The sequence below is a fragment of the Bradyrhizobium sp. LeoA1Lang genome, from assembly GCF_055413685.1.
On record NZ_JBVAPG010000072.1, the window covers coordinates 1 to 43,306 of the forward strand.

Here is a 43,306-nt window from a genome sequence, read left to right on the forward strand (position 1 = left end):
GATCTCCCGAAGCGACGCCGCCCACAACGCAAGCGTCTCCTCAATCGACGCTGCCTGCGTCCACGATCTTCGAATCATGGTTGCCCATGGATTCAGAAACCCACTAAAAAAACAACTGTAATGCTAGCGCGAAGACGTGAGCTCACGGCTTTGTCATCTTGCAAATCGGGCGTGACGCATTTATAAGCAACGCGTTGTCGCTCGAACCGGGGAGATTTGCATGATTTCGGCTTATTCGCAGATCGCGCGCTCCCGTTCGATGCTCGTACTGGGTATGTGGTCGCGCCATTGACCGCCAGTTCTGACCGGGGCTGACGTTCCGGTCTTTCAAGCCTTCCAACACTTTACCAATCTTTCAACGACGCTCGCCTCGCGCGCTTTTACGCCGTCGCGCGTCAATTCAGATGGAGTCGGCCTGCGCGGCGAGCGCGGCCGGATTGCGCCATGACTATTCAAACTGACAAACGTCCCGCCGCGATCCGCGTCGTGATCCCGTTTGCATTCCGCCATTGGCTGAAGCAGCCCACCCGCGCCACGACCGTGTTGGTCGGCTTTCTCGGCGCCACCGTCGCCGACCTGTTCATGCCGGTTTACTCCGGCCATCTGGTCGACGCCCTGACGCTCGGCACCTCGGACCTGGCGGCGCGACATGCGGCGATGGTTGCGTTCGGCGGCATCGTCGCGCTTGGCCTGTTGTCGATCATCCTGCGGTTTGTGGGGCTGCAGGCGATCGTGCCCTTCACGCTGACGACGATGTCGGATGTGGCGCAGGAGGCGTTCGCGCGGGTGCAGCGGTTCTCGACCGACTGGCACGCCAATTCGTTTGCCGGCTCGACCGTGCGCAAGATCACCCGCGGCATGTGGGCGATCGACCTGCTCAACGACACCGTCCTGATGGCGCTGCTGCCGTCGCTGATGGTGCTGGTCGGTTCGATGATCCTGCTCGGGCTGCACTGGCCCGTGCTCGGCGCCGTGATCGGCGTCGGCGCGGTGATCTATGTCGCGATGACCGTCGTGCTTTCGGTGAACTATATTGCACCGGCTGCGCGCGTCTCCAATGCCTGGGACACCAAGGTCGGCGGCACGCTGGCGGATGCGCTCACCTGCAACGCGGTGGTGAAATCGTTCGGCGCGGAGGCGCGCGAAGATACGCGGCTCGCCGGCGTCATCGCCCGCTGGCGCAGGCGGGTGCTGCGCACCTGGCTGCGCTACAATGCGACCAACATGGCGCAGCTCGCGGTGCTGCTGTGCTTCCGCGCGTCGGTGATCGGCGGCGCCATCCTGCTGTGGCTTGCCGGCCGCGCCTCGCCGGGCGACGTCACCTATGTGCTGACGAGCTATTACGTCATCCACGCTTACTTGCGCGACGTCGGCATGCACATCAACAATCTGCAGCGTTCGGTCAACGACATGGAGGAGCTCGTCACCATCCATGGCGAGCCGCTCGGCATCGTCGATGCGCCTGACGCAAAGTCGATCGACGTCCAGGGCGGAAGGATCACGTTCGACAACGTCACCTTCCTCTATGGCGGGCATCGCACGCCGCTCTATGACGCACTGTCGATCGATATCCGCGCCGGCGAACGTGTCGGGCTGGTCGGCAGGTCCGGCTCGGGCAAGACCACGTTCGTGAAACTGGTGCAGCGCCTCTATGACGTCTCCGACGGCCGCATCCTGATCGACGGTCAGAATATCGCTCACGCGACGCAGCAGTCGCTGCGCAGCCAGATCGCGATCGTGCAGCAGGAGCCGATCCTGTTCCACCGTTCGCTGGCGGAGAACGTCGCCTATGGCCGGCCCGGCGCCAGCATGGCGGCGATCGAGCAGGCGGCGCGGCTTGCCAATGCGCATGACTTCATCATGCGGCTGCCGAAGGGCTACGGCACGCTGGTCGGCGAACGCGGCGTCAAACTGTCCGGCGGCGAGCGGCAGCGCGTCGCGCTGGCGCGCGCGTTCCTCGCCGACGCGCCGATCCTGATCCTGGACGAGGCGACCTCGAGCCTCGACTCGGAATCGGAGGCGCTGATCCAAGAGGCGATGGAGCGGTTGATGAAGGGCCGCACCTCGATCGTGATCGCGCACCGGCTGTCGACGGTGCGCGGCCTCGACCGCATCCTGGTGTTCGATCGCGGCGAGATTGTCGAGCAGGGCACCCATGCCGCGCTGACCGCGCGACCGGGCGGCATCTATCGCAGCCTGTTCGAGAGGCAGGCGACGGAGTTCGGCCGCGTCGCGGCGGAGTAGCCGCCGTCATTCCGGGGCGCGCGTCAGCGCGAGCGCTGCGCGTTGCTCCGGAACGACACGCGTTCGACCCCGCGTGCGCGCGCTGATCGCGACCGTCGCCACCACGGCGGCGGCGAACAGCACGACCTGCGGGGTGATCGTCTCGCCATTGAAGAGCGAGGCGAGCACGAAGGTGACGAAGGGCTGCAGCAACTGGATCTGCGACACCCGCGCGATCCCGCCCATCGCCATGCCGGCATTCCAGGCGAAGAAGCCGATCCATTGCGAGAACAGCGCGACGTAGAGCAGACCGAGCCACGGCTTCAGCGAGATGTGCATGGGATCGGCCGGCATCGTCAGCGCCGCCGCCGGCAGCGCGAACGGCAAGGCAATCACCAGCACCCAGCTAATGACTTCCCAGCCCGGCATCTCCGCGGTGAGCCGTCCCGAAAAGCCATAGCCAACGGCGGAAACCGCAACAGAGGCGAACAGGAAGAGGTCGCCCGTCGACAGCGTGCCGCCGCCATCGCGCAGCGCAAAGGCGATCACCAGCACAGCGCCGACGACAGCGGCGACCCAGAACAAGGGCCGCGGCCGCTCGTGGGTGATGGTCACCGCCACCAGCGCGGTCGCGATCGGCAGCACGCCGAGCACGACGCCGCCATGGGAGGCGTCAACGCGCTGCATGCCCTCGGCCATCAGCAGCGGAAACAGGATGGCGACGCACAGCATGACCAGCACAAGCTGCGGCCACAGCGCCCGCCGCGGCAGCGGTCGCCGCAACACAAGCAGAAGTGCGAGCGAGCATAGACCGGCGATTGCCGTGCGGATCGCGGTCAGGGCAATCGGATCAATTTCCGCAACGGCAAGCCGCGTCGCCGGTAGCGTGCCGCCGAAGATCGCCATGCCGATGAAGCCCAGCAACAGGCCGAGACGTTCGCGCGAGGAGGACGAGGACATGAAACAGGTGGTTACCGGCTTTGCAGTCCCGCGTACAGCAATCTACTCGGTGCATATGGCAGCCATGCGCGCGCTATCTCGGAGCAATTCCGCTGCACACCAGCCCGATGCCGGATAGAAACAACAGCCCGAGCACGATGTTCGTGAAATTCCGGTCGCTCAGCGCATGATAGATTCGCGCGCCGAGCCAGGCGCCGGCCACCGTCGCCGGAAAGGTCACGACAGCGAGCGCGAGGACGTCCCTCGTGACGAACCCGGCGAACGCCTGCAGCAACAGCGCAGTCGCCAGCACCGTGAAGTTGAAGGTCTGGAAAATCCCGCGCCGCTGCTCCTTGGTCCAGCCGCGCACGCTGGCCCAAAGAATCGGCGAGGGGCCGGAGAGGCCGGCCAGGCCGCCGAGGATGCCGCCGGCAAATCCGACGGCGCCGTCGAACGGCTTGCCGCCAAACTTGATCGCCATTGGTCTGCGCTGAAAATAGAGCGCGGTGGGAAAGACCAGCAGAAACACGCCGATGGTCAGCTTGAAGGTGTTGGGATCGGCATGGGCGATCAGCAGCGTGCCGAGCGGCACGCCGGCGAGCCCGCCGAGCACAAACGGCCAGACCAGCCTGAAATCGATCGAGCGCCAGATCGAGGGCAAGGTCGTGAGTTGGCCGATAACCGAGCAGATCAGGACCAAAGGCACGGCAACAGCAGGCGGCGCGACGTAGAGCCAGATCCCCAGCGCCATCAGCGCAGTGCCGAAGCCGGCAAGGCCGGATACGAAGCCCCCGGCGAGCGCGCCGACAAACAGCACCGCCAGGGCGAAGCCGCCCATCATCGTCTTGTTCTCATTGTCATTGGCCTGACGTCTACACGACGAGCCCGGCAGGCACTATCGCAATCCGCTGTTTCGGATCGTTGCGCGACGACGTCATTCCGGGGCGCGCGCGAGCGCGAACCCGGAATCTCGCGCCGCAATCTCCAGATTCCGGGTTCGCATCTTCGATGCGCCCCGGAATGACGGTCTGCAAAAATGGCGAGGGGTCCAGCGTGTTTGCGCCGAACCCCTCATTTCCAAGAACATCAGCCGGCCTGTAAGCCGGGTTCTGTAGGGCACCATTCTCGCGAATGGTACGTGACGGCCATTCCTCTGGGACCACCTTTGCAGACGGCCTCGAGCAACCTACCCGGACGGCGGGCCTGACATCGCCCTGCAGCGTTATCGCTTTCGCGAACAGCCTGCGTTGCCGTCCCTATTCGGTTTTGCTCCCGGTGGGGTTTGCCATGCCGTCTCCGTCGCCGGAAACGCGGTGCGCTCTTACCGCACCTTTTCACCCTTGCTGCCCCCCCCTTTATCCTTCCTCCACAAGCGAGGCAGGGCAGGGTGGGGGGAAGCGGTTCGTTCTCTGTGGCACTTTCCCTGGGGTTGCCCCCGCCGGACGTTATCCGGCACCGCATGTCGATGGAGCCCGGACTTTCCTCCCCCGCGGCCTTTCGGCGCTTGCGGGAGCGGCCGTCCGGCCGACTGACGCCCATAGGCATGGGGGTTCCAGCCGGTTCCGTCAAGCGGATAACGCCCGCGAAGCGCGCCAAAATAATCTATCCTGAAGGTGTCGTTTTGCCTGTCGCCCGTTCGACTGGATGTCGGCGATCCAGCCGATCAAGAGGAGATTTTCAGATGCAGTACCTGCTGTTGATCTATCGAAAGGAAGCAGAGTTAGGCCGCATGACCGCCGATGACCGCAAGAAACTAACGGCGGAATACGGTGCATTCACCCAGTCCATCATCCAGAGCGGCCATTTCAAGGCTGGCGACGGGCTGCAACCCTCAACGACTGCGACGACGGTGCGGGTTCGCGACGGCAAGATATTGACGACGGACGGTCCATTCGCGGAAACGCACGAACAGCTCGGCGGCTACTACCTGATCGACGCCAAGGACCTCGACACCGCTCTCGGCGTCGCCGCGCGGATTCCCGGCGCCAAGACCGGCTCGATCGAAGTCAGGCCGATCATGATCTACGACAACAACTGATGCCGTACCGTCATTCCGGGATGCGCCATTTGGCGCAATCCCGGACTGATGATTGACAGACCGCATGACTCCGACCCAGATCGAAAAGATCTTCCGCGACGAGGCGAGCCGGGCGCTGGCGACGCTGATCCGCCTCGTCGGCGATTTCGATCTTGCGGAGGATGCGCTGCAGGAGGCGTTCGCGGTGGCGCTGGAGCGTTGGTATGCGGGCGAATTGCCGCAAAACCCGCGGGCGTGGCTGGTCAATGTCGGCCGCAACAAGGCGATTGATCGCATCCGCCGTAATGCCGTGTTCCGCGGCAAGCAGCGGGAACTGACGCACGAACTCCTGCTGAACGCGTCCGCGCCTTGCGAGATCGTCGATGCCACGCTCGACGACGACATGCTGCGGTTGATCTTCACCTGCTGCCATCCGTCCTTTGCCGACGAGGTGCAGGTCGCGCTGACGCTGCGCACGGTTTGCGGCCTCAGCACGGCCCAGGTCGCGCGTGCCTTCCTCGTCAGCGAGGACGCGATGGCGCAGCGGCTGCTTCGCGCGAAGCAGAAGATTCGCCTCGCCGGCATTCCCTATGAGGTGCCCGAGCGCGAGGCGCTGGAGCCGAGGCTCCGCGGTGTGCTCGCGGTGATCTATCTCGTCTTCACCGAAGGCTACGCAGCGACCTCCGGCGAGGATCTGATGCACCCCGATCTGGCGCGCGAAGCGATCCGGCTGGCGCGGCTGATCGATGCGCTGATGCCCGCCCGCGGCGAGATCAAGGGGCTCTTGGCACTGATGCTGCTGCACGACGCGCGCCGCGCCGGTCGCGAGACCGCGGGCGGCGACATCGTGCTATTGGAGGAGCAGGACCGCTCGCTGTGGGACATCAGCCAGATCGCTGAAGGCTTGCGATTGGTGGAGGAAGCGTTGCGCATGCCCGGCCGGCCGCAATCCTACGCCGTGCAGGCCGCGATCGCGGCACTCCATGCCCGCGCGCCGAGCTATCAAGACACCGACTGGCCGCAGATCGCCGGCCTCTATGAAGTGCTGCTCCGCACCAGCCCATCACCGGTGATCGAGCTGAACCATGCCGCGGCGGTATCGATGGTCGACGGCCCGGCGCGCGCGCTTCACCTGATCGACGCGCTCGAAGCGCGCGGCAGCCTCCAGGGTTACGAATTGCTGCCGGCCGTCCGCGCCGATCTGCTGCGTCGCCTCGGTCGCACCGACGCCGCGCGCGAAGCCTATCTGGCGGCAACCGCCGCGACGCAACTGGAGCCGCTGCGCCGGCTCTACGCGCGACGCATCGCGGAGATGGGGTGATGGCCTCCGTCATTGCGAGGAGCGTAGCGACGAAGCAATCCATGCTTCCACAAGTGGCGAGATGGATTGCTTCGCTTCGCTCGCAATGACGAGAGACTTGCCTACTTCGCCGCAACCTCTGTCGCCGTTGCTTCCGGCGGCAGGCTTTCCAGCAGCGCGTGCAGGGTGGTCATGGTCGAGCGATCGACGATGCCGTCGACGCGCTCCTGGCGGAAATGGCGCTGGAAGGCGGTGACGACTTCCATGGTGGGGCCGTCAAACTTGCCGTTGGTCGGGATGTTGTAGCCGTAGCGGGCGAATGCCTTCTGCATGTTGGTGACGTTGTCGTTGATCGCGCCGAGCTGCAGCGTCTCCCCGCGCACGATCGGCGCCGGCTGAACCCAATGCCCGACGCCGGAATTGGCGAGCGAATGCCACGGGAACTTTTCGCCGGGATCCTTCTTGCGCGCCGGCGCGACGTCGGAATGGGCGAGCACGCGATACGAAGGCACGTTGCGGCGAAGCATGATGCCGCGGCACAGCGCGATCACTGCTGCGATCTGGCGCAGCGGATAATCCGGGTAGCCCCAGTCGTGGCCGCGGTTGATGATCTCGATGCCGATCGAGCAGGAATTGATGTCCTCTTCGCCTGCCCAGCAGGACACGCCGGCGTGCCAGGCGCGCTTGCTCTCCGGCACGCACTGCACGATGCGGCCATCCTCCAGCACAATGTAATGTGCGGAGACCTCGGTGCCGGCGGTGCAGAGCTGGGCGATGGCGCCTTCGACGTCGGGCATGCCAGTGTAGTGCAGCACGATCATGTCGGGCTGCCGGTCGTTGGCGCGTTCGCCGAAATTCACCGAAGGGATGACGTCGGAGACGATCGAAGAGTCTGGAGTAAAGGTCTTCATGTCGGCTATGGCCCTGGGAACCGGAAGGGCGCGTTGACGCTTCGAATCAGCAGACGCGAACGAACCAGACGACATCCCAAATCTCAAATTCAAAACGGCAGTCCTGCAATTTCCGGGACAGCCCTCAATTTACTATTCCTTTACCTTGCCGCAGGTGCAATCACATCGGCGCCATCCCCGCGAATTTTGGGTCCGCCTGTGGATGGCGCGCATCAGCAAGTTCCACGTGTGACTAAAAAGCAAAAGAAACCGTGAAGGATTCGGCAACGCTTTCTTAACGCTAAGTGCCGTTACTAAGTGGTGAATAGCCGAACCGGTTTTTGAGGGACGGCCGAGGCCCGCTTGCGCGCGAAATCCCATGGCAGCCCAGCAAACTCCGGTCGGGAATCAGGATTTGCGGCCTGATATGGGAACCGGCGCGTGCTCCGTGTCGCGGCTGCTCGGACGGAACCGCGGCGTGACGCGTAATCATTCGAGGCGCCATGGGCTGGTCCGTGTCCAGTTTCGATCCCCTACGCCGGACAACGTTCGGAGCCGGCGCATGACGGCTGCTGCGCCGCATATTTCGGTGCTCGGCCGCGAGGCGGTCGAGATGCTGAATCCGCGGGACGGCGGTGTTTATGTCGATGCCACTTTCGGCGCCGGCGGCTATAGCCGCCTGATTCTCGACGTGCCTGGAACCCGCGTCATCGGCATCGACCGCGACCGGTCGGCGATCGCGGGCGGCTTCGATCTGGTCGATCGCGCCGATGGCCGGCTGACGCTGGTCGAGGACCGCTTCTCCAATCTCGCCGACGTTTGCGCCGCGCAAGGTGTGGAGGCCGTCGACGGCGTGGTGATGGACATCGGGGTCTCCTCGATGCAGCTCGATCAGGCCGTGCGCGGCTTCTCGTTCCGCCTGGCGGGCCCGCTCGACATGCGGATGGGGCATGCGGGGCCTACCGCGGCGGATGTGATCGCAACCGCGTCCGAACGCGATCTGGCCGACATCATCTATCTCTTCGGCGAGGAGCGGCACTCGCGCGGCGTAGCGCGCGCGATCGTGGCCGCGCGCAAGGAAGCGCCGATCACGACGACGCAAGCGCTGGCCGACATCGTCGCCAGGGTCGTCCGTTCCAAGCCGAACGAGATTCATCCGGCGACGCGGACCTTCCAGGGGCTGCGCATCTTCGTCAACGAAGAGCTCGACGAATTGCAGCGCGCGCTCACCGCCGCCGAGCGCGTGCTGAAGCCGGGCGGGCGGCTCGTGGTTGTTTCGTTCCATTCGCTGGAAGACCGCATCGTCAAGAATTTCTTCGGCGAGCGCGGCAAGGTTTCCAGCGGCTCGCGGCATTTGCCCGAAGTGGCGCAGATGGCGCCGAGCTTTAGGATATTGACAAAACGTCCGCTGACGCCGTCCGAGGACGAGATCGCGGCCAATCCCCGCGCGCGATCGGCCAAACTGCGCGCCGCCGAGCGCACGGAAGCGCCAGTGCATGCCGAAGGCGAGCCGCCGTCATGGCCGACGCTCGAACGCGTGATGAGGGGAGGCTAGCGCATGCGCATCCTCCATTTCCTCGTGATCGGTTTCCTCGTGGTCTGTGCGGCCTATGTCTACCGCATCAAGATGGAATCGACTGTTCGTACCGAGCGCGTGCTGCGGCTGAACGCTGAGATCCGCGAGCAGCGCGACGCGATCGCGGGCCTGCGCGCCGAATGGGCCAAGCTCGACTCGCCGCTTCGGTTGCAGGGATTGGCCGAGCGTCATCTCGCATTGAAGCCGCTCGTCGCCAATCAATATGACTCGCTGAAGAACTTGCCCGAACGTCCGCCGAACTTCGCGCGGCCGGGCGCGCCCGACCCGATCGGCGCGATGATCAACACCATCGAGGCCGCTGCCGACCAGGAGAGCGTGACCGGATCGGTAGGAGAGCCCGCGCAGCAGGGAGATCAGCAATGACCGACCGTGCGCTACCCGCCAAACCTGCCGAACCGTGGCGGCAGCGGCTGATCCGCGGCCTGCTCTACGGGCGGAATGTCGACCGCAGCGCGAAGGCGCGGGCCCGGGTCGGTCTCGCGATCATCGCGTTTGCCGCCGTCTACGCCATTATTGCCGGGCGGCTCGTGATGTTCGCGATCGGCGCCGACAGCCACGGCGCGCGCCGCACCGCCTCGCAGGATGCGATCGCCACCGCGCGCCCTGATATCATCGACCGCAATGGCGCAATCCTCGCGACCGACGTCAAAGCGCCGAGCCTGTTCGGCGAGCCGCGCCGCATCATCGACAAAGACGAGGCGATCGAACTTCTCACCGCGACGCTGCCTGATCTCGATACCGCCGAAGTGCGCGATCGTCTGTCCTCGCGAAAAGGTTTCGTCTGGCTGAAGCGCGAGATCACGCCGCAACAGCAGCAGGATATCCATCGCCTCGGCGTTCCCGGCATCGGCTTCCTGCGCGAGAACAGGCGCATCTATCCGACCGGCGCGACCGTTGCCCACTTGATCGGCCTCGTCAATATCGACAACCAGGGCATCGCCGGCATGGAGAAGTGGCTGGACAATAATGGTCTGGCCGATCTGCATCGCGCGGGTTTTGCCACCGACCGCTTGCAGAAGCCGGTGGAACTGTCGATCGATCTGCGTGTCGAGCACGCGCTGCGCGACGAGCTCCTGAAGGCCAAGGAGAAGTACAAGGCCAAGGCGGCATCGGGCCTCGTCTCCAATGTCCGGACCGGCGAGATCGTCGCGCTGGTCTCACTGCCCGATTTCGATCCCAACAATCCGAAGGAAGCGCACGATCCCGATCGCATCAACCGCCTGACCACGGGCGTCTTCGAGATGGGCTCGACCTTCAAGACGCTGACGCTGGCGATGGCGCTGGATTCCGGCAAGGCCACGCTCCACACCATGTATGATGCGCGCGGCGCGCTACACTATGGCAAGTTCGCGATCCACGACAGCCATCCGCTCGGCCGGGCGATCTCGCTGTCGGAAGTGTTCACCTTCTCCTCCAATGTCGGCGCGGCGCGCATCGCGCTTGCGCAAGGAGTCGAGGCGCACAAGGCGTTCCTGAAGAAGGTCGGCCAGCTCGACCGGCTGCGCACCGAATTGCCGGAGAGCGCATCGCCGATCGTGCCGAAGCGCTGGAGCGAATTGAACACGATCACCATCTCCTTCGGCCATGGCATCGCGGTTGCGCCGCTGCAGGCGGTGATGGGCATCAATGCGATGGTCAATGGCGGCTATCTGATTCCGCCGACCTTCCTCAAGCGCACGGAGGAAGACGCCAAGGCGATGGCCAAGCGGGTGGTGAAGCCTGAGACGTCGGACAAGATCCGTTATCTGATGCGACTTAATGCCGAAATCGGGACCGCCAAGTCGGCCGACGTGAAGGGTTATTATATCGGCGGCAAGACCGGCACTGCGGAAAAGGTGGTCAACGGCCGCTACTCCAAGAAACAGGTGCTGAACTCCTTCACCGCCATCCTCCCGGCCGATAATCCGAAGTACCAGCTCCTGGTGATGCTGGACGAGCCGAAGGCGCTGCCGGAGACCCATGGTTTCATCACCTCGGGCTGGAACGCGGTGCCGACCGGCGGCAAGGTGATCGCCCGTATTGCGCCGCTTTTGGGCCTCGAGCCGCGGTTTGACCTGCCGCCGTCCGACCGCCTTATTCTTGCGGCATCGAGGACAACCCAGTAAGGCGTGGGGGCAGGGCATGATCCGGAAAAGTGGATGCGGGGTTTCCGAGAGGATCATGCGCCGTCACGTTTGAGCGTGAGCAGCCGGCCGGACTGGAAGATCATGAGACTTCGCGACCTTTTCAGTGCTGATGCCACGATCGATCCGCGGGCGGAAGCCGTCGAGATCGGAGGGGTGACGGCTGATAGCCGCACGGTGAAGCCGGGCGATCTGTTCTTCGCACTCGCGGGCTACAAGACCGACGGGGCGCGCTTCATCGATGCCGCGATTGCCGCGGGCGCAGCCGCTGTTGCGAGCGAGCACCGGCCGCAAGGCGGGTTGCGTGTGCCTTTTGTCGTGACGCCGAATCCACGCCGCGCATTGGCGCTGGCTGCGGCGAAATTTTTCCCGCGCCAGCCCGAGACGATTGCGGCGGTGACCGGCACCAGCGGCAAGACATCGGTGGCGGCTTTCACGCGCCAGATCTGGCAGCGATTGGGGCACGACGCCGCGAGCATCGGCACCATCGGCCTGGTGTCGCCGAAGCGTACGGTCTATGGCTCGTTGACCACGCCTGATCCGATCGAGCTGCATCGGCAGCTCGACGAGATCGCCCGCGATGGCGTCACGCATCTCGCATTCGAAGCGTCTTCGCACGGGCTCGACCAATATCGGCTCGACGGCGTGCGCGTCGCCGCCGGCGGCTTCACCAACCTGTCGCGCGACCACATGGATTATCACCCCGACGTGGCGCACTATCTCAACGCGAAACTGCGGCTGTTCCGCGATCTTGTGATGGATGGCGGCGCGGCCGTGATTTCGGCCGATCATGATTGTTCGCCTGACGTGATCGATGCGGCGCGTGCACGCAAGCTCAGGATCATCGCGGTTGGCCGCAAGGCCGATGGCGGAGATGGTATTCGCCTGGTCGACGCGTCGATCGAAGGTTTTGCGCAGAAGCTTACGGTCGAACACTGCGGCCGGAAGCGCACCATCCATTTGCCGCTGGTCGGCGAGTTCCAGATCGAGAATGCGCTGGTGGCTGCCGGGCTTGCGATCGGGACCGGCAGCGATGCCGATGCCGTCTTCGCAAGCCTCGAACATCTCGAGGGCGCCAAGGGCCGGCTCGAACGCGTCGGCGAGCGCAACGGCGCGCCGATTTTCATCGACTACGCGCACAAGCCGGATGCGCTTGCCAAGGCGCTGCAGGCGCTGCGGCCCTATGCCAAGCGCAAGCTGATCGTCGTCCTTGGCGCCGGTGGCGACCGCGATGCGGGCAAGCGTCCGCTAATGGGCGCGATTGCCGCCGACAATGCGGACAGCGTCATCGTCACCGATGACAATCCGCGCAGCGAGAATCCCGCGGCGATCCGTGCCGCCATCCTCGCCGCCGCGAAGGGCGCCAACGAAATCGGCGACCGCGCGGAAGCGATCAGGGCCGGCATTGCTGCGTTGCAGCCGGGCGATGTGCTTTTGATCGCCGGCAAGGGGCATGAGATCGGACAGATCATCGGCGACAAGACATTGCCGTTCAGCGATCATGAGGCCGTGGCCGCGGCACTTGAAGCGAGGGTCGCATGAGCACACCACTGTGGACATCGGCGGCAATGGCGGACGCGATGCGCGCCGCGACCCAGGGGCGCTTGCCCTCCGCCGTCACCGGCCTTTCCATCGACAGCCGCACGCTGCGGCCGGGCGAGGCCTATTTTGCCATCAAGGGCGACGTGCATGACGGCCACAGTTTTGTCGAGGCCGCATTGAAGGCGGGCGCCGCGCTCGCGGTGGTCGAAAGCGCCCAGCGCGAGAAGTTCCCCGCCGATGCGCCGCTGCTCGTCGTCGACGATGTGCTTGCAGGGCTGGTCGATCTCGCCCATGCCTCTCGCGCGCGGCTCAACGCGAGGATCATCGCGGTCACCGGCTCGGTCGGCAAGACCTCGACCAAGGAAGCGCTCCGGCATGTGCTCTCGGCGCAAGGCGAGACGCACGCCTCCGTGGCTTCCTTCAACAATCATTGGGGCGTGCCGCTGTCGCTGGCGCGTTGTCCGGCATCGGCGCGCTTTGCGGTGTTCGAGATCGGCATGAACCATGTTGGCGAGATCACGCCGCTGGTGAAGCTGGTGCGGCCGCATGTTGCCGTCGTCACCACCGTGGAGCCGGTGCATCTGGAGTTCTTTTCCGGCATCGAAGAGATCGCGGACGCCAAGGCGGAGATCTTTCTCGGTCTCGAGCCTGATGGCGCCGTCGTGCTCAACCGCGACAATGCGCAATTCGGAAGGCTCGAAGCCCGCGCGAAGGAACTTGGCATCCCACGCGTCGTTTCCTTCGGCACGGACGCGCAATCCGATGCGCGGCTGATCGATGTGTCGCTCCACGCGACCTGTTCCGCCGTGCACGCCAATGTCCTCTGCCACGACGTCACCTACAAGATCAGCATGCCGGGCCGCCATATGGCGATGAACTCGCTCGCCGTGCTCGCCGGCGCGGCGCTGATCGGGGCGGACCTTGCGCGCGCGGCATTGTCGCTGTCGCAGCTCGAGGCGCCCGCGGGTCGCGGTGCGCGGCGCATCCTCGAGGTCGGGACCGGCGAGGCGACGCTGATCGACGAAAGCTATAATGCCAATCCGGCGTCGATGGCGGCCGCGCTGAACGTGCTCGGGCAGGCCCAGCTCGGCCCGCACGGCCGCCGCATCGCGGTACTCGGCGACATGCTCGAGCTCGGGCCGACCGGCCCTGCGCTGCATCGCGGTTTGGCCGAGGCTGTCAACGCCAACAATATCGACCTCGTTTATTGTTGTGGTCCGCTGATGCGCAACCTCTGGGACGCTCTTTCCACGGGAAGGCGAGGAGGCTATGCCGATAACTCGGCGAGTCTGGAGACCCAGGCGGTCGCGGCCATCAGCCCCGGCGACGCCGTCATGGTCAAGGGATCGCTGGGTTCGAAGATGAAGCGGATCGTCAACGCGCTGGAGAAGCGCTTTCCCGGCAAAGCCGCGCATGAAGAAGCGGTATAGGCATATTGAATGTTTTATTGGCTGATCGATCTTTCCAACACGGTGCCCGGCTTCGGGGTGTTCCGGGGGGCGCTCAACGTGTTCCGCTACATCACCTTCCGCACCGGCGGGGCGATGGTGACGGGCGCGCTGTTCGTGTTCCTGTTCGGGCCCTGGATCATCGATCATCTGCGGCTGCGCCAGGGCAAGGGCCAGCCGATCCGCACCGACGGCCCGCAATCGCACCTCATCACCAAGAAGGGCACGCCGACCATGGGCGGGCTGATGATCCTGTCCGGCGTGGTGGTGGCGACGCTGCTCTGGGCCAATCCGATCAATCCCTATGTCTGGATCGTGCTGGCGGTGACGCTGGGTTTCGGCTTCGTCGGCTTCTATGACGATTATCTGAAGGTCACCAAGCAGAGCCACAGCGGCTTTGCCGGCAAGCTGCGCCTCGCGATCGAGGCGATCATCGCGCTCGCCGCCTGTTACGCGCTGGTGCGGCTCGGGCGCGACGTGTCCTCGACCTCGCTCGCGATTCCCTTCTTCAAGGATGTGGTGTTCAATTTCGGCTGGTTCTTCGTGATCTTCGGCGCCTTCGTCATGGTCGGCGCGGGTAACGCGGTGAACCTGACCGACGGCCTCGACGGTCTCGCCATCGTTCCGGTGATGATCGCGGCTGCCAGCTTCGGCATGATTTCCTATCTCACCGGCAATGCGGTGTTCTCCGACTACCTGCAGATCAACTATGTCGCCGGAACCGGCGAGCTCGCGGTGCTCTGCGGCGCCGTGCTGGGCGCAGGTCTTGGGTTTCTGTGGTTCAACGCGCCGCCGGCCTCGATCTTCATGGGCGACACCGGCTCGCTCGCTCTCGGCGGCATGCTCGGAGCAACGGCGGTCGCCGTGAAGCACGAGATCGTGCTGGCCGTGATCGGCGGCCTGTTCGTGTTGGAGGCGGTTTCGGTGATCGTGCAGGTGGCCTCGTTTAAGCTCACCGGCAAGCGCGTGTTCCGGATGGCGCCGCTGCACCATCATTTCGAGCAGAAGGGCTGGACCGAGCCGCAGATCGTGATCCGCTTCTGGATCATCGCCGTGATGCTGGCGCTCGCCGGCCTTTCCACGCTGAAGCTGCGATGATCCCTGTCACCTCGTTTGCGGGCAAGACGGTTGCCGTGTTCGGCCTCGGGGGTTCGGGACTTGCGAGCTGCCACGCGCTGAGGGCGGGTGGGGCGGAGGTGATTGCTGGCGACGACAATTCCGACAACGTCACCAAAGCCGCGCAGGCTGGCTTCGTCACCGCCGACCTGCGCTCGGTCTCCTGGGCGAATTTCGCCGCGCTGATCCTGACCCCCGGCGCGCCGCTGACCCATCCAGCGCCGCATTGGAGCGTGCTGCTGGCGCGCCAGGCCGGCGTCGAGGTGATCGGCGACGTCGAGCTGTTCTGCCGCGAGCGGCGACGTCACGCGCCGGAAGCGCCGTTCGTCGCCATCACCGGCACCAACGGCAAGTCGACCACAACGGCGCTGATCGCCCATCTGATGAAGGTCGCCGGCTACGATACCCAGATGGGCGGCAACATCGGCACCGCGATCCTGTCCCTGGAACCGCCGCGGATGGGGCGCGTGCATGTGATCGAGATGTCGTCCTACCAGATCGACCTCACGCCATCGCTCGATCCTTCCGTCGGCATCCTGCTCAATGTCAGCGAGGACCACATCGATCGCCACGGCACGCTGGAGAATTACGCCGCGGTGAAGGAACGGCTGGTCGCCGACGTGCAGCCGGGTGGCACCTCGATCGTCGGTGTCGACGACATCTTCTGCCGCAACATCGCCGATCGCCTCGATCGGTCAGGCAAGCGCGTGGTGCGGGTGTCCGTGAAGAACCCGCTGCCGGACGGCATCTATGTCGAGCACGAGACCATCGTGCTGGCCTCAGGTGCCGCGCGCAGCGAAGTCGCACGACTGGGCGGCATCGGCTCGCTCCGCGGCCTGCACAATGCCCAGAACGCGGCGTGCGCGTCGGCCTGCACGCTGGCGATGGGTATCCCGACGGATGTGCTGCAGAACGGGCTGCGCAGCTTCCCCGGCCTCGCCCACCGCATGGAGCAGGTCGGCCGCCGCGGCAACGTGCTGTTCGTCAATGACTCCAAGGGCACCAACGCGGATGCAGCCGCCCATGCCCTGTCGTCTTTCTCCGATATCTTCTGGATTGCCGGCGGCAAGCCCAAGGCCGGCGGCATCACCAGCCTGACTGGCTATTTCCCGCGCATCCGCAAAGCCTATCTGATCGGCGAGGCCGCGCAGGAATTCGCCGGCACGCTCGGCGAGGCCGTGCCGCACGAGATTTCGCAGACGCTGGATGTAGCAGTCGCCAACGCAGCGCGTGACGCGGAAGCCTCTGGGCTCACTGACCCGGTTGTCCTGCTGTCGCCAGCCTGCGCCTCGTTCGACCAATACCGCAATTTCGAAATCCGCGGCGCCGCCTTCCGCGACCTCGTGACAGCGCTGCCCGGCGTCAAGCCGGTGGTGATGTAGCCCGTCATGGCCGGGCTTGTCCCGGCCATCCACGTCTTCCCTTCGTTGCGGCGGCAAAGACGTGGATGCCCGGCACAAGGCCGGGCATGACGAGGGGAGAGAGGTTCGCTCTATCTCCAAAGTTGCTCACTCCATTAACCCTTCGGAAACCATCCTCGTCCACCAATGGCCGTTACCTCGGCATTCTGGGGACGCCCATGCTCGCCCGTGATCAACGCACCCCGTTCTCCGACTGGTGGTGGACCATTGACAAGCCGCTGCTGGCGGCGGTCATCGCGCTGATGTTCGGCGGTGTCATCCTGTCGCTGGCGGCGAGCCCGCCGGTCGCGACCCGGATCGGGCTCGACCCCTTCCATTTCTTCAGCCGGCACGTGATGTTCCTGCTGCCGTCCTTCATCGTGCTGATCACGGTCTCCTTCCTGTCGCCGCGCCAGATCCGGCGCGCCGCGGTGGTGGTGTTCTTCGTCAGCATCGCGCTGATCGTGATGACTTTGCTGGTCGGCCCGGAGGTGAAGGGCTCGCGGCGCTGGATCACGCTGGTCGGCGTCAACATCCAGGCTTCCGAATCGGCAAAGCCGGCCTTCGTGATCCTCGCGGCCTGGCTGTTTGCGGAATCGACCAGGCGTCCGGAAATGCCGGCGACCTCGATGGCGCTGGTGCTGCTGTTGATGCTGGTCTCGCTCCTGGTGATGGAGCCCGATTTCGGCCAGACCATGCTGATCCTGATGGTGTGGGGCGCGCTGTTCTTCATCGCAGGCATGCGGATGATCTGGGTCGCGGGGCTTGCGGGCGCCGCCGGCCTCGGCCTGTTCAGCGCCTATCTGTTCGTCCCGCACGTTGCCGGCCGCATCAAGCGCTTCATGAATCCGGCCTCCGGCGACACCTTCCAGGTCGACATGGCGATGGAGGCATTCTGGAACGGCGGCTGGTTCGGGCTCGGGCCGGGCGAGGGCATCGCAAAACGCAGCCTGCCGGACAGCCACACCGACTTCGTCTTCGCGGTCGCCGCGGAAGAATTCGGTATCATCCTCTGCCTGGCACTGCTGGCGCTGTTTGCCTTCGTCGTGATCCGCACGCTCTCGCGCGCCTATGCGACCGAGGACATGTTCGCGCGCTTTGCCGCGTCGGGGCTTGCGATCCTGTTCGGCGTTCAGGCTGCGATCAACATGGCGGTCAATCTGCAATTGATCCCGGCCAAGGGCATGACGCTGCCGTTCATCTCTTATGGCGGCTCCTCGATCGTCTCGCTGGCCTACGGCGTCGGCATGATGCTGGCGCTGACCCGGCAGCGCCCGCGCACCGAGATCGAATCCGTGAACGCGGCCGGCGCCGTGCAGGGCTATGCCTGACTAGCGCCGTCGGCTATTTGAGACCATGGACAACGCGCCCCTCATCCTGCTTGCGGCCGGTGGCACCGGCGGCCATTTGTTCCCCGCCGAAGCGCTCGGCGTGGAACTGATCAAGCGCGGCCTGCGCGTGCGGCTCGCGACCGACGCCCGCGCGCTGCGCTACAGTGGACTGTTCTCCAAGGAAAATATCGATGTGGTGCCGAGCGAGACGGTGCGCGGACGCAATCCAATCACGCTCGCCCGCACCGCGATCACGCTCGGCTACGGTATCGTGGTTGCCGCCAATCTGGTGCGCCGTCTGAAGCCGGCCGCGGTGGTCGGCTTCGGCGGCTATCCCACGGTGCCGCCGCTGCTCGCCGCACGGCTGCTCGGCGTGCCCGGCATCATCCATGACGCCAACGCGGTGCTCGGCCGCGCCAATCGCTTCCTCTCCAGCCGCGTCAATGCGATTGCGACCTCGCTGCCCGGCGTGCTCGATCGCGATCCGGCGCTGGCCGGCAAGACCACCACCGTCGGCACGCCGATGCGGCCCGCGGTCCTCGCGGCTGCCGCGGTGCCGTTTGCCACGCCGGAGCCGAACGGCCCGCTGCGTCTGCTCGTGGTCGGCGGCAGCCAGGGCGCGCGGGTGATGAGTGATATCGTGCCCGGCGCGATCGAAAAGCTCGAGCCCGCGCTGTGGAGCCGGCTGATCCTCACCCAGCAGGTGCGGGAGGAGGACATGGCGCGGGTGCGCGCGGTCTATGACAACCTCAAGATCAATGCCGAGCTCGCGCCGTTCTTCGCCGACCTGCCGGCAAGACTAGCCGCCACCCATCTCGTGATCTCGCGCTCCGGTGCCGGCACCGTCGCCGAGCTCGCCGCGATCGGCCGGCCCTCGATCCTGGTGCCGCTGCCCGGCGCGATCGACCAGGACCAGTTCGCCAATGCCGGCGTGCTGTCGCAGGCCGGCGGCGCGCTGCGGATTGCGCAGGCGGAATTCACGCAAGGCCGGTTGGCGGCCGAAATCTCTGCTTTCGCGGCCGAACCTGAGAAATTGACGGCGATGGCGGCAGCCGCGCGCGGCGCCGGCCGGCTCGACGCCGCTGAGCGGCTGGCCGATCTGGTGGTGAAAGTGGCTGGAATTTAGGCCGGAACAGCGAATTTTCGCCCGTTTGGCGTCATGGCCGGTCTTGTCCCGGCCATCCGCGTCTTGCATGAAGGGCAGGAGATTCGTGGGTGACCGGGCAAGTGCCGGGCATGACGAGGGAAAACGAACCATGAGACTGCCGCGCGAAATCGGACCTATCCACTTCATCGGGATCGGCGGCATCGGCATGAGCGGCATTGCCGAGGTGCTCTGCAATCTCGGTTACACCGTGCAGGGCTCTGACGCGTCCGAGAGCGGCAATGTCGCGCGGCTGCGCGAGAAGGGCGTCAAGGTTTCGGTCGGCCACAAGGCCGAGAACATCAACGGCGCCGACGTCGTCGTGGTCTCGACCGCGATCAAGCGCGACAATCCGGAACTGATGGCGGCGCGCGCGCAGCGCATTCCCGTGGTGCGCCGTGCCGAGATGCTCGCCGAATTGATGCGGCTGAAGAGCTGCGTCGCCATCGCCGGCACCCATGGCAAGACCACGACCACCTCGATGGTCGCAGCGCTGCTCGATGCCGGCGATTTCGATCCGACCGTGATCAATGGCGGCATCATCAATGCCTATGGCACCAATGCGCGATTGGGCGCAGGCGACTGGATGGTGGTGGAAGCCGACGAAAGCGACGGCACGTTCCTGAAGCTGCCGACGGATGTCGCCATCGTCACCAATGTCGACCCCGAGCATCTCGACCACTTCAAGACCTTCGAGGCCGTGCAGGATGCGTTCCGCGCCTTCGTCGAGAACGTGCCGTTCTATGGCTTCGCGGTGATGTGCATCGACCACCCGGTGGTGCAGACGATCGTCGGCCGCATAGAGGACCGTCGCATCATCACCTATGGCGAAAATCCGCAGGCCGATGCGCGGCTGGTCGACCTGCAGCCGATTCCCGGCGGCTCGAAGTTCAAGGTCTCCTTCCGCAACCGCAAAACCGACGTGGTGCACGAGATATCGGATATCGTGCTGCCGATGCCCGGCCGCCACAACGCGTTGAATGCCACCGCGGCGATCGCGGTCGCGCATGAGCTCGGCATTTCCGACGAAGCGATCCGCAAGGCCATCGCAGGCTTCGGCGGCGTGAAGCGGCGCTTCACCAGGACCGGCGAATGGAACGGCGTCATCGTGATCGACGATTACGGCCACCATCCCGTCGAGATCGCTGCGGTCTTGAAGGCGGCGCGCGAGTCCTACAGCGGCAAGATCATCGCCGTGGTGCAGCCGCATCGCTTCACCCGCCTGCAATCGCTGTTCGAGGAATTCTGCACCTGCTTCAACGATGCCGATGCGGTCGTCGTCGCCGAGGTCTATCCGGCGGGCGAGGCGCCGATCCCGGGCATCGACCGCGATCATTTCGTGCTCGGCCTGCGCGCACACGGCCATCGCGACGTGATCCCGCTGCCGAATGCCGGCGAGCTTGCGAAAATCGTTCGCGACCTTGCCAAGCCCGGCGATCTCGTCGTGTGCCTCGGCGCCGGCAACATCACGCAATGGGCTTACGCATTGCCCGGCGAATTGAAGGCGTTGGGCTAGCGTGGCCGGTTTCCCCGACATCACGCCAGAGCTGAAAGCCGCGATGCCGGAACTGCGCGGGCGGCTGCTGGCGAACCAGTCGCTGGCGGAATTGACCTGGTTTCGCGTCGGCGGACCGGCGCAGGTGCTGTTCACGCCGGCGGACGAAGACGACCTTGCTTATTTCCAGGCGCGCTTGCCGCAGGAGTTGCCTGTCTATGTCGTCGGCGTCGGCTCGAACCTGATCGTGCGCGACGGCGGCATGCCGGGCGTCGTGATTCGCCTCGCGCCGCGCGCATTCGGCGAGACCAGGGCCGAAGGCGACATCGTGAGCGCCGGCGCCGCAGCGCTCGACAAGCGCGTGGCGGAGACGGCGGCTGCGGCTGATATCGGCGGCATGGAGTTTTTCTTCGGCATCCCCGGCACCGTCGGCGGTGCGCTGCGCATGAATGCGGGCGCCAACGGCGGCGAGACCAAGGATGTGCTGCTGGATGCCACCGGAATCGGCCGCGACGGCAACAAGCATGTGTTCACCAATTCCGACATGAAATTCGTCTATCGCAGCAGCGGCGTCGATCCCTCGATCATCTTCACCTCCGCGCGCTTTCGCGGCAGGATCACTGCGCCCGAGGCGATCCGCGCGCGCATGAACGAGGTGCAGGCCCACCGCGAGACCGCGCAGCCGATTCGCGAGAAGACCGGCGGCTCGACGTTCAAGAACCCGCCGGGCAACAGCGCCTGGAAATTGATCGATGCCGCCGGCTGCCGCGGCTTGCGCGTCGGCGGCGCCCAGGTCTCGGAGATGCACTGCAATTTCCTGATCAACACCGGCAATGCCACCGGACGCGATATCGAGACGCTCGGCGAAACCGTGCGGCAGCGGGTGAAAGAGACGTCGGGAATCGAGTTACACTGGGAAATCAAGCGAATCGGGATTCCGTAGTCATTCCGGGGCGCGCGAAGCGCGAACCCGGAATCCAGAGCTTATACGGAGAGAAGATTCCGGGTCTGGTCCTGTCGGACCATCCCGGAATGACTGAAGGCAACAGCGATGCGAACGACCATTCTCTTCGGCGGCAGCAACAAGGAACGCCTCGTCTCGGTGGCAAGCGCGCAGGCGCTGCACCAGGCTTTGCCGGAGGCCGATCTCTGGTTCTGGGACGTGGCTGACAATGTCCATGTCGTGCGGTCCGAGCAGCTTCTCGAACATGTGAGGCCCTTCCAGGACGAGTTCAGGCCCGGCACGCGCGGCATCCCGCTCGCGCAGGCGCTCGACCAGGCCGCCCGCGAGGATCGCGTGCTGGTGCTTGGCCTGCACGGTGGCAGCGCGGAGAACGGCGAATTGCAGGCGATGTGCGAGATGCGCGGCATCCCCTTCACCGGCTCCAGCTCGGCGTCCTCGCATCTCGCCTTCGACAAGGTCGCGGCGAAGCGATTCGCGGCGATTGCGGGCGTGCCGGCGCCGAGCGGCATCGCCCTCGACGAGATCGACGCTGCCTTCGCCGAATACGGCAGGCTGATCGCCAAGCCTGCGCGCGACGGATCAAGCTACGGCCTGATCTTCGTCAACGCGAAGCAGGACATCGTCGCCGTCCGCAACGCCGCCGCGACGGAGGAATATCTGATCGAGCCGTTCGTTGCGGGCGTGGAGGCAACCTGCGGCGTGCTGGAGCGGTCCGACGGCGCAATCTTCTCGCTGCCGCCGATCGAGATCGTGCCGGCGGAGGGCGCGTTCGACTACACCGCAAAATACCTGCTCAAATCGACCCAGGAGATCTGCCCCGGGCGCTTTTCGCCTGATATCAGCGCCGCGATCATGGACCTCGCGCTCCGCGCCCACCGGGCGTTGTCCTGCGCCGGCTATTCCCGCACCGACTTCATCGTCTCCGCCAAGGGCCCGATCTATCTTGAGACCAATACGCTGCCGGGGCTGACCAAGGCCTCGCTCTATCCGAAGGCGCTCAAGGCGCAGGGCATCGAGTTCGTCGATTTCCTGCAAGAGCAGATCGAATTGGCCAGGCGGCGGACAAGTCCTTCCGTCATTCCGGGGCGCGCGTAGCGCGAACCCGGAATCCATCGGGCTACGGGCGCAAGCGGCGAAATGGATTCCGGGCTCGATGCTTCGCATCGCCTCGGAATGACGGGGGAGTATCCCGCGCGTCTAAAAGCACCCGGAACTGGTTCCGTGCCGAATCGGGAACCCCGGGCGATTGCTAAAATCCTAAGGATTGCGTGGCAAACTACGCACATTGCTCATCAAAACGCGTTCCGCGTTAACCGCTTTTACCTTTTGTTTACCAGGAAGTCCGAAGGTTAACGCTGGCGGCGCATGTAGCGCTTGGCTGCCGGGCGTGAGCTGTCGCGGGAACTTTCACTTCGACACGCGTAACGAGGGACAGGGGGCCTTTCTTACTGGCTTCGACACCCAGGCCGGCATCACCGAGACGTTGTGTGCGCCAGGACCCGCAAACGTGTTGCGGGCAGAAGGTTTGACGAGCTCGTGCAATGGATGGTGCAGGCCGCCTCACTCGATCACTGCGATCGCTGAGGCCCGAAGCTGACCTGAAAGCAGCCGCTATTGGAGCGGCGGTGCTGCTGCGCGAGTATTTTGCCCACCGTCGTGCCCGTCGTCGTACCCGCCGCGCCCCGCCGGTGATCGATCGCGATCCGCCGAGCCGCTTCATCCTTCTGGTCGAGCGCTATCTGCCGCGCCGCGTCGGTCTTGCCGCCACCGTCTTCATCCTGCTCGGCAGCGCCGGCCTCGGCATCGTCAAGGGCGGCCATGTCGACGAATTCGTCACAGGGCTTTCGGATGCGCGCAATGCGCTCGCCAACTCGGCGGGCTTCCGAATCACCACGGTGGCCATCAACGGCCGCAAGCAGTTGAGCCAGGACGAGGTGCTGGCGATCGGCGGCGTCAACGGTCGCTCCTCGCTGCTGTTCCTGGATGCCGCGACCGTGCGCGATCGGCTGAAGGCCAATCCCTGGATCGCCGACGCGACGATCCTGAAGCTGTATCCGGGCCAGCTCCAGATCGACATCGTCGAGCGCAAGGCTTTCGCGCTGTGGCAGCAGGATGGGCGCCTGTCCGTAGTCGCGGATGATGGCGCGGTCCTCGAGCCCTACGTGTCGCGCCGCTTCCTCACGTTGCCGCTCGTGGTCGGCAAGGGGGCCGAGACCAGGGCCAAGGACTTCCTGGCGCTGCTCGACCGCTATCCGCAGGTGCGTTCGGTGACCAAGGCCGCGATCTTCGTTGGCGAACGGCGCTGGAATCTGCGGCTCAAGGATGGGCTCGACATCCGCCTGCCCGAGAACGACGTCGGCAATGCGCTCGCCGCGCTCTCCAAGCTCGACAAGGAAGACCGGCTGTTCTCGCGCGACATCGTCGCCGTCGACATGCGCCTGCCTGACCGGCTGACGGTGCAACTGGCCGAGGAAGCGGCAAAGGCGCGCGAAGAGCTGTTCAAGGACAAGAAGTCGAAGAAGAAGGGCGGTGACGCATGACCGTCCTGGATCGCAATCTGACGCCGAAGACGCGCCCGATGGCCCACAAGCGCACTGCGCTGGTGGCTTCGCTCGATATCGGCACCAGCAAGATCGCCTGCATGATCGCGCGGCTGAAGCCGTCGCCGCCGAGCGAAGCCCTGCGCGGCCGCACCCATGCGGTGGAATTGATCGGCTACAGCCAGATCCAGTCGCGCGGCGTCAAGGCCGGCGCGGTGGTCGATCTCGCCGAATGCGAGAAGGCGGTGCGTCATGCGGTGGCGCTGGCCGAGCGCATGGCCAAGGTCCGAGTCGAATCCGTGCTGCTGCCGGTCGCCGGCGGCCGGCCCGCCGGCCAGCTCGTCGAGGCTGCCGCCGACATTCGCGGCGGCTCGGTGACGGAAGCCGATATCAGCCGCGTCACCACGGCCGGCATGATCCACGCGACCGCCCACGGGCGGACCGTGCTGCACGCGCTGCCAGTCGGCTACGCACTCGACGGCGTCAAGGGCATCCGCGACCCGCGCGGCATGGTGGCGAGTCAGTTCGGCGTCGACATGAATGTCGTCACGGCCGACGCCACCGTCGCCAAGAACCTGATGCTCGTGGTCGAGCGTTGCCACCTCAACGTCGAGGCGATGGCGGCGAGCTCCTATGTCGCCGGCCTCTCGGTGCTCACCGATGATGAAGCCGATCTCGGCGCCGCCGTGGTCGAGATGGGCGCCGGCTCGACCACGATCGCGACCTATTCGGGGGGACGCTTCGTGCACGCGTCGGGATTTGCGCTCGGCGGGCAACACATCACGATGGATCTTGCGCGCGGCATCGGCGCATGCATTGCGGATGCCGAGCGAATCAAGACTTTATACGGCACCGTGCTGACCGGCGGCTCGGATGCGCGCGAGCTGATGTCGGTCCCGACCGCCGGCGACGAACGCGACACGCCGCAGATCGTCTCCCGCGCCACGATTGCGAACATCGTCCGGCATCGCGCCGAGGAGATTTTTGAGATGGTCCGGGACCGGCTCAAGGCTTCCCCGTTTGCGGCAGAGCCGAGGGCGCGGGTCGTGCTGAGCGGCGGCGCCTCGCAGCTCACCGGCATGATCGAACTCGCCACCCGCATTCTCAATCGGCCGGTGCGGATCGGCCGTCCGCTCGGCTTCGGCCGTCTGCCCAACGAGGCCAAGGGTCCGTCGTTCGCGGTGCCCACCGGGCTTCTGGTCTATCCGCAATACGCTCACCTTGAACATGTCGAACCGCGGCACACGCGGCAGCTCAAGACAGGGACTGACGGTTATTTCGGAAAGGTCGGACGATGGCTTCGCGAGGGCTTCTGATGACCACTCATAAGGCCCACAGGATTTTCACCAGCTCCCGCGGCCGCAGGCCGGGGCGAACCTACGCGCGCGCGTAATCGAGAGGCAACCATGGCACTCAATCTGACCCCTCCTGACATCAGCGAGCTGAAACCGCGGATCACCGTCTTCGGCGTCGGTGGCGCGGGCGGCAATGCCGTCAACAACATGATCACCGCCGGGCTGCAGGGCGTCGATTTCGTCGTCGCCAACACGGACGCGCAGGCGCTGACCATGTCGAAGGCGCAACGCATCATCCAGATGGGCACGCAGGTGACCCAGGGCCTCGGCGCCGGCTCGCAGCCGGATGTCGGCGCAGCCGCCGCGCAGGAGGTCATCGACGAACTCCGTGATCACCTCACCGGCGCCAACATGGTGTTCGTCACCGCCGGCATGGGCGGCGGCACCGGCACCGGCGCCGCTCCCGTGATCGCCAAGACCGCTCGCGAGATGGGCATCCTCACCGTCGGTGTGGTGACCAAGCCGTTCCACTTTGAAGGCCAGCGCCGCATGCGCACCGCCGAGAACGGCATCTCCGAGCTGCACAAGGTGGTCGACACCCTGCTGATCATCCCGAACCAGAACCTGTTCCGGGTCGCCAACGAGAAGACCACCTTCGCCGACGCTTTTGCGATGGCCGACCAGGTGCTCTACTCGGGCGTTGCCTGCATCACCGACCTGATGGTCAAGGAAGGCCTGATCAACCTCGACTTCGCCGACGTCCGCGCCGTGATGCGCGAGATGGGTAAGGCGATGATGGGCACGGGCGAGGCGACCGGTGAGAAGCGCGCGCTCACCGCCGCCGAGGCCGCGATTGCCAATCCGCTGATCGACGACTCCTCGATGAAGGGTGCCAGGGGCCTCCTGATCTCGATCACCGGCGGCAAGGATCTCACCCTGTTCGAAGTCGACGAGGCCGCCACCCGCATCCGTGAGGAGGTCGACCCCGACGCCAACATCATCGTCGGCGCCACCTTCGACGAGACGCTCGACGGCATCATCCGCGTATCCGTGGTTGCGACCGGCATCGAGCAGGCCGCGATCGCCCGCAACGCCGCCGCCGCGGCTCCCGCTGCGCCTGCGCCGGCCGGCAACGGTTCGCCCGAGAGCCGGCTCGCCGACCTGACCGCCCGGCTGCGCGCCGACAACCAGCGCCTGGCCGAACGTGCCCATAAGCTGGAAGCCGGCGGCGCTCCGATGGCCGCGCCGGCACCTGCCGCGCCGCCGCCGCTGCGCCAGCAGGGCAGCGTCGAGCGTGCCGCGCTCGCCGCCATCGCCGCCGCCGTGTCGCCGGAACAGCAGGCCGCGCCGATGCAACCGGCGTCCTATGGCGACGTCACCGTCCGCCCGATCGCGCAGAAGCCGACCCTGTTCCCCGATCCGGAAGCGACCAGGGTCGAAGCCCACGAGCCGGCGACGCCGGAAAACTTCATTCCGCCGACCGCCGAGCGGCCGCCGGTGCGCACGCCGCGGATGCCGAAGTTCGAGGACCTGCCGATGCCGGCCCAGGCCGAGATCCGCCAGGCCCGTGGCGAGGCCGAGGAGGAACATCCGCAGAAGACCCGCCTGTCGCTCTTGCAGCGGCTCGCCAATGTCGGCCTCGGCCGCCGCGAGGAGGAGAGCGAGCCCCCGGTCGCGGCCCGCGCCTCCGGTCCGGCCATGCCGCCGCTACCCGAGCGCAAGCCGCAGCGTAACGTGGCGCAGCAGATCGCGGCGCACGACCCGGTATCTGAGTATGCGAAGCGTCCCGCGCCGCAAGGTTTGGATCCCCACGGCCGGCCGGCACCTGTTGCGCCGACGCCACAGGGAGATGACCATCTTGATATCCCGGCCTTCCTGCGCCGGCAGGCAAACTGAGCTTTGTTACAATCCTGATCATTCAAAGAGCCCCGGCGGAACCCGCCGGGGCTCTTTTCTTTAACCGTCTCCGTGGTCATAGCCCGGCAAACAAGTAACTGAAATTAAATGATTAATCAGGTATTCCATGACTTGGTCATGGTACCGAAAGGGTGTCCGGCCGCTCCGTAATTTGGTTAAGCCTTGGCGCGATTGCGGCGGAGATGGGGTAACAATCGGTAAAGAAGCGTGAGTTGTACGCTCTCGGGCGGTGACTATGGTCTGTCCAACTTTGGGGATGCCTAAGCGAGTCGGTTGGGGAAGTAAGGCCGCCTCGTCTTAGGTTACGTCGGGTAGTGTGGGCGCATATCGGATGAAATTAAGCCGTCAAACAACGCTTCGGTCGCAGGCCACCGTGACGGGCGTCGGCGTTCACTCCGGTTTACCGGTCAGCCTTACCATTGGACCTGCTCCCGTTGACGCGGGCTATACTTTTATCCGGACGGGTCTCGACGGGGCCGACCGCGAAGTTCACGCCGCCGCTGATGCCGTGATCGCGACCGAGTTCGCGACCGTCCTGGGCGACCGCGAGGGGCCGCTGGTATCGACCGCCGAACACGTGCTGGCTGCGCTGCGCGGCATGGGCGTCGACAACGCCACCATCGAAATCGACGGTCCGGAAGTGCCGATCATGGACGGCAGCGCTTCGGCCTTCGTCGCCGCGGTCGATCAGGCCGGTATTGTCACCCAATCCGCCGCCCGCCGCGTTCTCCAGGTGCTGAAGCCGGTGCAGGTCGCGATCGGCGACTGCTTCGGTGAGTTCCGTCCCTTTGCCGGCGGCTTCCGTGCCGAAGTCGAGATCGACTTTGCCAATCCCTTGATCGGCCGCCAGAGCTACTGTTTCGATCTTTCCGCTGAGAGCTTCCGCCGCGAGATTTCGCGTGCCCGCACCTTCGGCTGCATGAATGACGTGGCGCGGCTGTGGAGCGCAGGTTTCGCGCTCGGCGCCTCTTTCGAGAACTCGGTGGTGTTCGACGAGACCCGCCTGCTCAACGCCGAAGGCCTGCGCTTCCGCGACGAATGCGTCCGCCACAAGGTGCTGGACGTGGTCGGCGATCTCGCGCTGGCCGGCCTGCCGATCCTGGGCGCCTATCGCTCGGTTCGCGGCGGCCACAAGCTGAACCATGCCGCGCTGACCGCGCTGCTTTCCGATCGCAGCGCGTGGCGGGTGGTCGAATCGGAAACCGCGCGCCGTTCCCGCACCGTTGCCGAGGCCGGGAGTGCCACTGTCGGCGGCCTGATCGCCCCGGCCTATGGCCCGGACGTGTCCTAAACACCGCTTTCCGTTAGCGTTTTCTAGAGCGTTTTCGAGCGAAGTGGGCACCGGTTCGCATGAAGAAAACGGGTCAAAACAAGAATCTAGAGCTTCGGTTCTGATTCCATCAGAACCGAAAATGCTCTAGCAATTTCCATAGTAACCACAGCCGATAGTGACCGTCTTGGGGCCGCCTTAATCCGGGCGAAATGGCTCCGTATTCGGTTGGTCGAGGGTCGTTTTTCGGCTAGACAGGCCTGCGGTTGCACGGGGCAGCACAGGCGCGGGGAAAATTTCCGTCCATGGCCTCGTTCGTGGACAGATCGCCATCAATCGCTTCCAAGGCGCCGGGTTCTCACATTCATGCCGTTATCGCGTAGCACGCACGAATCATGCACCTCATCAGCCGGCCGCGCCGGAGGGGCATCATTGTTGCGGCTGGCCGCGGGCCTGATCGTGCTGGCGCTGCCGTTGGGTGGTTGCGGCACCGGTCCGCTGTGGGACAAGTTCCTGGCCAAGGACGACACCTTCAACGAGGAGCCCGCGGACAAGCTCTACAATGAGGGCTTGTACCTGATGAACCAGCGCAAGGATCCTCGTGCGGCCTCGAAGAAGTTCGAGGAGGTGGACCGTCAGCATCCCTATTCCGATTGGGCGCGCAAATCGCTCCTGATGTCGGCCTATTCCTCCTACCAGCAGGGCGACTACGATACCTGCATCGGGTCGGCGACACGTTACGTCACCTTGCATCCCGGCAGTCCGGACGCGGCCTACGCGCAATACCTGATCGCGGCCTCGCATTACGACCAGATCCCGGACATCACCCGCGACCAGACCCGCACCGAGAAGGCGATCGCGGCGCTGGAAGAGGTGATTCGCAAATATCCGACCTCGGAATATGCGACCTCCGCCAAGGCCAAGCTCGAGGGCGCGCGCGACCAGCTCGCTGGCCGCGAGATGAATGTCGGTCGCTATTACATGGAGCGGCGGGACTTCACTGCCGCGATCAATCGCTTCAAGACCGTGGTCACGCAGTATCAGACCACGCGGCATGTCGAGGAGGCCTTGGCGCGGCTCACCGAGGCCTATATGGCGATCGGCATCCCGAGCGAGGCGCAGACCGCCGCCGCTGTGCTTGGGCACAATTTTCCTGACAGCCGCTGGTACAAGGACGCCTATAATCTAGTAAAGTCCGGCGGTCTCGAGCCGAGCGAGAATCAGGGTTCCTGGATCAGCAGGACCTTCAAGAAGATATTATAGGCCTGGAATAGTCCTCACATGCTGGCGCGTCTGTCGATCCGTGACATCGTCCTGATCGAACGGCTCGATATCGAATTCTCCCGTGGTTTGGCGGTGCTGACCGGCGAAACCGGCGCGGGCAAATCGATCCTGCTCGATGCATTTGCGCTGGCCCTTGGCGGCCGCGGCGATGCCGGGCTGGTGCGGCACGGCGCCGAGCAGGGGCAGGTGACGGCGACCTTCGACGTGCCGAAGAATCACCCGGCGGCAAAGCTGCTGGCCGATAACGGGCTCGACGACAACGGCGAGATGATCCTGCGCCGCGTGCAGCTCGCCGATGGCCGCACCCGCGCCTTCATCAACGACCAGGCGATCTCTGTGCAGACCCTGAAGGCGGTGGGCGCCGCGCTGGTCGAGATTCACGGCCAGCATGACGAGCGCGCCCTGGTCGATGCCTCGACCCACCGGCGGCTGCTTGACGCCTTTGCGGGGCTCGAGAAGGATGTGGCGGCGCTGGAATCGCTGTGGGAGGCACGGCGCAGCGCCAACGCCGCGCTGGAGGAGCATCGCGCCGGCATGGAACGCGCCGCGCGCGAGGCCGATTATCTGCGCCACGCCTCGCAGGAACTGAAGACGCTGGCGCCGAAGGACGGTGAGGAGACCGAGCTCGCCAACCGCCGCACCACCATGATGCAGGGCGAGAAGATCGCTACCGATCTGCGCGAAGCGCAGGAGGCGATCTCGGGCCCTCATTCGCCGGTGGCCGCGCTGTCGGGCGCTGTGCGCCGCCTTGAGCGCCGCGCTGGCAGCTCGCCGTCACTGGTCGAGCCCGCGGTGAAGGCGATCGATGCCGCCATCAACGCGCTCGAAGAGGCCGATCAGCACCTCAACGCTGCGCTTGCGGCGGCCGACTTCGATCCGGCCGAGCTCGAGCGCATCGAAGAGCGCCTGTTCGCGCTGCGCGCCGCCTCGCGCAAATATGCGACGCCGGTCGATGGATTGGCCGCACTCGCCAGCAAATATGCCGCCGACATTGCGCTGATCGATGCCGGCGCCGATCGGTTGAAGAAGCTCGAGGCCGCGGCTGAAGAGACCGACAAGCGCTATGCTGCCGCGGCAGCCAAACTGTCGATGGCGCGGACCAAATCCGCCGAAAAGCTCAACAAGGCCGTTAACGCCGAACTGGCGCCGCTGAAGCTCGAGCGCGCGAAGTTCATGACGCAGGTCGAGACCGATGCGGCCTCGCCCGGGCCGGAAGGCATCGACCGCGTCGAGTTCTGGGTCCAGACCAATCCGGGGACAAAGCCGGGGCCGCTGATGAAGGTCGCTTCCGGCGGCGAGCTGTCGCGCTTCCTGTTGGCGCTGAAGGTCGTGCTGTCCGACCGTGGCTCGGCGCCGACGCTGGTGTTCGACGAGATCGACACCGGCGTTGGCGGCGCTGTGGCGGATGCGATCGGTGGGCGGCTGTCGCGGCTGGCCGACAAGGTGCAGGTGATGGCGGTCACGCATGCGCCGCAGGTCGCAGCCCGCGCCAGCCAGCATTTGCTCATTTCCAAGGACGCGCTCGACAAGGGCAAGCGCGTCGCCACCCGCGTCAACGCGCTCGCCGCCGACCACCGCCGCGAGGAAATCGCCCGCATGCTCGCCGGCGCCGAGATCACCGCCGAAGCGCGCGCGGCCGCGGAGCGCCTGTTGCGCGCGGCCACCGCGTAACTCTCTCCGTCATTCCGGGGCGATGCGAAGCATTGAACCCGGAATCTCGAGATTCCGGGTTCGGTCCTAACGGACCGCCCCGGAATGACGAGATTAGTTACAGATCGACTCGTACAGATCGTTCCACTCGGGGTTATTCGTTTCGATCAGCTGCACCTTCCAACTTCGCTTCCACCTCTTGAGCTCCTTCTCGCGCGAGATCGCGGAGATCGGATCGTCATAGATTTCGAACCATACCAGCCGTGTGATATTGTATTTGGAAGCGAAGCCACGGACCGCCTTGGTTCGATGTTCATAGACGCGGCGTACGAGGTCGTTGGTCACGCCAATATAGGTCGCTCCATCCTTTCGGCTCGCAAGAATATAGACGTAGTAAGCCATGATAGCGGTGTGCATAACCTCTAGATTCCGGGTCTGGTCCTTCGGACCATCCCGGAATGACGAACTATAACGGGCATCATGGCCAAGTCCAAAAAAACAGTCCTTCCCGACGTCGACAAGCTCACCAAGGCGCAGGCCAAGGTCGAGCATACGCGGCTCGCGCTCGAACTGGAGGCGCACGACCGGCGCTATTACCAGGAAGACGCGCCCACCGTCACCGACGCCGAGTATGACGCGCTGCGCCAGCGCTACAACGCGATCGAGAAACGCTTTCCCGACTTCGTCACCCCTGATTCGCCATCGCAGAAGGTCGGCGCCGCACCGTCGGGACGCTTCAAGAAAGTGCGGCATTCGCTGCCGATGCTGTCGCTCGACAACGCCTTTGCCGAGAGCGACGTGCGCGACTTCGTCGATCGTATCGTGCGCTTCCTGCGGCTTGGTGACGACAAGATCGATTTCTCCGCCGAGCCGAAGATCGACGGCCTCTCGATGTCGCTGCGCTATGAGGGCGGCGAGCTCGTCACAGCCGCGACCCGCGGCGATGGCGCCGAGGGCGAAGACGTCACCGCCAACATCCGGACGCTCGAGGATGTCCCCGAGAGGTTGAAGGGCCGCAACGTGCCCGAGATCTGCGAGGTGCGCGGCGAAGTCTACATGACCAAGAAGGCCTTCCTTGCGCTCAACGAACGCCAGAAGGCCGCCGGCGATACCGTCTTTGCCAATCCGCGTAATTCGGCCGCGGGCTCGTTGCGTCAGAAGGACCCTGGCATCACCGCTTCGCGGCCGCTCGGCTTCTTCGCCTATGCCTGGGGCCAGATGAGCGCGATGCCGGAGGACACGCAGACCGGCATGATCCATTGGTTCGAGCGCTGCGGCTTCAAGACCAATCCGCTGACCAAGCTCTGTCACTCGGTCGATGAGCTGCTTGCCTTCCATCACAAGATCGAGGAGCAGCGCGCCGAGCTCGACTACGACATTGATGGCGTTGTCTACAAGGTCGACCGCATCGACTGGGAGGAGCGGCTCGGTTTTATCTCGCGCACGCCGCGCTGGGCGATCGCGCATAAATTCCCGGCCGAACGGGCGATGACCGTGCTGCGCGATATCGAGATCCAGGTCGGGCGCACCGGCTCGTTCACGCCGGTCGGCAAGCTCGAGCCGGTCGGCGTCGGCGGCGTCATCGTGCAGAACGTCACGCTGCATAACGAGGACTACATCAAGGGCATCGGTGGTCACGGCGAGCAGTTGCGAGAGGGCCGCGACATCCGGATCGGCGATACCGTGGTGATCCAGCGCGCCGGTGACGTGATTCCGCAAGTGGTCGACGTCGTCATCGACAAGCGGCCGAAGAACGCCAAAGAGTTTCACTTCCCGAAGAAGTGCCCGTGCCCGCTGCATACCGACGTCGTGCGCGAGGAGACCGCGACCGGCGAGGAGGGTGCGCGCGCCCGCTGCACCGGCGAGTTCGCCTGTCCGTTCCAGAAGATCGAGCACCTGAAACTGTTCGTCTCGCGCCGTGCCTTCGACATCGATGGGCTCGGCGAGAAGCAGCTCGAATTCTTCTTCGATAAGGAATGGGTGCGGGAGCCCGCCGATATCTTCACGCTGCCCAAGCGCAACCAGAAGCTCAAGCTCGAAGAGATCGAGGGTTACGGCGAAACCTCGGTGCGCAACCTGTTCGCAGCGATCGAGAGCCGGCGCCGGATCGCGCTGGAGCGCTTCATCTACGCGCTCGGCATGCGCCATGTCGGCGAGACCACGGCGCTGGCGCTGGCGCGCGGCTACGGCTCATGGGAGGCGTTCCACGATGCCTGCCTGCGGGTTGCGAAGGGTGACGAGGAAGCGATCGCGGAGATGGATGCGCTCGACCAGATCGGCGACACCGTGATCAAGAGCGTCGCGGCCTATTTCGGCGAGAGCCACAACCGCGGCATCGTCGAGCGGCTGGTCAAGGAGCTCGACGAGATCATCGATACCGAAAAGCCGAAGAGCAATTCGGCGGTCGCCGGCAAGACCGTCGTGTTCACCGGCTCGCTGGAGAAGATGACGCGCGACGAGGCCAAGGCGACCGCCGAGCGATTGGGCGCGAAGGCGGCAAGCTCAGTGTCGAAGAAGACGGACTACGTGGTCGCAGGTCCCGGCGCGGGATCGAAGCTCGCGGAAGCCAAGAAGCACGGCGTGGCCGTGCTGACCGAGGACGAATGGCTGAAGCTGATCGGGGAGTGAAGTGACCTGGTTGTCATTCCGGGATGGTCCGAAGGACCAGACCCGGAATCTCGAGGTTCCGGGTTCGATGCTTCGCATCGCCCCGGAACGACGCACAACAGCTACATCATCCCCGCTTCGTCCTCCTCCGCCCGCTCGATCAGTGCCTCGGTCACCACCACGTTTCGCCGTGGCACGAGAAAAATCATGCTCGATGCGCATGCGATCGAGATGACGAGGATCGCGCTCGTCAGCGGCAGCGTGGTGGTGGAATGGCCGCCGAGATAGGCGCCGAACTGCGACACCAGCGAGCCGACGCCCTGCTGCAGGAATCCCATCGCGCCGGAGGCGGTGCCGGCGGCTTCGGGGCGGACGCTGATCGCGCCGGCCGCCGAGTTCGCCATCACGAAGGCGTTGCCGGCCATCACGATCATCTGGGTGCCGAACAGCCAGAGCGGGGCCTGGTTGACCCCGGTGAAGCTAAAGATGAGGTTCAGGAGGCTGCCGCCGAGTTGCAGCGCAAGCCCGAACCAGATCAGTTGTTCCAGCGAGTGACGCGGCGCGAAGCGCACGCAGAGCAAATTGCCGACCAGATAGGCAAACCCCGTGGTCGCGAACCACGCGCCATATTCGGCGCTGGTGCGTCCCATCTGGGTCACCACGATGTAGGGGCCGCCGCCGGCGAAGGTGAAGATGATCTGCGAGGCCAGCACCTGGCACAGCACATAGCCGATGAAGGCGCGGCTCCTGATCAGGCTGCCGACATCGCGGCGGAAGTTGCTGTCTTCGCTGCGGACGCGACGCGTCTCCGGCAGCGCCAGCGCGATGCCGACGGCGACCGCGAGCGAGCCCGCGGTGATGGCATAGAAGATCGCGCGCCAGCCGAACACGGTCTCCAAGAGGCCGCCGGTCAAGGGGCTCAGCATCTGCGCGATCATCATCACCGCGATCACCAGGCTGATCATGGCGCCGACGCGGTCGCGGCTATAGAGATCGCGGATGATGGCGCGGCTCACCACCATGCCGCTGGCGCCGCCGAGCGCCTGGAAGAAGCGTGCCGCGATCAGTTGCGGGAGGGTTTCCGCGAAAATGCTTCCGATACCAGCCACGACCATCAGGCCGAGGCCGGCCAGCAGCACCGGCCGCCGCCCGAACTTGTCCGACAGCGGGCCCATGATGAGCTGCGAGCAGGCGATGCCGACCATGAACAGCGACACCGTCATCTGCGCGATCGAGATGTCGCGGCCGAACGTCGTCGCCAGCACCGGCAGCGCCGGCACCAGCATATAGAGCGAGATCGGCGCTACGCCCGTCATTGCGACGAGCAACAGCAGCATGAGCTTCGATGTCGCGATGTCCTTCGTTGCCGCGTCGGGCGGCTTGCCCATCACGCCATGCATTCAGCTACGCATCCTTTCGTGGGGCGAATGTAACGAGATGCGCAGATGCGAATACGGATGTTTCGGCATGCGGCTATGCCGATTCCGGGAGGCGGTGATGAAGCGGTGCCTTTGCTGCAAGCACCTGCCTCCACTGTCATCATCCGTGAAGGCGAATGATGCAGTATTTCGGAGATTGAAATTATACCCGGCGACGCCGCGGCGTACTGGATTCCCTGCCGGAGCCTGTCATCGGGCTCGCCGAAGGCGGGGAATGACGGGGAAGATAGCGGGCGCTTACGTCAGCGGCGCTGTTGCCCGGTCGAGCCACTGTTGCGTGGCGTCATCGCCGAGCTGCGGGCGTACCTCGGCCTTGACGCGGGCATGGTAGTCGTTGAGCCATTTCAGCTCGGCCTCGCCCAGCAACGTCACGTCGATCAGCCGGCGGTCGATCGGCGCCAGCGTCAGCGTTTCGAATGCGTTCATCGGCTTTTCGGCGCCTGATATGTCGATGCCGATCACGAGCTCGAGGTTCTCGATCCGGATGCCGTAGGCATCGGTCTTGTAGTAGCCGGGCTCGTTGGAGAGGATCATGCCGCGCTTCAGCGGCGTGGTGCCGAGCTTTGAGATTCTCGCCGGCCCCTCATGCACGGAAAGATAGCTGCCGACGCCATGGCCGGTGCCGTGCTCGAAATCGATGCCGGCCTGCCAGAGATATTGCCGCGCCAGCGTGTCGAGCTGCGCGCCGGTGGTGCCGTCGGGGAACACCGCGCGCGCAATCGCGATATGGCCGCGCAGCACCCGGGTGAAGCGGTCGCGCATCTCCGCTGTCGGCTTACCAATCGCGATGGTGCGGGTGACGTCAGTGGTGCCGTCCTCGTATTGCGCGCCGGAATCGATCAAGAGCAGATCGCCGGATGCGATCCGGCGGTTGCTCTTGCGGGTGACGCGGTAGTGCACGATGGCGCCGTTCGGCCCGGTGCCGGCGATGGTCGGGAATGAAACATCCTTCAGCGCGCCGGTCTCGCGGCGGAAGGTCTCCAGCGCCTCGACGGTGTCGATCTCGGTGAGCCCGCCCGAGGGCGCCTCGCGGTCGATCCAGGCCAGGAAGCGCGCCAGCGCCACCGCGTCGCGCTGATGCGCAGTTCGCGTGCCCTGGATCTCCGCGGCGTTCTTCACGGCCTTCAACAGGCTCACCGGATCGCTGCCGCGCACCGGCTTGCCGCCCGCGGTGGTGATCAGGCGGTTCAGCGCCTCGGCCGCGGTCGCATTGTCGAGCGCGATCGCGGCGCCGCGCTGCGCGAGCTCGGTCAGCTTCATGGTGAGCCGGTCCGGCTCGTCGACATCGGCGGATTGCTCGAGATGGTCGCGCGTGAGGTTCGAAAGCTTGCGGTGATCGATGAACACCGTCGGCCGGCCCTCTCTCGGCACCAGCGCGTAGGAGAGTGGCAGCGGCGTATGCGAGACGTCGGCGCCGCGGATATTGAACGTCCAGGCCACTGCGTGGCTGTCCGACAGCACCAGCGCGTCGACGCCGAGCTTGTTGATCTCGTCCCTGATCCGCTCCAGCTTTATGGCCTCCGCCTCGCCGGCGAATCGCAGGCCGTGGATGGTGACCGGCCCGAGCGGCGGGCGCGGTCGCTCGGTCCAGATCGCATCGACCGGGTTGCTGTCGACCGCAACCAGTTCGGCTCCGGCCTTGGCGCAGGCCGCCGCGAGACGCTCGGCTGCCGCAGAAGTGTGCAGCCACGGGTCAAATCCTAGGCTGTCGCCGGCGGAAAGATGTTTTGTCAGCCAGTGTTCCGGCGGCGGATCGACAAGCGGTTGGATTTGCCAGGCCTTCGGATCGACCTGCTTTCCCGCCTGCAGCGTGTAGCGGCCATCCACGAACAAGGCGGCTTCCTGCATCAGCACGATTGCAAGTCCCGCCGATCCGGTAAAACCGGTCAGCCACGCCAGCCGCTCCTCGGATGGCGCAACATATTCATTCTGCTGCTGGTCGGCGCGGGGAATGACGAAGCCGGTCAGCTTCCGCCGCGCCAATTCCTCGCGGAACGCGGCCAGCCGCGCCGTCAGCGCCACGCCGCCTTCGGGTTCTTCGAACGTCTGGAAATGGGCCTCGGACATCGTTGGTCACTTTATGATTGCGTGGACATGTCCGCAATGTAAGCGGATATCGCCACAATTTGGCATAAGTTATGCTTCAATACCGTTTCGCAGGTTTAGAAAAGACGGAACGGTTTTCAAGGCAAGCCGTTCGACAACGATGTCGGGAGGCTTCCAGGAGTGTCTCAACTCAACGGCGAGGGGATACACGATGCCTGCTTTCAGCTTTGAGAAGATTTCGCCGCCGGTCCGCCGCGGCCCGATTGCTCCCATCGAACAGAAGCAGCGCGGTGTCATCGTCCAGATCCTGGATCGCTTTGTCGAACGGCGCGTCAGGCGCCGGCTCAAGGCGGAGAAGAGCGAGACAGCCCTCGGCAAGAACAAGGCAGCCGAATAGGCGTTTCTTGCGACCGACCGCGAGGTTCACTTCACATTCGTTCGTCCAGATTGGAAGCCTTCACCACGGTTGCGCCGATCACCCGCCTTCCTTCCAGTTCCCGAACGATCCTTTGGTGCGGTCCAACGACACCCAGATCGAACTCGCGATCGGGCGTCACGAGCATCATCTTTGCTCCGATGATGACCAGCACCGTGACGTCATGCTCCTCGCCGGAAACAGCGAGCTTTGCGATCTCGCTTCGAAATGGCTCCCGTCGCCAAGCGTCAGGAAAGCCAGGATCGCACCGGATTTCGATCCCGTCCTGCGAGGCCGTCAGCACAAGTTTCGACCTGTTCGGCTTCCAGTGCGGTCCGAATCGCTGATCGATCAACCACAGGCAATTGAAGGATCGGCACTCAGCCGGTCGGTTCTCATAGCTCTGGCATCCGCGCCCAGGCTTGCATTCCGGGCACCACGCTGCTGCCGGCTTCGCGAGCGTCTCGATCGCCATGACCTTGCAGCAAAGCGTGCAATCGCCGCATTCCCTTGCCAGAGGGCTCACTTAACCGAGCGCAGCAGCAGGCTGCTCCATCCCTCGATTCTCAGATGCCGTAACGGCACCAGCCCACGCGCGCGATAGGCGGCGATCACGCTTGGCGCCTGATGCGTCAAAAGCCCCGACAGGATCACGCGCGCGGAAGGCGCGAGATGCCGCGCCATCGGGCCCGCCAGTTGCCGCAGCGGATTGGCGAGGATGTTTGCGAGCACGAGGTCGAACGGGCCGTGCTCGGAAAATTGCGGCGCCGAGAAACCGGTGGCGCGGATCATCGTCACGAGATGGCCGGTCTTGTTCAACTCGGCATTCTCGCGTGCGACGTTGACCGATGGCGGATCGATGTCGCTTGCCAGCACGGCGCCGTGCAGCGCCTTCGCCGCGGCGATCGCCAGCACGCCGGTGCCGGTGCCGAGGTCGAGCACGCGGCGCGGATGGTGCGCCTTCAGCACGTGATCGAGCAGCAGCAGGCAGCCGCGCGTGGTGCCGTGGTGGCCGGTGCCGAAGGCCAGCGCCGCCTCGATCTCGATGCCGAGTTTGTTCGGCGGCACGCGGGTGCGGTCGTGCTGGCCGTGCACGACGAAGCGCCCAGCGGGGACGGGGACGAGGTCCTCGAGGCTGGCCTTGACCCAGTCCTTGGCCTCGACGGTGTCGAAGGCGATGGTCTTGGCAAGGTCATCGCCGGCCGCATTGGCGACGAGCTCGCGCATCAGCGCCTGATCGGGCGCATCGGCAAAATGCGCGGTGACCTCCCAGCGCCCGTCCGGCCGCTCGAATGCGGCAATCGCCGTCTCGCCCTCGAAGAATATTTCGGTCAGCACGTCGACCAGCCGCCTGGCGGTCTGCTCGTCGGGAAGCGCGAGGCTCGCGCGATGGGTGGGTTTCGGAAGCATTTAGGGTGACCGTTTCGACTTCATCTGGAACATCAGCATTAACCACGATCGCATTATCAGCGGGGAGCCGAAACTTCGAGGAACTCTCTGCTCGGCTCAGCCGCGGGCGGCTGAAAAGGCGAACCTCCATTGGCGCAGCCGGGGCTTGAGCGGAAGGGCCCGACATGGCTGCGCGGGCGGGCCTGTGCGCCCAAAACTCCGTATTTGTCCCGTAATTGAAAGTTCACCCAAACAATGCATGATCGTAACCCGTTGTTTTAATTAAATTTATAGTAGTTTTGTCCGGGAGTGATCATGAGTGGTTGCAAAAGGACGTGGGCCGAAATTCTTCGCAAGACCTTGAAGCTGATGGCGCAACGCATTGCTGAACTTCACGATCTTCGACGACAGGTGCGAGAGGCGGAAGCGAGGGCGCTTGCCAGGCGACGGCAAACATCGTCCGGACGGCCTCGAAGCATCAGGACAGGACTTCATCGTAGCCGCTTGAATGCGCGAGTCCGATGTCTTGAAGACCGGAAGCGGAACTTCTCCCTGTAAGTGATGCGCCAAATGGTACCGGGACGCTTGTTTGCGTCCGGCGTGATTGGTAAGTGCGCTCTGTATTTATTCCTGGGCGCGACTCGATGAAACGTAACGGCTTCCGATCCATGTCCACAGACCAACTGTGGGCGCTCCATGAACAAGTAGCGGCTGAGCTGACGCAACGAATAGTCAGCGAGAAAGCCACGCTTGAGGACCGGCTACGCAAGCTTCGGTCGTCTGACGAAGCTGCGAAACCCGATCGCAGCCGCCGTCCTTATCCAAAAGTCCTCCCCAAATATCGGAACCCGAAAAACCCTGGAGAGACGTGGTCGGGTCGCGGCAAACGTCCTCTATGGCTGACAAAGCGACTTGGTGCCGGCTCCAAGCTGGACGATTTCCTCATCGATCGCCCCGGCCGCAAGCGGCGCTAAACCAGATCGGTCATCGCAGTTCGCGACGCTTTTGCTTTCTGGAGCGTCGCACGGCCGTCATGGAGAAGTTGCCAACCGAGAATACCGGGGTTTTCAACAGGGTTCTCCACCTAGACATGATCCGATCAGGTTGAAATGCTGCCGCGATGGATGCTGCGCTCCATCTCTCGCAAGCAAGCGGGAGGAGGTGAAGCAAGCGACGTCGTGATAGGCTGCCAAAAAAAGGAGGGTCCCATGTCCCTGTTAAGACGGCCGCTCTATCAGCGCTCTGAAGGTGTCGACGAGGACCGCTGGCGCCTGGCATTCGATACCGAAACCCGCCGGCTGTTCGTCGAGCACGAAAAGAAGCGGGGTGACTTCCGCGGCGCCGGGTATGCCATTGAGACCGACGAGGTCGAGCTCGCGGAATTCCTGGAGCAGCCGAGCCAAGGGGGCCACGCGCGGGAGCAGCTCGTGAAACTGCTCGAAACGCTGTTTACCGACGATCGCGACGTGTCGCAGCCCGTGGCAGCCTGACCGGGTGGTGGATGCACATCGGCTTCCACCTGATATCCACAGGCCGTCCACAGGCTTTTCAACGCCTTGCGAACAGGGAGCGATGATCGCCCAGGATCACCTGCGCGGCGTTGTGACCGGGTGCGCCGGTGACGCCGCCGCCGGGATGGGCGCCGGAGCCGCAGTGATAGAGCCCCCTCACGGGGCCGCGGTAGTCGGCATGGCCGAGCATCGGACGGGCGGAGAAGAGCTGGTTCAGCGTCAGCGCGCCGTGGAAGATATCGCCGCCCAATAGGCCGAATTGCCGCTCCAGGTCGAGCGGGGAGAGCACCTGCCGGCCGATCACGCTTGCGGCAAAGCCGGGGGCGTATCTGTCGACCGTCGCGATCATAAGGTCGGCGACCTCATCGCGATGGTCGTCCCAGGATTTGCCGTCGGGCAGTTCCGGCGCGACGTGCTGGCAGAACAGGCTCGCGACATGCTGCCCAGCCGGCGCCAGCGAGTCGTCCAGAGTCGAGGGGATCAGCATTTCGACGATGGGCTCGCGGCTCCAGCCAAAGTTGCGCGCGTCGAGAAAGGCGCGGTCCATATAGCCAAGGCTCGGCGCGATGATGATGCCGGCGGTGAGGTGATCGCCTGCGCCCGGCAAAGCGGTGAAGGAGGGCAGGGCGCTCAACGCGACATTCATGCGAAAGGTGCCGGAGCCGTTGCGCCAGCGCGACATGCGCTGCAAAAATTCCGGCGCCAGCGCGCCCGCCGGCATCAGCCGCGTGTAGAGCAGTTTCGGATTGACGTTGGCGGCGACATATCTGGCGCGGATGGTGGTGCCGTCGTCGAGCACGACGCCGGCGGCGCGGCCGTTCTCGACCAGCACTTCGCGCACGCCGGCATCCAGTTCGATCTCGGCGCCATGCGCGCGTGCCGCCGCCGCCATCGCCTGCGTGATCGCGCCCATGCCGCCGACCGCGTGGCCCCACACGCCCTTCTTGCCATTCACCTCGCCGAAGGCGTGGTGCAGCATCACGTAAGCCGAGCCCGCGGCATAGGGGCTCGCATAATTGCCGACGATGGCGTCAAAGCCGAACAGCGCTTTCACCAAATCGTTCTCGAACCGCTCGTCCAGCATCTCGCCGGCCGAGCGGGTGAAGAGGTCGAGCAGGTCGCGCTGCTGCTCCAGCGAAAGCTTGCGCAAGAGGTTGGCGGATCCGAGCGCGTTGAAGGCCTCGCGGAGCGCGTCCGCGCCAAACCCCTCGACGATGTTCGGCGGCGCGCGCAGCACGAACTGGCGCAGCACATCGGCAATCGCCTCAAGTTGGCGCGAGAAGATGCCGATCTCCTCCGCATCATGCGCGCTCAGTCTGGCGACGGATTCCGTGGTGCGGCCTTCGCCGGTGAGGAGATGGCTGCCGTCAGGGGACGGCAGGAAATTTTGCGCACGGCGCTCGACGATCCGCAGGCCGTGCTCGGCGAGCCTGAGATCGGCAATGACCTTGGGGTTGAGCAGGCTCACCGTATAGGCCGCGACCGAGTTGCGGAACCCGGGATGGAATTCCTCCGTCACCGCAGCACCGCCAACCACCTTGCGGCGCTCGACCACTTTCACGCGCAACCCCGCCATCGCGAGATAGGCCGCGCAGGTGAGGCCGTTGTGCCCCGCACCGATGATGACGACGTCCGTTTCGTTCATGTCCGCTTCATTTTCTCAGGAGCTTGCCAGTAACCCATCGTTGCGCACAAGCCACTAGTATTTTCGCCACTCACCCCGGTCGTCATTCCAGGGATCGCCTCCCGGCGTGAGCCCGCCAACCTCTCCGTCATTCCGGGGCGCGCCTTTTGGCGCGAGCCCGGAATCCATTTATCCACGGGCGCAAGCGGCGAAATGGATTCCGGGCTCGTCCTTCGGACGCCCCGGAATGACACCCCCCGTCATTGCGAGCGGAGCGAAGCAATCTATGCCTCCGCTTGCGGCGCTATGGATTGCTTCGCGGAGCCTGTCATCGGGCGCGCGTTCGCGCGACCCGTTGGCTCGCAATGACGATCTGGATGCTTTGGGTGCGACATAACAACCCGTCGGGCAAATCAGCAAAAGTCTGTCCATCCTTGCAGCGAAAAATAAACCGCTTTCGCCGTCGGGCAAATCAGTGATTTAACTCCGCGCGTCTCAGCGCGAATGAGGGGCGGGTCGCGATCGTCACGAACGTTGCGGTGAGATGCGGTGGACGCGGGTGTTGCGACTGACGAGCGTGACATCAGCGGACGGCGAAGTCGTGTGGTCCTGGCGCCCCGACGCTGGCGCTAAGTTTTTTGCGCGACCAAGTCGCGCGAGAGATGACGGTGGCAAAAGAGCCCGGTCACCGGGGAGAGCACGAAGTAAGCCGTAACACCATCGCGCAGGGAAAGCCGGAATGCTTCGGTTGAACCTGTGGTCCTACCCCCGTGCTTTTTGTTGCACGGGA

Annotated in this window: 34 protein-coding genes, 1 other RNA gene and 1 pseudogene; 26 read left to right on the plus strand and 10 right to left on the minus strand. The window is 64.8% G+C overall.

The window, feature by feature from the left end; genetic code table 11:
- The first annotated feature begins 444 nt into the window (after nucleotides 1–444).
- Complete coding sequence (locus ACZYOF_RS23300) at nucleotides 445–2,244, plus strand: ABC transporter ATP-binding protein (RefSeq protein WP_463717247.1); 1,800 nt, start codon at nucleotides 445–447, stop codon at nucleotides 2,242–2,244.
- A 6-nt stretch (nucleotides 2,245–2,250) separates the two neighbouring features.
- Here the strand turns inward: ACZYOF_RS23300 and ACZYOF_RS23305 are convergent, their stop codons facing one another.
- The 3 genes from ACZYOF_RS23305 to rnpB form a co-directional block, all read right to left on the minus strand.
- Nucleotides 2,251–3,183, minus strand: a complete 933-nt coding sequence (locus tag ACZYOF_RS23305; protein WP_463717248.1) for a DMT family transporter — start codon at nucleotides 3,181–3,183, stop codon at nucleotides 2,251–2,253.
- 73 nt (nucleotides 3,184–3,256) lie between these two features.
- Nucleotides 3,257–4,000, minus strand: coding sequence for a sulfite exporter TauE/SafE family protein (locus ACZYOF_RS23310; RefSeq protein WP_463717249.1), 744 nt, complete (start codon nucleotides 3,998–4,000; stop codon nucleotides 3,257–3,259).
- Between the two features lie 244 nt (nucleotides 4,001–4,244).
- Nucleotides 4,245–4,694: RNase P RNA component class A (gene rnpB / locus ACZYOF_RS23315), an RNA gene on the minus strand.
- A gap of 149 nt (nucleotides 4,695–4,843) precedes the next feature.
- Here rnpB and ACZYOF_RS23320 point away from each other — a divergent pair.
- Nucleotides 4,844–5,200 carry a YciI family protein gene (locus ACZYOF_RS23320; RefSeq protein ID WP_165421009.1) on the plus strand — a complete coding sequence of 119 codons (357 nt, stop codon included), beginning with the start codon at nucleotides 4,844–4,846 and terminating at the stop codon, nucleotides 5,198–5,200.
- A gap of 64 nt (nucleotides 5,201–5,264) precedes the next feature.
- A complete protein-coding gene (locus ACZYOF_RS23325) occupies nucleotides 5,265–6,500 on the plus strand; it encodes an RNA polymerase sigma factor (RefSeq protein ID WP_463717250.1) in 1,236 nt (411 codons plus the stop codon).
- Between the two features lie 101 nt (nucleotides 6,501–6,601).
- Here the strand turns inward: ACZYOF_RS23325 and ACZYOF_RS23330 are convergent, their stop codons facing one another.
- Nucleotides 6,602–7,465 carry an N-acetylmuramoyl-L-alanine amidase gene (locus ACZYOF_RS23330; protein ID WP_463717251.1) on the minus strand — a complete coding sequence of 288 codons (864 nt, stop codon included), beginning with the start codon at nucleotides 7,463–7,465 and terminating at the stop codon, nucleotides 6,602–6,604.
- Between the two features lie 466 nt (nucleotides 7,466–7,931).
- On the opposite strand from ACZYOF_RS23330, the gene rsmH reads away from it, so the two are divergent.
- The 19 genes and pseudogenes from rsmH (at nucleotide 7,932) to recN (ending at nucleotide 31,506) form a co-directional block, all read left to right on the plus strand.
- A complete protein-coding gene (rsmH, locus tag ACZYOF_RS23335; RefSeq protein WP_463717252.1) occupies nucleotides 7,932–8,924 on the plus strand; it encodes a 16S rRNA (cytosine(1402)-N(4))-methyltransferase RsmH in 993 nt (330 codons plus the stop codon).
- A 3-nt stretch (nucleotides 8,925–8,927) separates the two neighbouring features.
- Nucleotides 8,928–9,329 (plus strand): cell division protein FtsL, encoded by a 402-nt coding sequence (gene ftsL / locus ACZYOF_RS23340; protein ID WP_463717253.1) that lies wholly within the window; start codon nucleotides 8,928–8,930, stop codon nucleotides 9,327–9,329.
- Nucleotides 9,326–11,071 (plus strand): peptidoglycan D,D-transpeptidase FtsI family protein, encoded by a 1,746-nt coding sequence (locus tag ACZYOF_RS23345; RefSeq protein WP_463717254.1) that lies wholly within the window; start codon nucleotides 9,326–9,328, stop codon nucleotides 11,069–11,071. The genes ftsL and ACZYOF_RS23345 overlap by 4 nt, the downstream gene beginning before the upstream one ends.
- 102 nt (nucleotides 11,072–11,173) lie before the next feature.
- Nucleotides 11,174–12,631 (plus strand): UDP-N-acetylmuramoyl-L-alanyl-D-glutamate--2,6-diaminopimelate ligase, encoded by a 1,458-nt coding sequence (locus ACZYOF_RS23350; protein WP_463717255.1) that lies wholly within the window; start codon nucleotides 11,174–11,176, stop codon nucleotides 12,629–12,631.
- Nucleotides 12,628–14,061 carry a UDP-N-acetylmuramoylalanyl-D-glutamyl-2,6-diaminopimelate--D-alanyl-D-alanine ligase gene (locus ACZYOF_RS23355; protein WP_130577530.1) on the plus strand — a complete coding sequence of 478 codons (1,434 nt, stop codon included), beginning with the start codon at nucleotides 12,628–12,630 and terminating at the stop codon, nucleotides 14,059–14,061. The genes ACZYOF_RS23350 and ACZYOF_RS23355 overlap by 4 nt, the downstream gene beginning before the upstream one ends.
- 9 nt (nucleotides 14,062–14,070) lie before the next feature.
- The gene (mraY, locus tag ACZYOF_RS23360) at nucleotides 14,071–15,177 is read left to right on the plus strand and encodes a phospho-N-acetylmuramoyl-pentapeptide-transferase (RefSeq protein ID WP_028167502.1); all 1,107 of its coding nucleotides are present in this window, start codon (nucleotides 14,071–14,073) and stop codon (nucleotides 15,175–15,177) included.
- Nucleotides 15,174–16,577: a UDP-N-acetylmuramoyl-L-alanine--D-glutamate ligase gene (gene murD, locus ACZYOF_RS23365; RefSeq protein ID WP_130577529.1), complete on the plus strand. Its 1,404-nt coding sequence runs from the start codon at nucleotides 15,174–15,176 to the stop codon at nucleotides 16,575–16,577. The genes mraY and murD overlap by 4 nt, the downstream gene beginning before the upstream one ends.
- 197 nt (nucleotides 16,578–16,774) lie before the next feature.
- Entirely contained in the window at nucleotides 16,775–17,926 is a 1,152-nt protein-coding gene (gene ftsW / locus ACZYOF_RS23370) for a putative lipid II flippase FtsW (protein ID WP_463717256.1), read from the plus strand.
- 25 nt (nucleotides 17,927–17,951) lie between these two features.
- A complete protein-coding gene (gene murG, locus ACZYOF_RS23375) occupies nucleotides 17,952–19,052 on the plus strand; it encodes an undecaprenyldiphospho-muramoylpentapeptide beta-N-acetylglucosaminyltransferase (protein ID WP_463717257.1) in 1,101 nt (366 codons plus the stop codon).
- A gap of 130 nt (nucleotides 19,053–19,182) precedes the next feature.
- On the plus strand, nucleotides 19,183–20,586 hold the full coding sequence (gene murC / locus ACZYOF_RS23380; RefSeq protein ID WP_463717258.1) for a UDP-N-acetylmuramate--L-alanine ligase: 1,404 nt from the start codon (nucleotides 19,183–19,185) through the stop codon (nucleotides 20,584–20,586).
- 1 nt (nucleotide 20,587) lies between these two features.
- Nucleotides 20,588–21,508, plus strand: coding sequence for a UDP-N-acetylmuramate dehydrogenase (gene murB / locus ACZYOF_RS23385; RefSeq protein ID WP_283813501.1), 921 nt, complete (start codon nucleotides 20,588–20,590; stop codon nucleotides 21,506–21,508).
- A gap of 108 nt (nucleotides 21,509–21,616) precedes the next feature.
- The gene (locus tag ACZYOF_RS23390) at nucleotides 21,617–22,624 is read left to right on the plus strand and encodes a D-alanine--D-alanine ligase family protein (protein WP_130577525.1); all 1,008 of its coding nucleotides are present in this window, start codon (nucleotides 21,617–21,619) and stop codon (nucleotides 22,622–22,624) included.
- A 218-nt stretch (nucleotides 22,625–22,842) separates the two neighbouring features.
- Nucleotides 22,843–23,113: pseudogene (locus ACZYOF_RS23395) on the plus strand (D-alanine--D-alanine ligase); the annotation flags it as partial.
- Complete coding sequence (locus tag ACZYOF_RS23400; protein ID WP_130577524.1) at nucleotides 23,071–24,069, plus strand: cell division protein FtsQ/DivIB; 999 nt, start codon at nucleotides 23,071–23,073, stop codon at nucleotides 24,067–24,069. The pseudogene ACZYOF_RS23395 and the gene ACZYOF_RS23400, both read left to right, overlap by 43 nt.
- Nucleotides 24,066–25,385 (plus strand): cell division protein FtsA, encoded by a 1,320-nt coding sequence (ftsA, locus tag ACZYOF_RS23405; protein ID WP_130577523.1) that lies wholly within the window; start codon nucleotides 24,066–24,068, stop codon nucleotides 25,383–25,385. The genes ACZYOF_RS23400 and ftsA overlap by 4 nt, the downstream gene beginning before the upstream one ends.
- Before the next feature lie 90 nt (nucleotides 25,386–25,475).
- Nucleotides 25,476–27,260: a cell division protein FtsZ gene (gene ftsZ / locus ACZYOF_RS23410; RefSeq protein WP_282532383.1), complete on the plus strand. Its 1,785-nt coding sequence runs from the start codon at nucleotides 25,476–25,478 to the stop codon at nucleotides 27,258–27,260.
- A gap of 352 nt (nucleotides 27,261–27,612) precedes the next feature.
- The gene (lpxC, locus tag ACZYOF_RS23415; protein WP_130581627.1) at nucleotides 27,613–28,572 is read left to right on the plus strand and encodes a UDP-3-O-acyl-N-acetylglucosamine deacetylase; all 960 of its coding nucleotides are present in this window, start codon (nucleotides 27,613–27,615) and stop codon (nucleotides 28,570–28,572) included.
- A gap of 345 nt (nucleotides 28,573–28,917) precedes the next feature.
- Nucleotides 28,918–29,814 (plus strand): outer membrane protein assembly factor BamD, encoded by an 897-nt coding sequence (locus ACZYOF_RS23420; protein WP_130581628.1) that lies wholly within the window; start codon nucleotides 28,918–28,920, stop codon nucleotides 29,812–29,814.
- An 18-nt stretch (nucleotides 29,815–29,832) separates the two neighbouring features.
- Entirely contained in the window at nucleotides 29,833–31,506 is a 1,674-nt protein-coding gene (recN, locus tag ACZYOF_RS23425) for a DNA repair protein RecN (protein WP_463717259.1), read from the plus strand.
- A 93-nt stretch (nucleotides 31,507–31,599) separates the two neighbouring features.
- On the opposite strand, the gene ACZYOF_RS23430 is transcribed toward recN, so the two are convergent.
- Complete coding sequence (locus ACZYOF_RS23430) at nucleotides 31,600–31,887, minus strand: GIY-YIG nuclease family protein (RefSeq protein WP_130581639.1); 288 nt, start codon at nucleotides 31,885–31,887, stop codon at nucleotides 31,600–31,602.
- 78 nt (nucleotides 31,888–31,965) lie between these two features.
- Here ACZYOF_RS23430 and ligA point away from each other — a divergent pair, with 78 nt between their 5' ends.
- Nucleotides 31,966–34,113: an NAD-dependent DNA ligase LigA gene (gene ligA / locus ACZYOF_RS23435; protein ID WP_165421358.1), complete on the plus strand. Its 2,148-nt coding sequence runs from the start codon at nucleotides 31,966–31,968 to the stop codon at nucleotides 34,111–34,113.
- Nucleotides 34,114–34,214: 101 nt separating this feature from the next.
- On the opposite strand, the gene ACZYOF_RS23440 is transcribed toward ligA, so the two are convergent.
- Both ACZYOF_RS23440 and ACZYOF_RS23445 read right to left on the minus strand, forming a co-directional pair.
- Entirely contained in the window at nucleotides 34,215–35,492 is a 1,278-nt protein-coding gene (locus tag ACZYOF_RS23440; RefSeq protein WP_463717260.1) for a multidrug effflux MFS transporter, read from the minus strand.
- Nucleotides 35,493–35,768: 276 nt separating this feature from the next.
- Nucleotides 35,769–37,598 carry an aminopeptidase P family protein gene (locus tag ACZYOF_RS23445; RefSeq protein ID WP_463717261.1) on the minus strand — a complete coding sequence of 610 codons (1,830 nt, stop codon included), beginning with the start codon at nucleotides 37,596–37,598 and terminating at the stop codon, nucleotides 35,769–35,771.
- Nucleotides 37,599–37,788: 190 nt separating this feature from the next.
- Between ACZYOF_RS23445 and ACZYOF_RS23450 the strand changes: the two genes are divergently transcribed.
- A complete protein-coding gene (locus tag ACZYOF_RS23450; RefSeq protein WP_130581634.1) occupies nucleotides 37,789–37,974 on the plus strand; it encodes a hypothetical protein in 186 nt (61 codons plus the stop codon).
- A gap of 31 nt (nucleotides 37,975–38,005) precedes the next feature.
- On the opposite strand, the gene ACZYOF_RS23455 is transcribed toward ACZYOF_RS23450, so the two are convergent.
- Both ACZYOF_RS23455 and ACZYOF_RS23460 read right to left on the minus strand, forming a co-directional pair.
- Nucleotides 38,006–38,167 (minus strand): hypothetical protein, encoded by a 162-nt coding sequence (locus ACZYOF_RS23455; protein WP_463717262.1) that lies wholly within the window; start codon nucleotides 38,165–38,167, stop codon nucleotides 38,006–38,008.
- A 347-nt stretch (nucleotides 38,168–38,514) separates the two neighbouring features.
- A complete protein-coding gene (locus tag ACZYOF_RS23460) occupies nucleotides 38,515–39,402 on the minus strand; it encodes a 50S ribosomal protein L11 methyltransferase (RefSeq protein ID WP_463717263.1) in 888 nt (295 codons plus the stop codon).
- 623 nt (nucleotides 39,403–40,025) lie between these two features.
- Here ACZYOF_RS23460 and ACZYOF_RS23465 point away from each other — a divergent pair.
- A complete protein-coding gene (locus tag ACZYOF_RS23465) occupies nucleotides 40,026–40,355 on the plus strand; it encodes an H-NS histone family protein (protein WP_245476605.1) in 330 nt (109 codons plus the stop codon).
- 234 nt (nucleotides 40,356–40,589) lie between these two features.
- On the plus strand, nucleotides 40,590–40,871 hold the full coding sequence (locus ACZYOF_RS23470; protein WP_282532376.1) for a hypothetical protein: 282 nt from the start codon (nucleotides 40,590–40,592) through the stop codon (nucleotides 40,869–40,871).
- 58 nt (nucleotides 40,872–40,929) lie between these two features.
- Here the strand turns inward: ACZYOF_RS23470 and ACZYOF_RS23475 are convergent, their stop codons facing one another.
- The gene (locus ACZYOF_RS23475; protein WP_463717264.1) at nucleotides 40,930–42,537 is read right to left on the minus strand and encodes a phytoene desaturase family protein; all 1,608 of its coding nucleotides are present in this window, start codon (nucleotides 42,535–42,537) and stop codon (nucleotides 40,930–40,932) included.
- Nucleotides 42,538–43,306: the final 769 nt, after the last annotated feature.

Bases quoted from the DNA above. Each gene is read 5' to 3' on its own strand.
- ACZYOF_RS23355 (WP_130577530.1), top strand. From the start codon at position 12,628: ATGAGCACACCACTGTGGACATCGGCGGCAATGGCGGACGCGATGCGC.
- ACZYOF_RS23320 (WP_165421009.1), top strand. From the start codon at position 4,844: ATGCAGTACCTGCTGTTGATCTATCGAAAGGAAGCAGAGTTAGGCCGC.
- ftsA (WP_130577523.1), top strand. From the start codon at position 24,066: ATGACCGTCCTGGATCGCAATCTGACGCCGAAGACGCGCCCGATGGCC.
- ACZYOF_RS23390 (WP_130577525.1), top strand. From the start codon at position 21,617: ATGCGAACGACCATTCTCTTCGGCGGCAGCAACAAGGAACGCCTCGTC.
- ACZYOF_RS23475 (WP_463717264.1), bottom strand. From the start codon at position 42,537: ATGAACGAAACGGACGTCGTCATCATCGGTGCGGGGCACAACGGCCTC.
- ACZYOF_RS23440 (WP_463717260.1), bottom strand. From the start codon at position 35,492: ATGCATGGCGTGATGGGCAAGCCGCCCGACGCGGCAACGAAGGACATC.
- ACZYOF_RS23430 (WP_130581639.1), bottom strand. From the start codon at position 31,887: ATGGCTTACTACGTCTATATTCTTGCGAGCCGAAAGGATGGAGCGACC.
- ACZYOF_RS23450 (WP_130581634.1), top strand. From the start codon at position 37,789: ATGCCTGCTTTCAGCTTTGAGAAGATTTCGCCGCCGGTCCGCCGCGGC.
- murG (WP_463717257.1), top strand. From the start codon at position 17,952: ATGGACAACGCGCCCCTCATCCTGCTTGCGGCCGGTGGCACCGGCGGC.
- ACZYOF_RS23400 (WP_130577524.1), top strand. From the start codon at position 23,071: ATGGATGGTGCAGGCCGCCTCACTCGATCACTGCGATCGCTGAGGCCC.
- ACZYOF_RS23310 (WP_463717249.1), bottom strand. From the start codon at position 4,000: ATGGGCGGCTTCGCCCTGGCGGTGCTGTTTGTCGGCGCGCTCGCCGGG.
- ftsW (WP_463717256.1), top strand. From the start codon at position 16,775: ATGCTCGCCCGTGATCAACGCACCCCGTTCTCCGACTGGTGGTGGACC.
- ACZYOF_RS23445 (WP_463717261.1), bottom strand. From the start codon at position 37,598: ATGTCCGAGGCCCATTTCCAGACGTTCGAAGAACCCGAAGGCGGCGTG.
- lpxC (WP_130581627.1), top strand. From the start codon at position 27,613: ATGAAATTAAGCCGTCAAACAACGCTTCGGTCGCAGGCCACCGTGACG.
- ACZYOF_RS23470 (WP_282532376.1), top strand. From the start codon at position 40,590: ATGTCCCTGTTAAGACGGCCGCTCTATCAGCGCTCTGAAGGTGTCGAC.
- rsmH (WP_463717252.1), top strand. From the start codon at position 7,932: ATGACGGCTGCTGCGCCGCATATTTCGGTGCTCGGCCGCGAGGCGGTC.
- ftsL (WP_463717253.1), top strand. From the start codon at position 8,928: ATGCGCATCCTCCATTTCCTCGTGATCGGTTTCCTCGTGGTCTGTGCG.
- ligA (WP_165421358.1), top strand. From the start codon at position 31,966: ATGGCCAAGTCCAAAAAAACAGTCCTTCCCGACGTCGACAAGCTCACC.
- ACZYOF_RS23460 (WP_463717263.1), bottom strand. From the start codon at position 39,402: ATGCTTCCGAAACCCACCCATCGCGCGAGCCTCGCGCTTCCCGACGAG.
- mraY (WP_028167502.1), top strand. From the start codon at position 14,071: ATGTTTTATTGGCTGATCGATCTTTCCAACACGGTGCCCGGCTTCGGG.
- ACZYOF_RS23350 (WP_463717255.1), top strand. From the start codon at position 11,174: ATGAGACTTCGCGACCTTTTCAGTGCTGATGCCACGATCGATCCGCGG.
- ftsZ (WP_282532383.1), top strand. From the start codon at position 25,476: ATGGCACTCAATCTGACCCCTCCTGACATCAGCGAGCTGAAACCGCGG.
- ACZYOF_RS23305 (WP_463717248.1), bottom strand. From the start codon at position 3,183: ATGTCCTCGTCCTCCTCGCGCGAACGTCTCGGCCTGTTGCTGGGCTTC.
- ACZYOF_RS23325 (WP_463717250.1), top strand. From the start codon at position 5,265: ATGACTCCGACCCAGATCGAAAAGATCTTCCGCGACGAGGCGAGCCGG.
- ACZYOF_RS23420 (WP_130581628.1), top strand. From the start codon at position 28,918: ATGCCGTTATCGCGTAGCACGCACGAATCATGCACCTCATCAGCCGGC.
- ACZYOF_RS23345 (WP_463717254.1), top strand. From the start codon at position 9,326: ATGACCGACCGTGCGCTACCCGCCAAACCTGCCGAACCGTGGCGGCAG.
- recN (WP_463717259.1), top strand. From the start codon at position 29,833: ATGCTGGCGCGTCTGTCGATCCGTGACATCGTCCTGATCGAACGGCTC.
- ACZYOF_RS23330 (WP_463717251.1), bottom strand. From the start codon at position 7,465: ATGTCGTCTGGTTCGTTCGCGTCTGCTGATTCGAAGCGTCAACGCGCC.
- ACZYOF_RS23300 (WP_463717247.1), top strand. From the start codon at position 445: ATGACTATTCAAACTGACAAACGTCCCGCCGCGATCCGCGTCGTGATC.
- murD (WP_130577529.1), top strand. From the start codon at position 15,174: ATGATCCCTGTCACCTCGTTTGCGGGCAAGACGGTTGCCGTGTTCGGC.
- ACZYOF_RS23465 (WP_245476605.1), top strand. From the start codon at position 40,026: ATGAAACGTAACGGCTTCCGATCCATGTCCACAGACCAACTGTGGGCG.
- murC (WP_463717258.1), top strand. From the start codon at position 19,183: ATGAGACTGCCGCGCGAAATCGGACCTATCCACTTCATCGGGATCGGC.